This is a genomic window from Erwinia sp. MYb416 (assembly GCF_037479575.1).
GTDB classification, from domain to species: Bacteria; Pseudomonadota; Gammaproteobacteria; order Enterobacterales; family Enterobacteriaceae; genus Erwinia; species Erwinia rhapontici.
This window is the reverse complement of record NZ_JBBGYT010000422.1, coordinates 57,672-114,515: the sequence shown is the minus strand read 5'-3', so window position 1 is coordinate 114,515 and position 56,844 is coordinate 57,672. Positions and strand designations below refer to the sequence as shown.

The 56,844-nt window shown below is 52.1% G+C and carries 57 protein-coding genes (1 of these 57 cut by a window edge); 25 read left to right on the top strand and 32 right to left on the bottom strand.

Going from position 1 to position 56,844, the window contains the following annotated elements; genetic code table 11:
* Positions 1-67: 67 nt before the first annotated feature.
* The 5 genes from typA to fabY all read left to right on the top strand — a co-directional run bounded on the left by typA (position 68) and on the right by fabY (position 4,934).
* Positions 68-1,891 carry a ribosome-dependent GTPase TypA gene (gene typA / locus WH277_RS07785; RefSeq protein WP_133846473.1) on the top strand — a complete coding sequence of 608 codons (1,824 nt, stop codon included), beginning with the start codon at positions 68-70 and terminating at the stop codon, positions 1,889-1,891.
* Between the two features lie 141 nt (positions 1,892-2,032).
* A complete protein-coding gene (gene yihX, locus WH277_RS07780; RefSeq protein WP_133846472.1) occupies positions 2,033-2,629 on the top strand; it encodes a glucose-1-phosphatase in 597 nt (198 codons plus the stop codon).
* Positions 2,630-3,502: a virulence factor BrkB family protein gene (locus tag WH277_RS07775; RefSeq protein ID WP_133846471.1), complete on the top strand. Its 873-nt coding sequence runs from the start codon at positions 2,630-2,632 to the stop codon at positions 3,500-3,502.
* Positions 3,499-3,936, top strand: a complete 438-nt coding sequence (dtd, locus tag WH277_RS07770; protein ID WP_133846470.1) for a D-aminoacyl-tRNA deacylase — start codon at positions 3,499-3,501, stop codon at positions 3,934-3,936. Before WH277_RS07775 ends, dtd begins: the two co-directional genes overlap by 4 nt.
* 59 nt (positions 3,937-3,995) lie before the next feature.
* The gene (gene fabY / locus WH277_RS07765) at positions 3,996-4,934 is read left to right on the top strand and encodes a fatty acid biosynthesis protein FabY (RefSeq protein ID WP_133846469.1); all 939 of its coding nucleotides are present in this window, start codon (positions 3,996-3,998) and stop codon (positions 4,932-4,934) included.
* A gap of 13 nt (positions 4,935-4,947) precedes the next feature.
* Here the strand turns inward: fabY and rluF are convergent, their stop codons facing one another.
* From rluF to gmk, 8 genes are all read right to left on the bottom strand, one after another.
* Positions 4,948-5,820 carry a 23S rRNA pseudouridine(2604) synthase RluF gene (rluF, locus tag WH277_RS07760; protein WP_133846468.1) on the bottom strand — a complete coding sequence of 291 codons (873 nt, stop codon included), beginning with the start codon at positions 5,818-5,820 and terminating at the stop codon, positions 4,948-4,950.
* Between the two features lie 84 nt (positions 5,821-5,904).
* The gene (locus WH277_RS07755) at positions 5,905-7,587 is read right to left on the bottom strand and encodes an AsmA family protein (RefSeq protein WP_133846467.1); all 1,683 of its coding nucleotides are present in this window, start codon (positions 7,585-7,587) and stop codon (positions 5,905-5,907) included.
* 116 nt (positions 7,588-7,703) lie between these two features.
* Positions 7,704-9,092, bottom strand: coding sequence for a nucleobase:cation symporter-2 family protein (locus WH277_RS07750; RefSeq protein ID WP_339505177.1), 1,389 nt, complete (start codon positions 9,090-9,092; stop codon positions 7,704-7,706).
* Between the two features lie 100 nt (positions 9,093-9,192).
* Positions 9,193-11,274, bottom strand: a complete 2,082-nt coding sequence (gene recG, locus WH277_RS07745) for an ATP-dependent DNA helicase RecG (RefSeq protein ID WP_339505176.1) — start codon at positions 11,272-11,274, stop codon at positions 9,193-9,195.
* Positions 11,274-11,969 carry a tRNA (guanosine(18)-2'-O)-methyltransferase TrmH gene (gene trmH, locus WH277_RS07740; protein WP_133846464.1) on the bottom strand — a complete coding sequence of 232 codons (696 nt, stop codon included), beginning with the start codon at positions 11,967-11,969 and terminating at the stop codon, positions 11,274-11,276. Before trmH ends, recG begins: the two co-directional genes overlap by 1 nt.
* An 86-nt stretch (positions 11,970-12,055) precedes the next feature.
* Positions 12,056-14,179 carry a bifunctional GTP diphosphokinase/guanosine-3',5'-bis pyrophosphate 3'-pyrophosphohydrolase gene (spoT, locus tag WH277_RS07735; RefSeq protein ID WP_133846463.1) on the bottom strand — a complete coding sequence of 708 codons (2,124 nt, stop codon included), beginning with the start codon at positions 14,177-14,179 and terminating at the stop codon, positions 12,056-12,058.
* 19 nt (positions 14,180-14,198) lie between these two features.
* Entirely contained in the window at positions 14,199-14,474 is a 276-nt protein-coding gene (gene rpoZ / locus WH277_RS07730) for a DNA-directed RNA polymerase subunit omega (RefSeq protein ID WP_133846462.1), read from the bottom strand.
* A gap of 56 nt (positions 14,475-14,530) precedes the next feature.
* On the bottom strand, positions 14,531-15,154 hold the full coding sequence (gmk, locus tag WH277_RS07725) for a guanylate kinase (protein ID WP_133846461.1): 624 nt from the start codon (positions 15,152-15,154) through the stop codon (positions 14,531-14,533).
* Between the two features lie 260 nt (positions 15,155-15,414).
* On the opposite strand from gmk, the gene ligB reads away from it, so the two are divergent.
* Entirely contained in the window at positions 15,415-17,097 is a 1,683-nt protein-coding gene (gene ligB / locus WH277_RS07720) for an NAD-dependent DNA ligase LigB (protein WP_339505173.1), read from the top strand.
* Here ligB and WH277_RS07715 read toward each other — a convergent pair.
* Positions 17,094-17,711, bottom strand: coding sequence for a trimeric intracellular cation channel family protein (locus tag WH277_RS07715; RefSeq protein ID WP_133846459.1), 618 nt, complete (start codon positions 17,709-17,711; stop codon positions 17,094-17,096). The two genes, ligB and WH277_RS07715, sit on opposite strands and share 4 nt — an antisense overlap.
* 490 nt (positions 17,712-18,201) lie before the next feature.
* On the opposite strand from WH277_RS07715, the gene WH277_RS07710 reads away from it, so the two are divergent.
* Positions 18,202-18,846 carry a response regulator transcription factor gene (locus WH277_RS07710; protein WP_133846458.1) on the top strand — a complete coding sequence of 215 codons (645 nt, stop codon included), beginning with the start codon at positions 18,202-18,204 and terminating at the stop codon, positions 18,844-18,846.
* Positions 18,847-19,162: 316 nt separating this feature from the next.
* Here WH277_RS07710 and WH277_RS07705 read toward each other — a convergent pair whose 3' ends face one another.
* The 3 genes from WH277_RS07705 to WH277_RS07695 form a co-directional block, all read right to left on the bottom strand.
* Complete coding sequence (locus tag WH277_RS07705; RefSeq protein ID WP_133846457.1) at positions 19,163-20,521, bottom strand: MFS transporter; 1,359 nt, start codon at positions 20,519-20,521, stop codon at positions 19,163-19,165.
* Between the two features lie 153 nt (positions 20,522-20,674).
* Entirely contained in the window at positions 20,675-21,013 is a 339-nt protein-coding gene (locus WH277_RS07700) for a zinc ribbon domain-containing protein YjdM (protein ID WP_133846456.1), read from the bottom strand.
* Positions 21,014-21,397: 384 nt separating this feature from the next.
* Positions 21,398-22,261: a YicC/YloC family endoribonuclease gene (locus WH277_RS07695; protein WP_133846455.1), complete on the bottom strand. Its 864-nt coding sequence runs from the start codon at positions 22,259-22,261 to the stop codon at positions 21,398-21,400.
* A 155-nt stretch (positions 22,262-22,416) separates the two neighbouring features.
* Between WH277_RS07695 and WH277_RS07690 the strand changes: the two genes are divergently transcribed.
* Positions 22,417-22,845, top strand: a complete 429-nt coding sequence (locus WH277_RS07690) for a DUF3574 domain-containing protein (RefSeq protein WP_133846454.1) — start codon at positions 22,417-22,419, stop codon at positions 22,843-22,845.
* 49 nt (positions 22,846-22,894) lie between these two features.
* On the opposite strand, the gene WH277_RS07685 is transcribed toward WH277_RS07690, so the two are convergent.
* Complete coding sequence (locus WH277_RS07685; protein ID WP_133846453.1) at positions 22,895-24,079, bottom strand: NupC/NupG family nucleoside CNT transporter; 1,185 nt, start codon at positions 24,077-24,079, stop codon at positions 22,895-22,897.
* Between the two features lie 214 nt (positions 24,080-24,293).
* On the opposite strand from WH277_RS07685, the gene rph reads away from it, so the two are divergent.
* The gene (rph, locus tag WH277_RS07680) at positions 24,294-25,010 is read left to right on the top strand and encodes a ribonuclease PH (RefSeq protein WP_133846452.1); all 717 of its coding nucleotides are present in this window, start codon (positions 24,294-24,296) and stop codon (positions 25,008-25,010) included.
* A 57-nt stretch (positions 25,011-25,067) separates the two neighbouring features.
* Complete coding sequence (gene pyrE, locus WH277_RS07675) at positions 25,068-25,709, top strand: orotate phosphoribosyltransferase (RefSeq protein ID WP_159338307.1); 642 nt, start codon at positions 25,068-25,070, stop codon at positions 25,707-25,709.
* A 48-nt stretch (positions 25,710-25,757) separates the two neighbouring features.
* Here the strand turns inward: pyrE and slmA are convergent, their stop codons facing one another.
* From slmA to coaBC, 3 genes are all read right to left on the bottom strand, one after another.
* Complete coding sequence (gene slmA, locus WH277_RS07670) at positions 25,758-26,354, bottom strand: nucleoid occlusion factor SlmA (protein ID WP_133846450.1); 597 nt, start codon at positions 26,352-26,354, stop codon at positions 25,758-25,760.
* A gap of 115 nt (positions 26,355-26,469) precedes the next feature.
* Positions 26,470-26,928, bottom strand: a complete 459-nt coding sequence (gene dut, locus WH277_RS07665) for a dUTP diphosphatase (protein ID WP_133846449.1) — start codon at positions 26,926-26,928, stop codon at positions 26,470-26,472.
* Positions 26,906-28,120: a bifunctional phosphopantothenoylcysteine decarboxylase/phosphopantothenate--cysteine ligase CoaBC gene (gene coaBC / locus WH277_RS07660; RefSeq protein ID WP_133846448.1), complete on the bottom strand. Its 1,215-nt coding sequence runs from the start codon at positions 28,118-28,120 to the stop codon at positions 26,906-26,908. The genes dut and coaBC overlap by 23 nt, the downstream gene beginning before the upstream one ends.
* A 189-nt stretch (positions 28,121-28,309) precedes the next feature.
* On the opposite strand from coaBC, the gene radC reads away from it, so the two are divergent.
* The 4 genes from radC (at position 28,310) to mutM (ending at position 30,621) form a co-directional block, all read left to right on the top strand.
* On the top strand, positions 28,310-28,981 hold the full coding sequence (gene radC / locus WH277_RS07655; protein ID WP_133846447.1) for a RadC family protein: 672 nt from the start codon (positions 28,310-28,312) through the stop codon (positions 28,979-28,981).
* Between the two features lie 297 nt (positions 28,982-29,278).
* Positions 29,279-29,515, top strand: coding sequence for a 50S ribosomal protein L28 (rpmB, locus tag WH277_RS07650; RefSeq protein WP_062746922.1), 237 nt, complete (start codon positions 29,279-29,281; stop codon positions 29,513-29,515).
* Between the two features lie 16 nt (positions 29,516-29,531).
* Positions 29,532-29,699 carry a 50S ribosomal protein L33 gene (rpmG, locus tag WH277_RS07645; protein WP_001051798.1) on the top strand — a complete coding sequence of 56 codons (168 nt, stop codon included), beginning with the start codon at positions 29,532-29,534 and terminating at the stop codon, positions 29,697-29,699.
* Between the two features lie 112 nt (positions 29,700-29,811).
* Entirely contained in the window at positions 29,812-30,621 is an 810-nt protein-coding gene (gene mutM, locus WH277_RS07640; protein ID WP_133846446.1) for a bifunctional DNA-formamidopyrimidine glycosylase/DNA-(apurinic or apyrimidinic site) lyase, read from the top strand.
* Between the two features lie 11 nt (positions 30,622-30,632).
* Here mutM and coaD read toward each other — a convergent pair whose 3' ends face one another.
* From coaD to WH277_RS07620, 4 genes are all read right to left on the bottom strand, one after another.
* Positions 30,633-31,109, bottom strand: coding sequence for a pantetheine-phosphate adenylyltransferase (gene coaD, locus WH277_RS07635; RefSeq protein ID WP_133846445.1), 477 nt, complete (start codon positions 31,107-31,109; stop codon positions 30,633-30,635).
* The gene (locus tag WH277_RS07630) at positions 31,106-31,882 is read right to left on the bottom strand and encodes a glycosyltransferase family 2 protein (protein ID WP_339505164.1); all 777 of its coding nucleotides are present in this window, start codon (positions 31,880-31,882) and stop codon (positions 31,106-31,108) included. Before WH277_RS07630 ends, coaD begins: the two co-directional genes overlap by 4 nt.
* Positions 31,883-33,157: a lipid IV(A) 3-deoxy-D-manno-octulosonic acid transferase gene (waaA, locus tag WH277_RS07625; RefSeq protein WP_133846492.1), complete on the bottom strand. Its 1,275-nt coding sequence runs from the start codon at positions 33,155-33,157 to the stop codon at positions 31,883-31,885.
* 133 nt (positions 33,158-33,290) lie between these two features.
* The gene (locus WH277_RS07620) at positions 33,291-34,289 is read right to left on the bottom strand and encodes a glycosyltransferase (RefSeq protein WP_159338308.1); all 999 of its coding nucleotides are present in this window, start codon (positions 34,287-34,289) and stop codon (positions 33,291-33,293) included.
* Between the two features lie 288 nt (positions 34,290-34,577).
* Here WH277_RS07620 and WH277_RS07615 point away from each other — a divergent pair, with 288 nt between their 5' ends.
* On the top strand, positions 34,578-35,600 hold the full coding sequence (locus WH277_RS07615) for a glycosyltransferase family 9 protein (protein WP_339505189.1): 1,023 nt from the start codon (positions 34,578-34,580) through the stop codon (positions 35,598-35,600).
* Here WH277_RS07615 and WH277_RS07610 read toward each other — a convergent pair.
* The 3 genes from WH277_RS07610 to rfaQ are packed head-to-tail and all read right to left on the bottom strand — an operon-like array spanning position 35,597 to position 38,895.
* Entirely contained in the window at positions 35,597-36,694 is a 1,098-nt protein-coding gene (locus WH277_RS07610; RefSeq protein ID WP_133846442.1) for a glycosyltransferase, read from the bottom strand. The two genes, WH277_RS07615 and WH277_RS07610, sit on opposite strands and share 4 nt — an antisense overlap.
* Before the next feature lie 3 nt (positions 36,695-36,697).
* Positions 36,698-37,825, bottom strand: coding sequence for a glycosyltransferase family 4 protein (locus tag WH277_RS07605; RefSeq protein ID WP_133846441.1), 1,128 nt, complete (start codon positions 37,823-37,825; stop codon positions 36,698-36,700).
* Positions 37,822-38,895: a putative lipopolysaccharide heptosyltransferase III gene (gene rfaQ, locus WH277_RS07600; RefSeq protein WP_339505161.1), complete on the bottom strand. Its 1,074-nt coding sequence runs from the start codon at positions 38,893-38,895 to the stop codon at positions 37,822-37,824. The genes WH277_RS07605 and rfaQ overlap by 4 nt, the downstream gene beginning before the upstream one ends.
* A 161-nt stretch (positions 38,896-39,056) precedes the next feature.
* Between rfaQ and WH277_RS07595 the strand changes: the two genes are divergently transcribed.
* Complete coding sequence (locus WH277_RS07595) at positions 39,057-40,031, top strand: deacetylase (protein WP_133846439.1); 975 nt, start codon at positions 39,057-39,059, stop codon at positions 40,029-40,031.
* The gene (locus tag WH277_RS07590; RefSeq protein WP_339505158.1) at positions 40,018-41,088 is read left to right on the top strand and encodes a glycosyltransferase family 9 protein; all 1,071 of its coding nucleotides are present in this window, start codon (positions 40,018-40,020) and stop codon (positions 41,086-41,088) included. Before WH277_RS07595 ends, WH277_RS07590 begins: the two co-directional genes overlap by 14 nt.
* 41 nt (positions 41,089-41,129) lie before the next feature.
* Here the strand turns inward: WH277_RS07590 and WH277_RS07585 are convergent, their stop codons facing one another.
* Together WH277_RS07585 and WH277_RS07580 are read right to left on the bottom strand one after the other, a co-directional pair.
* The gene (locus WH277_RS07585; protein WP_339505156.1) at positions 41,130-42,266 is read right to left on the bottom strand and encodes an O-antigen ligase family protein; all 1,137 of its coding nucleotides are present in this window, start codon (positions 42,264-42,266) and stop codon (positions 41,130-41,132) included.
* Between the two features lie 16 nt (positions 42,267-42,282).
* The gene (locus WH277_RS07580; RefSeq protein WP_339505154.1) at positions 42,283-43,104 is read right to left on the bottom strand and encodes a sugar glycosyltransferase; all 822 of its coding nucleotides are present in this window, start codon (positions 43,102-43,104) and stop codon (positions 42,283-42,285) included.
* A 507-nt stretch (positions 43,105-43,611) separates the two neighbouring features.
* On the opposite strand from WH277_RS07580, the gene WH277_RS07575 reads away from it, so the two are divergent.
* Positions 43,612-44,694, top strand: a complete 1,083-nt coding sequence (locus WH277_RS07575; protein ID WP_159338316.1) for a glycosyltransferase family 9 protein — start codon at positions 43,612-43,614, stop codon at positions 44,692-44,694.
* A 45-nt stretch (positions 44,695-44,739) separates the two neighbouring features.
* On the opposite strand, the gene rfaC is transcribed toward WH277_RS07575, so the two are convergent.
* Genes rfaC through rfaD form a run of 3 tightly spaced genes read right to left on the bottom strand, consistent with a single transcriptional unit; the run spans position 44,740 to position 47,707 of the window.
* The gene (gene rfaC / locus WH277_RS07570; protein WP_133846434.1) at positions 44,740-45,711 is read right to left on the bottom strand and encodes a lipopolysaccharide heptosyltransferase RfaC; all 972 of its coding nucleotides are present in this window, start codon (positions 45,709-45,711) and stop codon (positions 44,740-44,742) included.
* On the bottom strand, positions 45,712-46,758 hold the full coding sequence (gene rfaF, locus WH277_RS07565) for an ADP-heptose--LPS heptosyltransferase RfaF (RefSeq protein WP_171149618.1): 1,047 nt from the start codon (positions 46,756-46,758) through the stop codon (positions 45,712-45,714). It abuts the gene before it with no gap.
* A 16-nt stretch (positions 46,759-46,774) separates the two neighbouring features.
* Entirely contained in the window at positions 46,775-47,707 is a 933-nt protein-coding gene (gene rfaD / locus WH277_RS07560; RefSeq protein ID WP_133846432.1) for an ADP-glyceromanno-heptose 6-epimerase, read from the bottom strand.
* Between the two features lie 229 nt (positions 47,708-47,936).
* On the opposite strand from rfaD, the gene WH277_RS07555 reads away from it, so the two are divergent.
* A complete protein-coding gene (locus tag WH277_RS07555) occupies positions 47,937-49,148 on the top strand; it encodes a glycine C-acetyltransferase (protein WP_159338318.1) in 1,212 nt (403 codons plus the stop codon).
* Positions 49,145-50,173, top strand: coding sequence for an L-threonine 3-dehydrogenase (tdh, locus tag WH277_RS07550; protein WP_167864807.1), 1,029 nt, complete (start codon positions 49,145-49,147; stop codon positions 50,171-50,173). Before WH277_RS07555 ends, tdh begins: the two co-directional genes overlap by 4 nt.
* A gap of 57 nt (positions 50,174-50,230) precedes the next feature.
* Here the strand turns inward: tdh and WH277_RS07545 are convergent, their stop codons facing one another.
* The gene (locus WH277_RS07545; RefSeq protein ID WP_339505150.1) at positions 50,231-51,157 is read right to left on the bottom strand and encodes a divergent polysaccharide deacetylase family protein; all 927 of its coding nucleotides are present in this window, start codon (positions 51,155-51,157) and stop codon (positions 50,231-50,233) included.
* 2 nt (positions 51,158-51,159) lie between these two features.
* Positions 51,160-52,449, bottom strand: a complete 1,290-nt coding sequence (gene envC, locus WH277_RS07540; RefSeq protein ID WP_339505149.1) for a murein hydrolase activator EnvC — start codon at positions 52,447-52,449, stop codon at positions 51,160-51,162.
* 370 nt (positions 52,450-52,819) lie between these two features.
* Between envC and WH277_RS07535 the strand changes: the two genes are divergently transcribed.
* The 5 genes from WH277_RS07535 to cysE all read left to right on the top strand — a co-directional run bounded on the left by WH277_RS07535 (position 52,820) and on the right by cysE (position 55,966).
* Positions 52,820-53,251 (top strand): rhodanese-like domain-containing protein, encoded by a 432-nt coding sequence (locus tag WH277_RS07535; RefSeq protein WP_133846427.1) that lies wholly within the window; start codon positions 52,820-52,822, stop codon positions 53,249-53,251.
* 17 nt (positions 53,252-53,268) lie between these two features.
* On the top strand, positions 53,269-53,520 hold the full coding sequence (gene grxC / locus WH277_RS07530; RefSeq protein WP_133846426.1) for a glutaredoxin 3: 252 nt from the start codon (positions 53,269-53,271) through the stop codon (positions 53,518-53,520).
* An 83-nt stretch (positions 53,521-53,603) separates the two neighbouring features.
* Positions 53,604-54,065 (top strand): protein-export chaperone SecB, encoded by a 462-nt coding sequence (secB, locus tag WH277_RS07525; protein WP_133846425.1) that lies wholly within the window; start codon positions 53,604-53,606, stop codon positions 54,063-54,065.
* On the top strand, positions 54,065-55,084 hold the full coding sequence (gpsA, locus tag WH277_RS07520) for an NAD(P)H-dependent glycerol-3-phosphate dehydrogenase (RefSeq protein WP_133846424.1): 1,020 nt from the start codon (positions 54,065-54,067) through the stop codon (positions 55,082-55,084). The genes secB and gpsA overlap by 1 nt, the downstream gene beginning before the upstream one ends.
* A 60-nt stretch (positions 55,085-55,144) precedes the next feature.
* Complete coding sequence (cysE, locus tag WH277_RS07515; RefSeq protein ID WP_133846423.1) at positions 55,145-55,966, top strand: serine O-acetyltransferase; 822 nt, start codon at positions 55,145-55,147, stop codon at positions 55,964-55,966.
* A 62-nt stretch (positions 55,967-56,028) separates the two neighbouring features.
* Here cysE and trmL read toward each other — a convergent pair whose 3' ends face one another.
* Both trmL and cpxA read right to left on the bottom strand, forming a co-directional pair.
* Complete coding sequence (trmL, locus tag WH277_RS07510; protein ID WP_133846422.1) at positions 56,029-56,502, bottom strand: tRNA (uridine(34)/cytosine(34)/5-carboxymethylaminomethyluridine(34)-2'-O)-methyltransferase TrmL; 474 nt, start codon at positions 56,500-56,502, stop codon at positions 56,029-56,031.
* 38 nt (positions 56,503-56,540) lie between these two features.
* On the bottom strand, positions 56,541-56,844 hold the 3' end of the coding sequence (gene cpxA / locus WH277_RS07505) for an envelope stress sensor histidine kinase CpxA (RefSeq protein WP_133846421.1). The gene runs 1,076 nt beyond the window's last position; the window shows 304 of its 1,380 coding nt (coding positions 1,077-1,380); its start codon lies beyond the right edge, outside the window; it ends in the stop codon at positions 56,541-56,543.

Below are 56,844 nucleotides of genomic sequence, written 5' to 3'. Positions count from 1 at the left end.
ATCCTGTTCAGTCCTTCGATTAATCCGTGTACAATAGCGCGCTATTTCTAATGCCTGAGGCAAAGCTGTGATCGAAAATTTGCGTAACATCGCCATTATTGCCCACGTTGACCATGGTAAAACTACCCTGGTTGATAAGTTGCTGCAGCAGTCCGGGACCTTTGATGCCCGTACCGAAGCAACCGAACGCGTAATGGACTCCAACGATTTGGAGAAAGAGCGTGGGATTACCATCCTCGCAAAAAACACCGCCATTAAATGGAATGACTACCGCATCAACATCGTGGATACCCCAGGACACGCCGACTTCGGCGGTGAGGTAGAGCGTGTGATGTCAATGGTCGACTCGGTGCTGCTGGTTGTGGATGCAATGGATGGCCCGATGCCGCAAACCCGTTTCGTGACCAAAAAAGCGTTTGCTAATGGTCTGAAGCCGATCGTGGTAATTAACAAAGTCGACCGCCCTGGCGCGCGTCCTGACTGGGTTGTTGATCAGGTGTTTGACCTGTTCGTTAACCTGGATGCGACCGACGAGCAGCTCGACTTCCCGATTATCTATGCTTCAGCCCTGAACGGTATTGCAGGCCTGGATCACAACGATATGGCGGAAGACATGACCCCGCTGTATGAGGCGATTGTTAAGCACGTCTCTCCACCACAGGTTGAGCTGGAAGCCCCGCTGCAGATGCAAATCTCCCAGCTGGACTACAACAACTACCTGGGTGTTATCGGTATCGGCCGTATCAAGCGCGGTAAAGTGCGTCCTAACCAGCAGATCACTGTGATCAACAGCGAAGGCAAAACCCGTAACGCTAAAGTCGGTAAAGTTCTGACCCATATGGGCCTGGAGCGTATCGAAGCGACTGAAGCGGAAGCCGGCGACATCATCGCTATCACCGGTCTGGGCGAACTGAACATCTCTGACACCATCTGTGATACTCAGAATGTGGAAGCGCTGCCAGCCCTGAGCGTTGATGAACCAACGGTTACCATGTTCTTCTGCGTTAACACCTCTCCGTTCTGCGGTAAAGAAGGTAAGTATGTGACTTCACGTCAGATCCTTGACCGTCTGAACAAAGAACTGGTGCACAACGTGGCACTGCGTGTTGAAGAAACCCCAGATGCTGACGCCTTCCGCGTATCAGGTCGTGGTGAACTTCACCTGTCAGTTCTGATCGAAAACATGCGTCGTGAAGGTTTCGAGCTGGCGGTATCCCGTCCAAAAGTTATCTTCCGTGAATTCGAAGGCCGCAAGCAGGAGCCATTCGAAAACGTGACCCTCGACATCGAAGAACAGCATCAGGGTTCTGTGATGCAGGCGATGGGTGAGCGTAAAGGTGACATGAAAAACATGGATCCGGATGGCAAAGGCCGTGTGCGTCTCGACTATGAGATCCCAAGCCGTGGTCTGATCGGTTTCCGTAACGAATTCATGACCATGACTTCCGGTACCGGTCTGCTCTACTCCACCTTCAGCCACTACGACGATGTGCGTCAAGGCGAAGTTGGCCAGCGTCAGAACGGCGTGCTGATCTCTAACGGCCAGGGTAAAGCAGTCGCGTTCGCCCTGTTCAGCCTGCAGGATCGCGGTAAGCTGTTCCTCGGCCACGGTGCTGAAGTGTATGAAGGCCAGATCATCGGTATTCACTCACGTTCTAACGACCTGACTGTGAACTGCCTGACCGGTAAGAAGCTGACCAACATGCGTGCTTCCGGTACTGATGAAGCCACCACTCTGGTTCCACCTCAGAAAATGACCCTCGAGCAGGCGCTTGAGTTCATTGATGATGACGAACTGGTCGAAGTGACTCCACAGTCTGTACGTATCCGTAAACGTCACCTGACTGAAAACGACCGTAAGCGCGCAAGCCGCGGTCCGAAAGAAGCGTAATACCGCTTTTCTCAGGGCCGGAGTTTTCTCCGGTCCTGAGCTTCCTTCTGAATCTTCTCCGCAGTTTTCAAAATCCTCACCTGTTCAGTCTCTCCATTTACCGCTAGAGTGAATAACTCACCGGAACAAAAGGAGATGGCCATGCTGTATATCTTTGATTTAGGTAACGTCATTGTTGATATTGATTTCAACCGGGTTCTCGGTGTCTGGAGCGATCTGAGCCGCGTACCACTCTCGACGCTGCAAAGTCGTTTTCAAATGGGGGAGAGTTTTCACCAGCACGAGCGTGGTGAAATAAGTGACGAAGCGTTCGCACAAAAAATGTCTGATGAGCTGGGGCTGTCATTAAGCTATGAACAGTTTGCTGCCGGTTGGCAGGCGGTGTTCGTCGGCGTGCGCCCGGAAGTCATTGCCATCATGCATAAATTGCGTCAGCAGGGTGAGCGCGTGGTTATCCTGTCAAACACTAACCGTCTGCACTGTCAGTTCTGGCCGTCACAATATCCGGAGGTGAATGCTGCCGCCGACAAAGTCTATCTGTCGCAGGAAATGGGATTGCGTAAACCTGACCCGGCGATCTATCAACACCTGCTCAATGAAGAAGAGTTCTCCGCTGAAGAAGCGATCTTCTTTGATGATAACCCCGATAACATTGAAGCGGCGCGCAAGCTCGGTATTCACAGCCTGCTGATTACCGATGCCAGCGTGTTACCGGCTTTCTTTGCCGATCGCCAATAAATGCGCTTTCTCAATCATTATCGGCACCGACTACGGGCCTTTTGGGCATGGGTGAAGCTGCTGTGGCAACGCATTGATGAAGATGGCATGACCATGCTGGCCGGGCACCTGGCCTATGTCTCGTTACTGTCGCTGGTGCCACTGATTGCCGTGGTCTTTGCCCTGTTTGCCGCTTTCCCGATGTTTTCTGATGCCAGTATTCAGCTGAAAAACTTCGTCTTTAACAACTTTGTGCCAGCGGCTGGCGCCACGATCCAAAACTATCTGGAACAGTTTGTGGCTAACGTCAGCAAAATGACCGCTGTTGGCGTCGGTGGTCTGGTGTTCACTGCGCTCTTGTTAATGTATTCGATAGACTCGGCGCTTAACACCATCTGGCGCAGTAAACGTAAGCGGCCACTGGTCTACTCGTTTGCCGTCTACTGGATGATTCTGACCCTCGGGCCGCTGTTGGCGGGTGCCAGCCTGGCGATCAGCTCCTATCTGCTGTCGTTACACTGGGCGACGGTCAGCGGCGTGAGCATGCTGGTGGATGTCGGGTTACGGATATTCCCGCTGCTGCTCTCCTGCCTGTCGTTCTGGCTGCTGTACAGCATTGTCCCGACCACCCAGGTGGCAGGGCGCGATGCGCTAATCGGTGCGGTTGTTGCCGGGTTACTCTTCGAACTGGGTAAAAAGGGCTTTGCGCTGTATGTTACGATGTTTCCCTCGTACCAGCTGATTTACGGCGTGCTTGCTGTTATTCCCATTCTTTTTTTATGGGTTTACTGGACCTGGTGTATTGTTTTATTAGGGGCAGAAATTACCGCCACGCTGGGGGATTACCGCCAGCTTAAACAAGAAGAACAAGAAAGAGAGAACGAAGAATCATGATTGCCTTAATTCAACGGGCGTTATCCGCCAGCGTGACAGTGGCGGGGGAAACCATCGGGGAAATCGGGCCTGGGCTACTGATTTTACTGGGTGTGGAGAAAGGCGATACGCCTGAGCACGCGAAAAAGTTAGTCGATAAAGTCCTTGGTTACCGTATCTTCGGCGACGAAAACGACAAGATGAATCTCAACGTGCAACAGGCGGGGGGAAGTGTTCTGGTCGTGTCGCAGTTCACGCTGGCGGCTGACACCAAAAAAGGGATGCGTCCGAGTTTTTCTGGTGGTGCTGCGCCCGCTGATGCTGAAAAACTGTATGAGTATTTCGCTGCCTGCTGTCGTGATAAAGGAATAGCCACGGAAACCGGGCGTTTCGCCGCTGATATGAAAGTGGCGTTGATTAATGATGGCCCCGTGACCTTCTGGCTGCAGGTTTGAAGCAGCTAGCCGAGCGGCAAAGGAATGGCCTGGCGGGACCTGAAAGAGAGAACCATTTTATGTATCACCTCCGCGTGCCAGAAACTGCAGAAGAGTTAGATACCTATTACCAGTTCCGCTGGGAGATGCTGCGTAAGCCATTACACCAGCCGATGGGCTCAGAACGTGATGCCTGGGATGCCTTGGCGCATCATCAGATGGTCGTGGACGAACAGGGCAATCCGGTGGCTATCGGCCGGTTGTATATCAATGCCGATAACGAAGCCGCCATCCGCTTCCTCGCCGTTCATCCGTCTGTCCAGGGGAAAGGCCTGGGAACACTGGTGGCGATGACGCTGGAGTCTGTTGCCCGTCAGGAAGGGGTCAAGCGCGTGGTGTGTAGCGCCCGTGAAGATGCGGTCGATTTCTTCTCTAAGCTTGGCTACCTCAATCAGGGCGAAATCACGGCGCCGCAAACCACGCCGGTACGCCATTTCCTGATGATTAAACCCGTGGTGACACTGGATGATATTCTGCACCGTGCGGACTGGTGTGGGCAGTTGCAGCAGGCCTGGTATCAGCACATTCCGCTCAGTGAAAAAATGGGCGTGCGCATTCTGCAGTATACCGGTCAGAAATTTATCACCACGATGCCGGAAACCGGCAACCAGAATCCTCACCACACATTGTTTGCCGGAAGCCTGTTTTCACTGGCGACGCTCACCGGGTGGGGGCTTATCTGGCTGTTGTTGCGTGAACGTCACCTTGGTGGGACGATCATCCTGGCCGATGCCCATATTCGTTACAGTAAGCCTATCAGCGGTAAGCCGGGCGCAATTGCTGACCTCGGATCACTGTCTGGCGACCTTGACCGTCTGGCGCGTGGCCGTAAGGCGCGTGTGCAGCTGGAGGTGGAACTGTTTGGTAACGATGAGTCGGGTGCGGTGTTTGAAGGGGTATATATCGTATTGCCCGCCGACCCGGACGGCCCGTTAGAGCAGGGCGGGTGCGGCGGTTAATGAGAAAATGGCCTTAGCGGCCCTTTTTCTTACGGCCTGGCTGGTCAAAACGTTTGCGACCCGCCGGACTGGAAGGGGCTTTATCGGCGGATTTCGCCCCGCCTGATACCGGCTTTTTCGCGGTCGTTTTTTTTGCCGGAGCTTTCTTCGCAGATTTATCTTCGGAGGACGAATCCTCAATCAGTTTAAATAACGCGATCAGTTCATCGTCAGTCAAATCGCGCCATTCTCCCGGCGGCACGCCTTTCAGGCTGATGTTCATAATACGAACACGTTCCAGCTTGGTAACCTCGTAGCCAAAGTGCTCGGCCATACGGCGAATCTGACGGTTTAGTCCCTGTACCAGTGTGATGCGAAAGACAAACGGAGCTTCTTTCTTCACTTTACATTTTTTGGTGACCGTACCGAGCATCGGCACGCCTGCGCCCAGACCGCGAATAAACTCTTCGGTAACCGGTTTGTTGACGGTCACGATGTACTCTTTTTCGTGGTCGTTACCGGCCCGGAGGATCTTATTGACCAGATCGCCGTGGTTGGTCAGTAAGATCAATCCCTGAGAGTCTTTGTCCAGGCGGCCAATAGGGAAGACGCGCTTGCTGTGGTTAACGAAATCAACGATGTTGTCGCGCTCTCCATCTTCCGTAGTGCTAACGATACCGACAGGCTTGTTCAGTGCAATCAGCACCAGATCGTCTTCGTTACGCGGTTCAATAAGCTGACCGTTCACTTTCACCACATCGCCGGCAAAGACCTGATCGCCCACCGAGGCACGCTTGCCGTTAATAAAAACATTTCCCTGTTCGATGTAACGATCGGCATCGCGGCGAGAACAGATACCGCTCTCGCCAATGTATTTGTTAAGACGAATGGATGAGTTAGTCAGCATAGTTCCCCCGTAAAAAAGCGGACTATACCTTACCCGCGTGAGGTTGCGAAGCCCGGACGGGGCAGATATTGCCCCGAACGAGAATTACTGCGCGCCAGCGACCTGGCCTGCCTGCATGGTCTGTTGCACCGATTTCTCGCCTGCCGTCACTGTCAGCGCACCATTAGCAGACGATTTCAGTGATTGTGCCGCCGACAGACTGCCCTGTAATTTCAGCTGGAGATTGCCGTTACCCTGCAGTGGCACCTGTGGCCAGCCCCAGTCATGTAACACATTCACGGGCACCTGACGGCCACTCAGGGTCAACGATAGCGTACGTTGCGGTTGCTGGCTGACCGTGGCCAGGCCCTCCAGCATACCTTCATGGCTGAAAGCACTCATCTCCGTCACGTTGATGCTATTATCCCCGGCGTTGAGCGCCAGCGAGGGATGGCGCAGGTCGACACGGTTAAACGTGGCTTCGGCGGCATTGACGCTCAGATCGCCTGACCAGATTCCCCACTGATGTTGACGAGCCATCAGCAGATGGTTGCCCGTACCGTCCAGTGACGTCATCTGGAACGGGAAGTCCGGATTGATATCGATAATCAGGTTGCGGTTAGCGCTGAATTTGGTCACCTCAACGCTCGCAAGCCAGGAGGGCAGAGGTTGCATCCAGTGATCACGCCAGTTCAGCGGCAGGGTATATTCCAGCCCGGCGATGACCAGCTCATCCAGCGTCAGTTTTTTGTCGCTGCGCGTCCAGTTTCCCTGCGCCCGCACCAGGCCGTTGACCCAGCGAGAGCTGAACTGCGTGAGCGCCACGCCCTGCGCGGTGAAGTCCATATTGGCAATCGGATCGTTCAACTGCATGCTGCCATTCACAAAACTGCTGGCATTCATCGACAGTGAGCCGTTATCACTTTCCCAGTCGCCGTGACTGACGCTCAGATCTTTTAGGGTCAGGTCGAGATCGGTGACAGCCCAGTCTTGCCCTTCAAGGCGCGCATCGGTCACGTCAACACGGTCAAAATGCACCGCCGGCAGTGCGCGCAGGGGCTGCATGAAATCGCTAAGGTTTTTATTACTCTGAAGACGGATGCTGTTCAGACGTAGATTGGATACCTGCCAGACGCCTTTCACATCGCGCTGCGCGCTGGCGGTGACGGATCCCAGTGCCACATCGGCGCCAAGATTACTGAAGATAAGCTGTTGTCCTTTCAGACTGCCCTGAATCAACACGTTGGCGGCGGGAATGCCCTGCAACGTTAGCGAACCTGCACTCATCTGGAAGCTGGCCTCGTTGCCGAGCACCTTACCGGCTTCCGGTTTCCACGGCATCACACCGCCGTCAACCCGTTGTGCCTGTAACGGCCATTCACCCTGGTTACGGTTTAACGCCATCTGGCTCAGTTGCAGGCGGTCAGCTTGTAATGAAAGCGGCGCGCTCTTTTCGCTGAGGTTGAGTGTTCCCTGCTCAAGACGAATGCTGGCGAAATGGAGTGGGTTACTGAACTGGATAAGCCCAAGCCCGAGATTGACGCGTTTAGCCACCAGTGTTGCGGGCTGGCCTTTACGGCCGAAGGAGACATTGTTTAACAGCAGATGGCTGGGATCGGAAAAGTCATGCTCCATCTTACTGAGCGATAGCTGATAGTCACTGTCGGCACTGACCTGACGGCCAATCCAGCCTGCGCCCCACTGGGTTTGCAACAGCACATAGACGGTGACTATCACCAGCAGCAGCAGGAGCAGCAGGGTGAGTAATACTTTGCCGAAGAACTTCATCACATCCATCCCTATGAATTCTGGTAATGGATTGTTATGCCTGATTTATCGCCGTATCTCAACCTGTCCCGGCTTCGGGCGGAATTAAACCGCCCGGATCCGGGACAGAGAAAGGTTTATTTTTCCTGCGGGAAAACCAGATTCAGAATGATGGCAGTGATACCGCCTGCGGCAATACCGGAAGAGAGCAGCGTTTTCAGCCAGTCAGGGGCAAATTGTAAAATCAGCGGCTGCTGAGAAACGCCCAGACCAACAGCTAACGACAGCGCGATAATCATAATTGCACGGCGGTTCAGCGGCTCGCGTGACACAATGCGCACGCCTGAAGCGGCAATGGTCCCGAACATCACGATGGTGGCACCGCCGAGGACGGGCTCAGGAATATGCTGCACAAAGCCACTGACCACCGGGAACAGACCGAGTACGATCAGCATTAACGACACGACAAAGCCGACATAGCGGCTGGCCACGCCAGTTAACTGGATCACGCCGTTATTCTGCCCGAAGCACGAATTGGGGAATGTATTAAACAATGCCGAAACAAACGAGTTAAGGCCGTTGGCCAACACGCCGCCTTTCAGACGCTTCATATACAGCGGGCCGCTGACCGGTTGTTCGGAGACATCAGAAGTGGCGGTGATATCACCGATGGTTTCCAGCGAAGTCACCATAAATACCAGCATCAGTGGGATCAGCAAGTTCCAGTCGATGCCCAACCCATAATAAAACGGAGTAGGAATGGCGATCAGCGCGGTATTTGCCGGGGTCGTGTTTTCCGGCAGCATGCCCATCGCCCAGGCCAGCAGATAACCGACTGCCATCGCAATCACCAGTGATGCGACGCGCAGATAAGCGTTACGCTGGCGATTCAGCAGAATAATCACCGCCAGCACAGCACCTGCCAGCAGCAGATTTTTCGGTGCGCCAAAGGTGTGATCGTTCATCGCGGCAAACCCCCCACCGATGGAGGTCAGACCGACCTGGATCAACGACAGGCCGATAATCATCACGACAATACCGGAAACTAGCGGAGTAATAACACGACGCGCCAGATGCAGTACGCGTGACAGTGCCATCTCGGTGCAGGAGGCCAGCATCAGCGTGCCGAACAGGGCGGCCATCATCGTTGGGACGTCAGTGCCGCCGTTTTTCAATGCCAGACCACCCATAATCAGTGGTGTAACAAAGTTGAAGCTGGTGCCCTGAATCGACAACAGACCGGAACCCACCGGTCCCCAGGTTTTGATTTGCAGGATGGATGCCACGCCGGAAGCAAAGAGGGACATACTGATAATATGCTGCGTATCTTGTGCAGGCAGGCCTAGTGCCTGGCAAATCAGCAGTGCCGGCGTAATCACGGCAACAAACATCGCCAGCAGATGCTGACAGGCTGCAAACAGGGTTTGCGGTAACGGCGGACGATCTTCAAGGCGGTAAATCAGTTCGCTTTTGCCGGTAGCAACAGGGCTACGGTCGGCGGCAGCATCTTGGGTTTCAACGGACATCTTCAGGCTTCCCGGGGCAATAAAGTGGCGATTTTAATCTTCTTTTGCGTAAAAGCAATCGTTTGCCAACGCAGCGAACAGGAATCGAAAACATTCATGATCAGGCGTTGGTATAGCGTTCGGTTTCCGGTAGCCAGCGTTCAATCAGGGCGACCGCCTGCTCCGGATAGTGCTGGTGAATATGGCGTGCCACGCGCTGTACCTCGGGGATCATCGCCTGGTCACGCAGCAGGTCGGCCACTTTAAACTCGGCGTTACCGGTTTGACGCGTCCCGAGGAGCTCACCGGGGCCGCGAATTTCGAGATCGCACTGGGCAATGACAAACCCATCGTTGCTGTCGCGTAACACCTGTAAGCGCTTTTGAGCGGTTTTGCTTAATGGGGCTTTGTACAGCAGTACACAATGAGAGGCGACAGCACCACGGCCTACGCGCCCGCGTAACTGGTGAAGCTGTGCAAGACCCAGGCGTTCAGGATTTTCAATAATCATCAGGCTGGCATTGGGAACGTCCACCCCAACCTCAATCACGGTAGTCGCAATCAGCAGGTGGATCTCACCCTGTTTAAACGCCAGCATGACGGCCTGTTTGTCCTGTGACTTCATACGGCCATGCACCAGCCCGATGTTCAGCTCAGGTAAGGCCAGCTTCAGTTCTTCCCAGGTGGCCTCGGCCGCCTGCGCTTCCAGCAACTCAGATTCTTCAATCAGCGTACAGACCCAGTAGGCCTGGCGACCTTCGCTGCCGCAGGCGCCTTTCACTCGCGCAATGATATCGGCACGGCGCGTGTCCGGGATGGCGACCGTTGTCACCGGCGTTCTGCCTGGCGGCAGTTCGTCAATGGTAGAGGTATCCAGATCGGCATAGGCGGTCATCGCCAGCGTTCGGGGGATGGGGGTGGCTGTCATGATCAACTGATGCGGATGGAAGCCCTGCTCCTCACCTTTTTCCCACAGCGCCAGACGCTGGTGGACGCCAAAGCGATGTTGTTCATCGATAATCACCAGCGCAAGGCCGTTAAACTGTACCTGTTCCTGGAAGATGGCGTGGGTACCGACAACCATTGACACCTGACCGCTGGCAATGGCTTCCTGTTGTGCGATGCGCGCCTTACCTTTCTGCTTTCCTGCCAGCCAACCCACTTCCAGCCCCAGTGGCGCAAACCACTGACGGAAATTATTCGCGTGCTGTTCGGCTAATAGCTCGGTCGGTGCCATCAGCGCCACCTGCTTGCCGTAAGCAATCACATTCAACGCAGCCAGTGCGGCGACCAGCGTTTTACCTGAGCCAACATCGCCCTGTACCAGGCGCATCATTGGATAATCGTGGGCAAGGTCAGTTTCGATCTCGCGTACCACGCGTGCCTGTGCATTGGTGGGTTTGAAAGGCAGCGCCGCCAGCAGTTTTTCACTCAGATTGTGGCGGGCTTCCATCGGCAGCGCATGATAACGCTGCGCTCCGGCACGCACCGCCAGCATGCTGAGGTTATGCGCCAGCAGTTCTTCCATAATCAAACGTCGCTGGGCCGGATGGGTACCGCTGTCGAGATCGGTCAGCGCCATATCGGGCGGCGGACGGTGCAGGGTACGTAACGCATTGGGCAGGCTGATTAACCCCCGGCTCAGTTCTGGCGGCAGCAGCTCAGCAATCGCACAGGTGTCCAGCAGAGTTAATGCCTGATCGGTCAGGTTACGTAGCGTTGCCTGCCGTATACCTTCGGTGGTGGAGTAAACCGGTGTCAGCGTTTCCTGAAGCTCAGTGATACTCTGATCGCCCTGCACCTTATATTCGGGATGGATGATTTCGGCGCCGCGTTGACCCCGTTTGATCTCACCGTAAGCGGTGACGCGCCGCCCGGTCGCGAGACTGTTTTTAATTCCTGCATTGAAGTTAAAAAAGCGCAGGGTAAGCACACCGCTGCCATCGCTGATCTGGCAGGTCAGCATTCGACGGCGGCCAAATGAGATATCGCTATGCAGGACTTCACCTTCGACCGTGGCATAAATCCCCGGCAGCAGGTCGTTAATCGCATACAGTTGGGTGCGATCTTCATAGCGCATTGGCAGGTGTAACAGCAAGTCCTGCACGGTCAGCAGGCCCAGTTTGGCCAGTTTCGCCGTCTGGCTGGCACCCACGCCTGATAGCGTGTTAAGCGGCACTGCATCCAGCAGGCGGCCCTGCATTATTTACGCGCCCGGGACTGCATGGTAGCCCACCATTCCGGGTCGGCAACGACCTCACCCCGATCGTTGATTTCCGGATAGGGCAGCCCTTTATGCTTTGCCACGCGGGCCAGCACAGGATAGCCACCTTCAAACAGCAGCCGCTGCTGTTCACTGAATTCCAGCGTGCTCTCTGCGCGCAGATACATCCCGGCGTTTTGCCGCTGGCGCTGGGCTTCATAGAGGATCAATGCAGAGGCAACGGATACATTCAGTGACTGCACCATCCCAATCATCGGAATGATGATGTCCTGATCGGCGAGATCGAGTGCTTCCTGAGTGATGCCTGTTTTTTCCTGACCCATCAGAATGCAGGTCGGGCGGGTATAGTCGATTTCACGAAAATCGACGGCTTTATCGGAAAGGTTGGTTGCCAGAATCTGCATGTTCTGGTCTTTCAGATGGGTGACGGCGTCGGCGATGGTGCGGTGGGTTTTAACCTGCACCCAGCTGTTGCTCCCCGCGGCGGAAGAGACCATGGTGCGCATACGGCTACCCGGCCACACCGCGTGGACTTCATGTACGCCAACGGCATCAGCAGTACGGATTACCGCCGAAACGTTATGAGGTTTATGCACCTGCTCCATACACACTGTCAGATCGTGCTGACGGGCGGCAAGCATTGCGCGGATGCGGGCATAACGTTGAGCATTCATGCGAAGTAGACTCCCTAAAAATAAGTCATTCCGTCAGACCGGCGATCGGGGAGCAGGAAAAGACGGAGGTTTGCTCCGTCATTCCCTTAATTGCGGTTGCGGTGCACCTTGATCACATCCGGCATCACGCGAATTTTACGCATGATATTCGCCAGATGAACACGATCGCGCGCCGTCAGACGGATAAAGGCGCTGTACACACGACCATCTTTCTCTTCGGTGTTCAGGCTCTGAATATTGGAAGCGGCGGTATTGATCGCCGCAGTCAGATTGGCCAGTGCGCCCTGGTGGTTAAACATATCCACTTTAATTTCAGCCACAAACTCCTGCTCGGTGACCTTGTCCCACTCGACCGCCATGTATTTTTCGGGCTCTTTCTGATAGCCACGGATATTACGGCAGGATTCATGGTGCACGACCAAACCTTTGCCTGGACTGACGTGAGCAACAATCGGGTCGCCGGGGATCGGACGGCAGCACTTGGCAAACGTGATCAAAACACCGTCAGCCCCTTTGATCGGCAGCTTGCTACGCGTACCGCTGGTTGTTGATGTGCTGGTGGCCGGAGCATTTTGGTCGCTCTGTTGCAGGTTTTTCGCCACGACCACACTCATTGCGTTACCCAGACCGATTTCAGCCAGCAGGTCGTCAAGTGACGCCATCTTCATGCGCTCCAGCTCATGCTGGACGTTAGCTTCAGGGATCTCTGCCAGTTTACGGCTGCCACCCAGCGCATGATTAAGCAGACGACGGCCGAGGCTGACGGAGTCATCACGCTTAAGGTTTTTCAGCAACTGACGGATTTTGGCGCGCGCTTTGGAGCTGACGACAAAGTTCAGCCAGGCGGCGTTCGGACGGGCGCCTGGTGCAGTAATGATTTCCACGGTCTGGCCGCTGGTCAGCGACTGCGACAGGGGGTAAGGCTGGCGGTCTACGCGTGCACCGACGCAGGCATGGCCAATGTCGGTGTGAACGGCGTAGGCAAAGTCAACCGGTGTGGCACCCGCCGGCAATTCGACAATACGCCCTTCTGGGGTGAAAACGTAAATCTCATCCGGGAACAGATCGGATTTCACGCTCTCGATAAATTCAAAGGAGCTACCGGCACTTTGTTGCAGTTCCAGCAGGCTCTGCAACCAACGCTGTGCGCGGATTTGCGCGGTAGTGCTGCTTTCGCCCTGTTCTTTATAAGCCCAGTGCGCCGCGACCCCCATCTCTGCCATCTGATCCATATCTTCAGTACGGATCTGCACTTCAACCGGGACGCCGTGAGGACCGATCATTGAGGTGTGCAGGGATTGATAGCCGTTGGCTTTAGGAATGGCGATGTAGTCTTTTACCCGGCCTGGGCGCGGTTTATATAAACTGTGCATCTGGCCCAGCACGCGGTAGCAGGTATCCACATCACGCACGATCACCCGGAAAGCGTAGATATCCATAATCGAATGGAACCGTTGCTCTTTCAGGTGCATTTTGCAGTAGATAGAATAGAGATGCTTTTCGCGACCGCTGACGCGGCGGGTAATTCCCGCTTCTTCGAGGCGGCCGTCAATTTCAGAGAGGATTTTCTGAATCATCTCTTTACGGTTGCCACGTGCGGCTTTCACCACCTCTTTAATCACGCGATAGCGGTTCGGATACAGGGCTTCGAAGCCCAGTTCTTCCAGCTCGGTTTTCAGGTGGTGTATACCCAGGCGGTGTGCCAGTGGGCTATAAATTTCGAGTGTTTCTTGCGCAATACGGCGTTTTTTATCCGGACGCAGCGCACCCAGGGTGCGCATATTATGCGTGCGGTCGGCCAGCTTGATCAAAATGACGCGGATATCTTGCACCATCGCCATGATCATCTTGCGGAAGTTTTCAGCCTGCGCTTCTTTTTTGTCGCGGAACTTCAGTTTATCGAGCTTAGAAACCCCTTCTACCAGTTCAGCAACGGTCTGACCGAACAGCTGTTCCATATCCTGGTAAGTGGCGGGGGTGTCTTCGATAACATCGTGCAGAAGTGCGGCCATCAGTGTTTCATGGTCGAGCTTCATTTCAGCGAGGATGCAGGCTACGGCGACCGGGTGGGTGATATAAGGCTCACCGCTGGAGCGTGTCTGTCCCTCGTGAGCATCACGTGCGACAAGATAAGCTTGCTTGAGGCGCTTAATTTGCTCCTCAGGCAAGTATTTTTCAATCAGCTGATTGAGGCTTTCAAACAGATACAAGGCGGGCCTTCAAAGCGAATTAACGACGACCTTCAGCGATAGCGGTAACAGCCTGCAATTCAGCGGCTTCCTGCTCTTGCTGCTCCTGGCGATCGCGAACGTCGAGGATCTGATTCGTGATCAGGCCTTCTTCGATTTCGCGCAGCGCGATAACGGTAGATTTGTCGTTCTCTTCAGGAACCAGTGGGTCTTTACCACCAATCTGCATCTGACGTGCGCGACGTGCTGCTACCAGAACCAGGTCAAAACGGTTACCAATTTTTTCTACTGCGTCCTGTACGGTTACGCGTGCCATAAGTGTGATACTCCACGGGTGGTGACGAAATGACTGGGCATCATACTGAGTTGTCCTCAGTCTGCCAATAGTTTGCTGATTAAAGCATCATGACGGGCTTTTTGACGAGCCATACGCAGACGCTCTGCGCGAATAATGTTTTTCAAATCGGACAATGCCAGATCGAAATCATCATTCACGATCAGGTAATCGTACTCTGCGTAATGGCTCATTTCGGCAACAGCCTGCGCCATACGCTTGGTAATCACTTCTTCGCTGTCCTGGCCGCGGCCACGCAGGCGGCGGTCCAGTTCGTCTTTCGACGGTGGCAGCACAAAAATGCTGCGGGCTGCCGGCATTTTCTCGCGAATCTGTTTTGCACCCTGCCAGTCAATATCAAGAAACACATCAACGCCAGTCGACAACACTTGTTCAATCGCTTTACGCGATGTTCCATAGTAATTGCCGAACACTTCAGCATGTTCGAGGAACGCATCTTCGCTGATCATGGTGCGGAATTCGTCGTGATTGACGAAGTAATAGTGCTCACCGTGATTTTCACCCGGCCGTACCCCACGTGTGGTGTGGGAAACAGATACCTGAGTATCGTACAGCGGTTGCGTTTTCAACAACGCCTGAATCAGACTGGATTTACCCGCGCCGCTGGGGGCGGAAACAATAAAAAGTGTACCTTGAGCCATGATTATTCTTGATATGCCAATAAAGCGGAGTCTACTTCCTGCACAGTATACACAGGTGCAGCGCGTGATGCAGCGTTTAGGCCCTGTAATACGCCTTTTTCTGTCGAAATGGACAATGTTTCTCAAGTTTTTTGTCGTGTGATGTGCCCTGCAGCAGAAACCCCTGAAGCCAGCTTCCATCATTCTGCTTTCCCCCTCGCCAGTTCCCCTTTGCTGCGTTTTACTGCCGGGTATTCATTGAATGCGCAGGAGAAGCAGGGATGCACTATCTCATTTTACTGGTCTGGCTTTTTAGCCTCGGGGTTTCGGCAATGTGTCCGGTTTGGGCGCCCACACGCGCTGAGGAGGAGATCGCGGGTCTTGAAGCCCAACTCATTCAGTGGGATGACCTCTACCATCGTCAGGGGAAAAGCGTGGTGACCGATGAGCACTATGATGCTCTGCGCAGTAAGTTACAGCAGTGGCAACGTTGTTTTCATCCCACTCTCGAGCCTCACCCGCCAGTGCTGAAGACCGATGGCAAGGTGTCACATCCTGTCGCCCATGTCGGGGTCCGAAAACTGTCCCGTAAGGATGATGTAGCCCACTGGATGATTAACAGGCGAGAGCTCTGGGTACAACCGAAGATTGATGGAGTGGCTGTTACGCTGATCTATCGTCAGGGAAAACTGGTAAAGATGATCAGTCGTGGTAACGGCCTGTCAGGCGAAGACTGGACGACAAAAGCTGCGTTGATTAGCGATATTCCCCTTACGATTCCGTTGTTGTCCAGGCAGCAGATTTTTCAGGGCGAATTGTATCTCAAGATGACCGATCACCAGCAGGCTACTGATGGGGGAAAAAATGCCCGTTCAATTGTTGCCGGTGCATTAATGGCGAAAACACCTGCCGAAGTGCTGCCGCATATCGGTCTGTTTGTCTGGGCATGGCCAGACGGACCGGAAAACTTAACACAGCGCCTGTTGGCTCTGCGTCAGGCGGGTTTTCCCGATGTCAGTGAATGGACGCACAGAGTGACTGGCGCAGACGAAGTCGAAAGCTGGCGTGAGCGCTGGTTCCATCAGCCGTTGTCCTTTGTTACCGATGGTGTTGTGGTACATAGCCTCCCATCGGAACAGGGATGGAACTGGATCCCTGGCCAGGGGAACTGGGCGGTGGCCTGGAAATATCCCCCACCGCAAGCGACCAGCGAAGTCCGTTCCGTGGCGTTTTCTGTTGGCCGTACGGGAAAAACGAATGTGGTGCTTATTCTGCAACCAGTACAGCTGGATGACAAACGCATCAGTCGGGTGAATGTTGGCTCAGTGTCACGCTGGCGGAAATGGAATGTGATCGCCGGAGACCACGTCAGTATTGATCTTGCGGGTCAGGGGATCCCGCGTCTGAATGAGGTACTGTGGCGGGTGGCGCAGCGAGATTATCCTCAGTTTCCCGATGCGGCATCTTTCAGTCATCTTAGTTGCCTTCATCTGACACCAGAATGTCGGCAGCAGTTCCTGGCACGGCTGGAGTGGCTGAGCAGTAAGTCTGCGCTTAACCTGACGGGTATGGGGCGCCAGAACTGGCAGCAGTTGCTTCAGTCGGGCTATCTGACACACTTGTTTTCATGGCTGGCACTGTCGCAGGAACAGTTAAAGGTTGTTCCTGGAATCGGAGAGGCGAGATCACATCTTTTCTGGCAGCAATTTCGCTTAAGTCGACAGCGGCCTTTCAAGCGTTGGGTCAGGGCATTAGGTGTTCCGATCCCTGAGAAGGCCATGAATGCACTGGTGGATGATAGCTGGTCGCAGCTATTGTCACGCACGGTAGAGGAGTGGCAGACGTTACCCGGTATTGGTGACGGGCTGGCGCAAAAGATTATCAATTTCCTGCAACATCAGGAGGTGCGGCAGCTTATCCATTGGTTGGAGGAGCCGGCCGCCCTGGCTGTATCATCAGATTAATGGTCATCGTGCGGGTAATTGAATACAGGCAAGCCCAGTTTGAAACGAAGCGCCAACAAACGAGCGATGAATCCGGCTAGCAGCGTAATGATAATGACAGTTTCCGTGGGCAGCGCGGTTTTTAGCAAAAGAATGTAGACCCAGCCCGAGGCGAAGGCGATGCCAGCATAAAGCTCTTTCTGGAAAACCAGGGGGATCTGGTTGCAGAACATATCGCGGAGAACACCGCCAAACACACCCGTCACAACTGCGCTGATGGCTGCAATAATTCCAGCGTGCCCCATATCCAGCGCTACCTGCGCACCAATGATGGAAAAGACCACCAGGCCTAATGCATCAAGGACAAGAAAAACCTTACGAAGGTGGGGCATGAGGGGGGCTGCCAGCGTAGTGATGACGGCGGCGGCAGCAACAATCATGATGTATTCAGGATGTTTCACCCAACCGAGTGGGTAATGTCCTAGCAGCATATCGCGGACTGAACCCCCGCCAATCGCGGTGACAGACGCGATGATGATCACACCGAACATATCCATCTTGCGACGGCCAGCCGCCAGTGCGCCTGTCATGGCTTCCGCTGTAATACCGATGATATAAAGGACCGTGAGTAACATTGCCATCTCCTTAAAACCTGGCGGCAATCCTAAGGGGTTAGCGTCAAAACGGCGACTGAAATTTTCACAGGGGAAGCCTTGTCGTATGAGGTGGCTCAACGGGGGGCCACTAACGATGAATGCCGTAGCAAAACAATAAATGCGTGGAGATGAAATAGGAATGAGTGTAAATGGATGTTTTCAGAATGGAGTCTGTCTGATTTTATTGATTATTATTGTTTGATAAATAAGTCTCTCTGTGTTTGGTTTTACAGTTATATTTTATGATTTTTTTGTTCTAAAGTGTTCAGATTTTATTTATAAATATCCAGCTGGTTATAATTATCATCATTAATTTATGTTTTTTTTATTACAGGTAAGTCAATGCTTTGCTTTTATCTGGTGCAAATTGCTTGCCATTCCGTACTGAGCGCATTTAAGATGTTTTGTGAAATTGTTAATGAACGGAATGTTTATTCAGGGCTGTGATGATAATCTACATGGAGGGAGTATGTCTAACCGGCACACAATAGCAATCTCTGATGACCACCCACATATCATATATTCGATAAAGATGCTGTTCGAAAATAGCGATTTGTTCGTTGTTTCAAACGAAACAATATGTGGGAAAAACTTATTGTCAGGTCTGGCTTCTAAACAAACGGACATAGTTATTACTGATTTTTCATTGAGTTCAGACCGTTCGACGATGGATGGGTTTGCCAAGCTTCGTGCTCTAAAAGGGCGGTTTCCTGATGTGAAGGTTGTCCTGCTTACCTCACAAAGTAATACAGCCATTCTGAGAAGTGCATGCGATTATGGCGTTAAGTCAATCGTTAGTAAATCTGACCCTGTAGAGGAAACGGTAATGGCTTGCCAACACGTCATGACCCAGCAAGGGTATTTCTTCTCTTCATCATGTAGCCATGTTAAGAATTATCTAGTAAAAGGAAAGGAAAAAGGAAGCCCTCTTACTCCTAAAGAGTTAGAGGTGATTAGACTATTCTCTTCTGGATACACGTTGTCAGAAATTGCAGTGCGCCAAAACAGAACCATCAGCACAATTTCCACTCAAAAGTATAATGCGATGCGTAGGCTGGGTGTCTCCTCTAACATTGAGCTGATACGCTATGCATACGCAAAAGGGTTAATCTAGTTTTTTGGTATCGTAAGGTAAAAATAGTATTTAGTTGGAAGGTTATTTCCATTTTTTCAGTTGTAGCGATTATTTCTAATGCGGTTGTTCTTATTTTTGGTAGCGACACCAAGACGAAAATGCCCCAGGTGATTAACTGTCATCACGAGGGGCATCATTGGGGCAGTATTACCCATGTGGGGCAAGTGGTATCTGTCGGACATTCAGTCCTTCTGTTCTGCAAGAGAACAGCACGCTCGAATCGTGGGGGACCAGGGCAAAGCCTGGTCTCTCGATGTGGGAAGCGTTATTTCCCGTCAGCAGCCTGTCTGACGACTTACAATTTTTCCCAGGCTTTTTTCAGTCCGGTTTCTTCATCGGGGTCGGCTCCCTGTGCCGAGGTTGCTTCTTCTTCCGTCAGCGATTCGCTATCAAAAGAGGGCATCGTTTCCTCAATCATCTGTTCATCAAATGCCGGATTCAGTGCCGGAGAAAGCGGAGAACTCATCAGGCTGTCTGGCATCGCAATATGTGGAACGGGCGCATCCTCAACAAATTGTGCCTCGTCTTCCTTCACTGTTCTGCTCAGGCCGACAATGATCAGGCCACACAGCGCAAAGAAGGCATAAAGCGTATTGCCCCCCAGAGGCTCCATTAGCAGGCCTACGACCAGTGGACCAATACTGGCGCCGACACCAAAGGCCATCAGCAGGCACGCTGCCAGTGAGACGCGTCTTTCCGGCTCAACCAGGTCATTCGCCAGAGCGACAGCCAGAGGATATAGCGAAAACTGCAGCATACTGACGATAAAACCCAGCCCCAGCAGCAGCGAGAAACTGATGTGTGGCAGGACTGCCAGGGGTAGCGCTGCAACAATCAGCACAATGGCATTTAGTCGCATCAGCAGGGTGCGGTTATAGCGATCAGACAACCAGCTGAGAGGAAACTGTGCGACCAGCCCGGCAAAAATAGCGATGGCCATAAACAGACCGGTTTGGCCTGTTGTCAGATCTTGCTGACTGGCATAAACCGGTGCTAGTCCATAAAAAGAGCCGACCAGCATGCCAATAGCGAGGGTGGTTGCGAGTACTTTAGGGATAGCACCGATAAAATACCGCAACTCCATCGGGGCTGGGGAAAGCTGGCGGGCGTGTGTCCGCGTGGTCAAGGCAATTGGCACCAGACAGAGTGAGAAACAGAGGGCGATTAACAGCAACGTGCTCAGACCCAGATCGGTTTGCAGCATCAGCACCACCTGCCCGAGCGACATGCCGAGGTAGGTCGCCACCATATAGCAGCCAAAGACTTTGCCACGCTGTTCAGATTCTGACTGGTCGTTAAGCCAGCTTTCCAGCACCATATATTGGCACATCATGCACAGACCGATGATCAACCGCAGCCCGACCCAGACCGGGATAAACCCGGTTAGCCCGTGGCACAGCACGGCCGCGGTAATAATACCGGCGCAGGAAACATAGGTACGAATATGGCCGACGCGGGCGATGAGAAAATGACCCACTTTGCCGCCGATCACCAGGCCGATGTAGTTCGCTGCAATAATGGCCCCGATCAGACCGCCGGAGACATGGGCCGATGTCAGACGCAGGGAAACATAGGTCGTCAGCAACCCGGAACCGAGCAGCATTAACAGCGTAGTGGTATAAAGCGGGAAAAACACGCCTAACGTCTTGTTCACTCTGCCTCCTGGGGAATATTGAACCGGTCCGTTGAGCGCCGTACGCCCCTAACACCGTAAGCGGGTGCCTTGTGATACTAGCAGTTTCAATCCTGAGGGCAAATCGGGCGGGTGAGGAAAGGGAACCAGTAGCGCAGAGGCTACTGGCTGGGATCAGTTCTTTTTCACAAACTCAGACTTCAATTTCATCGGGCCAAAGCCATCGATTTTGCAGTCAATATTGTGGTCACCTTCTACCAGGCGAATGCTTTTTACTTTGGTGCCAATCTTCAGCGGTGTTGAACTGCCTTTGACTTTAAGGTCTTTAATCACCGTGACGCTATCGCCATCTGCCAGCAGGTTGCCGTTGGCATCTTTAACAATCAGGGTGTCATCAGTCGCGGCGTCAGCGCCATCAGCCCACACGTGGCCACATTCCGGGCAGTTGAGCATCACGCCATCTTGCCAGCTATATTCTGAGTGACATTTTGGGCAAGGAGGTAACGTTTCCATGATAATCCTTAAGTAAATCCATAATAAAGTAAGGGGATAGTTTACCTTGTCGGAGACGTTCTTCCTATTGCTGTTTGGCCGAGGATTTTGATACCTGCACAGTATCTCGCAGAGAACGCAGCGGCTGCTGACCTGATACTCGATGCGTCAGATATTGTGGTTCTGAATAATATTCACTGTAAAATCGCTATGAAAGGAATCAATGTTTAACTTTAATCGCTGTCTAAAGCCCAGATGGATATAGTGATCATCGGGGAAATAAGTCTGCACAGCGAACAGGATTTCAGTTTTCACTGGATCTATCGTGAGCCGCTGTTGCTGGCGGCGGGAAAACAGCATAAAAAAGCCCTGTAAACAGGGCTTTTTTACACAGTGAGCATTGCATTACTCGATGTTCTGAATCTGTTCTCTCATCTGCTCAATCAGCACTTTCAGCTCAATGGCAGAAGCGGTGATATCAGCATTAATGGATTTTGATCCCAGTGTGTTCGACTCACGGTTGAACTCCTGCATCATAAAGTCGAGGCGGCGGCCGACCGCTTCCTTCTTCTTCAGGATGTTATAGGTTTCTTTCACATGGGCTTCCAGACGGTCCAGCTCTTCCGCGACGTCCACACGCTGCGCCAGCATCACCAGCTCTTGCTCCAGGCGATTATTTTCCAGCTGTACCTGCGCCTCTTCCAGGCGGGTAACCAGTCGTTCACGTTGCCATTTGAGTACTTCTGGCATATGCGTACGGACTTTGATCACTTCCGCGCTCACCCCTTCCAGACGCTGTTCAATCAGCGCTTTCAGAGCCGTGCCTTCGCTTTCACGCGCAATAATAAATTCGTCGATGGCAGCATCCAGCGCCTTCAGCAACTGGGCAGAAATCGCATCCAGATCCTGCTCTTCGGCTGACATCACGCCAGGCCAGCGCAGGATATCGACCGGATTGATTTCACCCTCGTCGCTCTGCATTTTGACCCAGTTGGCAGCCTGCACCAGCTGGATGGCCAGTTTTTCATTCAGTACCAGCGAACTTTGGGCACGCGGGTCAGCGTCGAAACGCAGGTTAACTTCGATTTTCCCACGGGTTAGACGATTACGAATGCGTTCACGAATTACCGGTTCCAGGCCACGAAACTGCTCTGGCAGACGAATATAGGTTTCAAGATAGCGCTGGTTGACGGAACGCAGCTCCCAGGCTGCGCTGCCCCATTCGCCTTTCGTTTCGCGTCGGGCATAAGCTGTCATGCTGCGGATCATTTTGCGTACCGTTATTAGGAAAAGATGCAGCGATTATAGCGATGCTTACGATGCCTTAACAGGCATTCGGTCAAATGGCCGTGTTTTGGCTGACGTTTTGTTGCCAGAAGCTTAAGATGCCGAAATAAGAAACATCACTCACTTCAGGAGCCACTATGATGCCGCGCGTATTCACATTTTCCCTTCTGGTACTGGCGCTGTCAGGCTGCACGACACCGTCACGGCCAGCCAGCCAGATGACCGCCCCGATCTGTACCGTGGGCGACGCCCTGACGCAAACTACCCTCTACTTCGGTCTGAATCGCCCGCAGGGTGCCGTTATCACCGAGGCAGAATGGCAGACGTTTGTTGATTCAGAAGTCACACCTCGCTTCAAAGCAGGGTTGACGGTCTTTGCGGCAAAAGGGCAGTGGCTGGGAAATGATGGAAAACTGGCGCGGGAAAACAGCAAGGCGCTGCTGCTGATCCATGCTCCGGATAAAGCCAGTGAACAGGGGATTGAGGCACTGCGTGCTATTTATAAACAGCGCTTTGCCCAGGATTCAGTGATGCGGGTGGATGCGGCGGCCTGTGTGGCGTTCTGACCTGTCTTTTAATCAAGAACACCCGGCGCGAATGCGCCGGGTGTAGAGATTACAGCACCAGCCCGGCAAAGGCTGCAGAGAGCAAGCTGACCAGCGTGGAGCCGTAAATCAGCTTCAGGCCGTAGCGTGAAACCACATTCCCCTGTTGCTCATTCAACCCTTTTATCGCCCCGGCGACGATGCCGATAGAGGCAAAGTTCGCGAAGGAGACCAGGAACACCGACAGAATACCCAGTCCGCGCGGCGACAATTCTGCGGCGATTTTCTTCAGCTCAATCATGGCCACAAACTCGTTCGTTACCAGCTTTGTCGCCATAATACTGGCAGCCGGCAGAGCATCTGCGGTCGGGATGCCAATCAGCCACGCAAATGGCCAGAACACATAGCCGAGGATCTGCTGGAAGCTAATGCCGAAAACGGCTGAGAACACGGCATTCACCGCTGCAATTAAGGCGATAAAGCCAATCAGCATGGCCAGAATGATCATCGCCACTTTAAAGCCAGCCAGAATGTATTCACCCAGCATTTCAAAGAAGCTCTGATCTTCGTGCAGCTTTTCCAGACGAATCTCCGGCTCATCGCCCACCGGTGTCGGGTTGATAATCGACAGGATGATAAAGGTACTGAACATGTTGAGGATCAGCGCCGCCACAACATAGCGTGGCTCAATCATCGACATATAGGCGCCAACAATCGACAGCGACACGGTGGACATCGCGGCCGCTGCCATTGAGTAGAGGCGACGTGGTGAAATCTCTGCCAGGATACCTTTATAGGCGATAAAGTTTTCCGACTGGCCGAGGATCAGCGTGCTGACGGCATTAAATGACTCCAGCTTACCCATACCGTTAACTTTAGAGAGAACGGTGCCAACGCCCCTGATCAACAGCGGCAGAATTTTAAGGTGCTGCAAAATCCCGATCAGGGCAGAGATAAAGACAATTGGGCAGAGCACGCCGAGGAAGATAAACGCCAGCCCCTGTGAACTCATCCCGCCGAAGACAAAATCGGTTCCCTGCGCTGCGTATTTCAGCAGAACCTCAAAGAAGCCTGAAAAGACGGTAACAACGGTCAGCCCACCAGAAGCGTGCAGGAAGAACCAGGCGAGGGCAGCTTCAATGACAACCAGTTGCAACAGCACGCGTGGGCGAATTTTTTTCCGGTCATTACTGAACAGTAACGCCAGGCAGCAGATAATGGCCAGGGCCAGAATAAAATGAAAAACAGAGGTCATACGCAGGTCCGGCATGAGGAATGATTGATGATGAGAGGCATTTAGCCATATTTCAGTTTGATTTACATCCAGCCGGGCGCTATCTGGCTGTTTTAGCGTTTAAATAGTCGTTATTTTCATAACAAACTGCGTTCAGTTTCGCCTGCGATAGGCAATCCATGGCGAAATCCGTATAATGCGCAGCCAATTATGTTTAGCTAGCCGGAGAGAAATTATGCGTCCATCAGGCCGTAGCGCACAACAGGTGCGCCCCGTCACCCTGACCCGTCATTACACCAAACATGCAGAAGGCTCTGTGCTGGTTGAATTCGGTGATACCAAAGTTCTGTGTACCGCCACCATTGATGAAGGCGTACCACGTTTTCTGAAAGGTCAGGGCCAGGGTTGGGTCACCGCCGAATACGGCATGCTGCCACGTGCCACCCACAGCCGTAATGCGCGTGAAGCGGCTAAAGGGAAGCAGGGCGGTCGTACCCTGGAAATCCAGCGTTTAATCGCCCGCTCGCTGCGTGCGGCAATTGATCTGAAGGCGCTGGGTGAATTCACCATTACCCTGGACTGTGACGTGTTACAGGCCGACGGTGGCACCCGTACTGCCTCCATCACCGGAGCTTGCGTGGCACTGGCTGATGCGCTGAACCATCTCGTCTCTATCGGTAAGCTGAAGACTAACCCGATGAAAGGCATGGTCGCCGCGATCTCTGTTGGCATCGTCAAGGGCGAAGCGCTGTGCGATCTGGAGTACGTTGAGGACTCTGCCGCCGAAACCGACATGAATGTGGTGATGACGGAAGACGGTCGCATGATTGAAGTGCAGGGCACCGCAGAAGGTGAACCGTTCACTCATGACGAACTGCTGAAGCTGTTGGAGCTGGCACGAGGCGGTATCGATACTCTGGTTGCAGCGCAAAAAGCGGCGCTGGCCAACTGATTTTTTCAGGCGACGATGAAGTCGCCTTTTTTATGCCCCCTATTTGAGGAAAACGACATGAAAGCCTGGCAGCGCCAATTTATCGAATTCGCCATCAACAAGCAGGTGCTGAAGTTTGGTGAGTTCACGCTGAAATCAGGGCGCAAAAGCCCTTATTTCTTTAACGCCGGTCTGTTCAATACCGGGCGTGATCTTGCCCTGCTGGGCCGTTTCTATGCCCAGGCACTGGTGGATTCGGGTATCGATTTCGATCTGGTCTTTGGCCCAGCCTATAAAGGCATCCCGATTGCGACCACGACGGTGGTAGCTCTGGCCGATCATCACGACCGTGATGTTCCTTACTGTTTTAACCGCAAAGAAGCCAAAACCCATGGCGAAGGTGGCACGCTGGTGGGCAGCCCGTTGCAGGGTAAAATCATGCTGGTGGATGATGTGATCACTGCAGGCACGGCTATTCGCGAATCGATGGAAATTATCGCGGCGCATCAGGCGACGCTGGCTGGCGTATTGATTTCCCTCGACCGTCAGGAACGCGGACGTGGCGAAATCTCAGCGATTCAGGAAGTGGAACGTGATTATGGATGTCAGGTGATTTCGATCATCACGCTAAAAGAACTGATTGCTTACCTGGAAGAAAAGCCAGAAATGGCCGATCATCTGATTGCTGTACGTGCTTATCGCAGCGAGTTTGGTATCTGACAGGATGTCGTTGTGCGGGGCGACCCTCTTTCTGGTCGACCCGCAACATTACACGAGTTGTGCGGCCAGTAGTGGCCAGCGTACGTCGAAGTCGACGGTAGGGCGATAGCGGAATTCGGAACGAACAAACCGTGACAGCAATCCCTCGCAAAATGCCAGTAGCTGGCTGGCCAGCAGCGTTTCATCGGTAATAAACCCTTCACCTTCACGCATTTTCTTCTCACGCATCACCTGGCGCAGCTGCACCTCAATACGTTCAAAAAGCTGGTTTATACGCCCCTGTAAGCGATCCTGTTCGAACATCAGCGCATGGCCGGTCAGAATGCGCGTTAAACCCGGATTACGCTCACCAAAGCCCAGAATTAACTGAGTGATCATACGTAGGCGCGGAAGCGTCTCTTTTTCATCTTTCAGAATCAGATTGATGCGCGTAATCAGGCTGTCTTCAATAAATTCGATCAGGCTGTCAAACATCTTGGTTTTGCTGGGAAAATGCCGGTAAAGCGCTGCTTCAGAAACCCCTACATTCGCCGCCAGTTTGGCGGTGGTGATGCGCTGGCTGCCATCACCAGACTCCAGCATTTGCGCCAGCGCCTGTAGAATTTCTTCGCGGCGATTCCTTTTCGCACTCTTCTTTTCTACCATGTCTTAAAAGACCCCTGAAAACATCACCATAAAACGGGCAAAGGCCCACACAACGTCCGTGAACGCGTGGTCACGGCGAGTCAATTCAGATTATCGTTGTGCGGCCCGTGGAGAATTACTGGCGACCAGAATGGCCGAAACCACCTTCACCACGCACGCTGGTGTCAAAGTCGTTGACCAGATTGAACTCGGCCTGGACGACAGGCACGAAAACCATCTGCGCAATACGTTCGCCGGGTTCGATAGTAAAGGAGTCTTGCCCACGGTTCCAGACGGAAACCATCAGTTGACCCTGATAATCGGAATCGATCAAACCGACCAGGTTACCCAGAACGACGCCATGCTTATGCCCCAGCCCGGAACGCGGCAGGATCACGGCAGCCAGCTGTGGGTCAGCAATATGAATCGCTAAACCCGTTGGCACCAGCGTTGTTACACCAGGCTCAAGCACAAAGGCTTCATCCAGGCAGGCACGCAAATCAAGCCCGGCAGAACCTGACGTGGCGTAGGTTGGCAGGGGGAAGTCGGTGCCGACTCGCGCATCAAGAATCTTAACGTCGATTTTTTTCATCATAAAGGCTGACAATCTCGTCTAATAGCTGTTGGCCAAGGAGTGTCTTATCGCAGAGCGGTAAGGCTTTATCTCCCTCCTGCCAAAAAAGGTGAAGAGCATTGGTATCACTGTTGAAACCCTGCCCGGTTTTGGCTACATCATTGGCGCAGATCAAGTCCAGATTCTTGCGCGTCCGTTTTTGTTGTGCGTATTCTTCCACATTCTGGGTTTCAGCGGCAAATCCTACAACATACGGTCTGTCGTGCGGCATCGCTGCAACACCTGCCACAATATCGGGATTTTTTATCATTCGCAGGGTGATTTCTTCGCCCTGTTTTTTGATTTTTTCTTCCGCCACTGCCGCCGCCCTGTAGTCGGCTACTGCCGCACAACCAATAAAGATCTGTTGAGCGGCTGCCTGCGCCATCACTGCCTGCTGCATGTCCAGCGCCGAAGTGACATCAATACGATTAACGCCTGCCGGTGTCGGCAACGTAACCGGGCCCGCCACCAGCGTGACGCTGGCACCGCGTTGCGCCGCCGCCGCCGCAATAGCAAACCCCATCTTTCCTGAGCTGTGATTGCTGATAAAACGCACCGGATCGAGTGCTTCCCGGGTCGGGCCGGCGGTGATCATAATATTGAGATGTTGCAGATCGTTGACGGGAGCAGCCCAGTTTATCGCCAGGTCAACAATCGCCAGCGGGTCGAGCATACGCCCTGGGCCGATATCGCCACAGGCCTGGCTGCCGCTGTCAGGGCCCCAAACCAGCACTCCGCGTTGTGCCAGCAGTTGTACATTATGCTGGGTAGGCAGTGCGCGGTACATCTGCTGGTTCATTGCCGGGACAATTGCCACCGGTGCTGCCGTTGCGAGGCAAAGGGTCGTCACCAGGTCGTTCGCCATACCCGCGGCAACACGGGCGATCAGGTCCGCAGTTGCAGGGGCAAGGATGACCAGATCTGCCCATTTCCCCAATTCAATATGACCCATAGCGGCCTCAGCAGCCGGGTCGAGTAAATCGTCGGAAACCGGATAGCCAGATACAGCCTGCAAACTGAGTGGGGTGATAAAGGCTTTCGCTGCGTGAGTCATGACGACACGTACTTCTGCGCCACGGTCGCGTAACCTGCGTACCAGTTCAGGGGTTTTATAGGCAGCGATACCCCCACTGACGCCAAGAACAATACGTTTTCCGGTTAATCCCATCATGTTGCTGTTCGCCTTCTGTTTAGCCTGCCCGGTGCTCTCGCGCCGTAATCTGATTATTTTATCACACTCCGGCGGGCGGGTTAGCACCACACATTTTTTGCGAGCTGGCGCGTAAAGTCAGCACATCGCAATAGGAAACTACTGTATATAATGCCATGCTTTTTTATCTTCAGGAAGGAGAAACGGCAGATGGATGAGAACTGGATGGGGTTACCCCCGCGTGAAAAATTGTTGAAATGTGGCGCACAAACGCTGAGTGATGTTGAACTGCTGGCTATTTTCCTGCGCATCGGAACGCGTGGGGTCCACGTGATGACGCTGGCGCAGCGGTTGCTTGACGTATTTGGCTCGTTACACCAATTGATGACGGCACCCGCCGAAGATTTTCAGGCGATTCACGGTATCGGCATGGCAAAATATGCGCAACTCAATGCGGTGGCCGAACTCGCCCGGCGCTGCTTTACCTGCCAGCAGGCATTGGAAAACCGTGTTGTCAGCAGTGCTGAACAGATGCTGGATTTTCTTAACAGCTCACTGGCGCACCGGGAAAGGGAGATTTTCCAGGTGGTCTTTTTTGATAATCAGCATCGGGTCATTCATACCAGTGAAATGTTCAGTGGCACGCTCAACAGCGTTGAAGTGCACCCCCGTGAGATTATACGCGAAGCGCTAAAACGCAATGCAGCGGCGGTCATTCTGGCGCATAATCACCCATCCGGGCTGGCAGAACCCAGCCGCGCCGATCGTGATATAACGCAGCAAATTGTGCGTGCCTGTACCCTGATGAATATCCGGGTACTTGACCATATGGTGATCGGGCGGGGTGAGTATGTGTCTTTTGCTGAGCGGGGATGGCTATAATGAGTGGGCTGTTATTTAACCGTTTTACGATTTAGTTCAGGAAATACAGTGCATAAACCGGACGCTTCCTGTACAAAAAAGACAAATGTACGCGATCCTTAGGGATCTTTATCTGTTCGGGACTTGAGCGGTCGCGCTTCAGGGCGTATACTACGCCACCTTTGAGAATCTCGGGTTTGGCGTTTGAGCCTACTCAGCGGGTTCACATAGAACTCGCCTGGATGGGCTATAAGCCTGACGAGGCGGCCAGAACCTTATTTTTAAAGCTCGAGCTGATTTGATTTTTGGAGAATAGACATGTCACGAGTCTGCCAAGTAACTGGCAAGCGTCCGGTAACGGGTAACAACCGTTCCCACGCAATGAACGCGACGAAACGCCGTTTCCTGCCGAACCTGCACTCTCATCGTTTTTGGATTGAGAGCGAAAAGCGCTTCGTTACACTGCGCGTATCTGCCAATGGCATGCGCGTAATTGATAAAAAGGGTATTGATACGGTCTTGGCCGATCTCCGTGCCCGCGGTGAGAAGTACTAAGGTAAGGAACTGAAACATGGCTAAAGGTATTCGTGAGAAGATCAAGCTGGTTTCTTCTGCTGGTACAGGTCACTTCTATACCACCACGAAGAACAAACGTACTAAGCCGGAAAAATTGGAACTGAAGAAATTCGATCCAGTTGTCCGCCAGCACGTGATCTATAAAGAAGCTAAGATTAAGTAATTAATCTCAGTGGATGAAAAACCCGGCCCCGGCCGGGTTTTTTTGTTTCTGGGGTTTTCTGTATAGTACGCTGCAGTGTGAAAAATTGGCCAGGCGCTACGGAGGCGAGGCAATGCCAGAGTTACCAGAGGTCGAAACCAGTCGACGCGGGATCGAGCCACATCTTGTTGGAGCAACGATTCTGCATGCAGTGGTGCGTAATGCACGCCTTCGCTGGCCTGTTTCGCAAGAAATCCATGCTCTGAGTGACCAGCCCGTTCTGAGCGTCCAGCGCCGTGCTAAATATCTGCTGCTGGAACTGCCAACAGGCTGGATCATTGTGCATCTTGGAATGTCGGGCAGCCTGCGCGTATTGCCGGAAGACCTGCCTGCGGCAAAGCACGATCATGTTGATCTTGTCATGAGCAACGGTAAGGTTCTGCGTTATACCGATCCACGCCGCTTTGGTGCCTGGTTGTGGTGTCCTGACCTTGCCGCCAGCTCTGTGCTGTCGCATCTGGGGCCAGAGCCGCTTAGCGAGGATTTTTCAGCCGCATATCTGTTTGAAAAATCACGGGGTAAGCGTACAGCGGTCAAACCCTGGCTGATGGATAACAAAGTGGTGGTGGGCGTGGGAAATATCTACGCAAGTGAATCGCTGTTTGTGGCGGGGATCTTACCCGATCGTCCTGCAATGGACTTAACTGAAGCCGACACCGGGCTGCTGGTTGCCACCATCAAAGCGGTCCTGCTGCGTTCTATTGAGCAAGGTGGTACTACCTTACGCGACTTTCTACAAAGTGACGGTAAGCCCGGGTATTTTGCGCAGGAACTGCAGGTTTATGGCCGTGCGGGTGAACCTTGCCGACAGTGCGGCATGCCAATCGAGAGCAGTAAGCACGGGCAGCGCAGCACCTTTTTCTGCCGTCACTGCCAGCAGTAAGCCGCTCTTGATCAGAGTTTCGCTTTCAGTGCCTCATACACCGGGGCAGGCAGGAACGCCTGGACTTCCCCTCCGTGGCGCGCCACCTCTTTCATCAGGGATGAAGAGATAAAGGACCAGGCTTCGGAAGGCATCAAAAATACGCTTTCCAGCGTGGGCATCAGGTGACGGTTCATATGCGCCAGTTGCAGTTCGTATTCAAAATCAGACACCGCCCGCAGGCCACGTACCAGCACATTGGCCTGCTGCGCTTTGGCAAAGTTAGCCATCAAGTCACTGAATCCCACCACTTCAACATTCGGCAGATGTGCCACCACTTCGCTTGCCAGCGCGACGCGTTCCTCCAGTGAGAACATAGGCTTCTTACTCGGGCTTGCCGCCACCGCCAGTATGATGTGATCAAACATCAGCGCGGCGCGGGTCACGATATCGAGGTGCCCGTTGGTCATTGGATCAAAGGTACCGGGGTAGATGGCTTTGGTGCTCATAGTCTGCCGTTCCTGGATGCGTGATTAAGAGCCCAGAGGGCCGTGTATTTATTGAAAGTATATTGTGCATTGACCACGGCCAGCAGCCAGCCCTGTTTACCATCAAGAAAACCCGCACGCAGTACCAGTGTCTTCAGAAAAGCGCCGATGGTATGGCCAAAAATAGCCGCGATACCGCAGCGTTTGCCTTGCTGATGGCGTTGTTTCGCCCAGGCTTCCGCATAGGCGAATTGTTTCCACTGGAATGCAGAGAAGTCCCGACAGGTCAGATGCAGCAGATCGCCGCGTAACGGTGTGGCTTTCGTTTGCGCCGTTTCCAGCGATTCATGTACCTGGTTATCGTTGTATTGATATTGACGGGGGTACAGGCGGGTGACTCGGTCAGGATACCAACCACTGTGACGCATAAAACGCCCCAGGAACAGGTTGCGCCGTGCAATGCTGTACACTGTGGAAGATGGCGGCTGCTCCAGCATCTTTTCAATGGTTTGTTTTAGTTCAGGAGTGACGCGCTCATCGCTGTCGATCATCAAAATCATCGGATGGCTGGCATAGCTCTGTGCCAGCTGGCGCTGTTTACCATATCCATGCCACTCCTCAGAGTGAAAGACCTTTGCGCCATGGCGGCTCGCAATGTCCGGGGTACCATCGCTGCTACCTGAGTCGAGCAGGATGATCTCATCTGCCCAACTGATTGACTCAAGACATTCTGGCAGCAGGTCTGCCGCATCTTTGGCAATAATCACTACCGACAGTGTCTGGCGTGAACGCATTTAATGATTCCGCTGTGGCAGATGAGGTTCAAGTAAATGTAGCAGACGTTGTAATGCACCCTGATTCTGGTGGAGCACATCAACGGCATGACGGCCGTAGTAAAGGCGGTAATCTTCATCCGTCAGCAGGGTACCAATCTCTTTATCCAGCGAGTCGGCATCGGTCACGGTGATCATGCCATCGGCCTGCTGCAGGCGTGCACAGATATCTTTAAAGTTAAAGATATGTGGCCCCATCAACACCGGAATGGCATGCGCAGCCGGTTCCAGCGGATTGTGGCCACCACGCTCAACCAGACTGCCACCGACAAAGGCGAGGTCGGCAATACCGTACAACAGCATCAGTTCGCCCATCGTATCGCCAATGACGACCTGAGTACTGCCAGAGGGGATTTCACCGCTGCTGCGTAAGGTATAGCTGAACCCGGCTTTTTGGGTCAGTGCGCGTGCGGTATCGAAACGTTCCGGATGGCGTGGCACCAAAATCAGCAGCAGGCTGGGGAAACGTTCCAGTAGCTTACGGTGTGCTTCCAGAATGATGCTCTCTTCGCCTTCATGGGTACTGGTCGCAATCCAGACCGGACGACGGGGTGCCCACTGACGGCGCAAGGTGATAGCACGTGCCGCCAACTCAGGTGTGACAGAAATATCAAATTTCAGGCTACCGGTAACTGAAAGCTGTGAGCGCTTGACGCCCAGACCGATAAAACGCTCGCCATCTTCCTGATTCTGCGCGGCAATCAGTGTGATGCGTTGCAGCAGGCGTTTCATGAATTTGCCGATCTTTGCATAACCCTTTGCTGAACGTTCAGACAGGCGCGCATTGGCGATGACCAGAGGGATTTTACGGGCATGCAGTTGAGTGATCATATTGGGCCATAGTTCGGTTTCCATAATGATCACCAGTCGCGGACGAACGGTATCGAAGAAGCGATTCATTGCGCCGGGTAGGTCGTAGGGCAGGTAAACGTGATGAACATCTTTGCCAAATGCCGAACTGGCGCGCTCCGATCCCGTCGGGGTCATGGTGGTGACGACAATCGGCAGGTCGGGGTAGCGATGGCGCAACGCACGAACCAGAGGGATCGCCGCCAGTGTCTCACCGACCGATACGGAGTGCAGCAGAATACCCTCTGGCTTCACTTTCCCCGTGCAAAATCCATAACGTTCAGCCCAGCGTTTACGGTAGGCAGGAGCCTTTCGACCACGTAGCCAGAGGCGCAGCCAGATGAGAGGCTGAATGAGATACAGCAAGGCGGTATAAATGGTAATCATCACATTGTTTTCAGTTGAACAGAGACATATGCCCAGGGATAGCCGAAAAAAGAGAAACAATGCGGCATGTTAGCAGATAAGTGAGGCCTGCTCACACTACTTCATTGTAGGGAGCCTGCTGTCGTTAGCAGGCTTAACTTTTACGGAGGTTTTTGCGCCATAGCAGCAGGCGAGTCAGCCACAGGAGCAGTTGGTACCACTGCTTAATACCGCGTGCATTGCGTAGCATGCGGAGATGAGTCTGTGTACGCCAGATGTCGGCAATCATTGCCTGTTTTGCGGCCTGGTTTGGTTCACGCCGGATGGCATGACAAACACTTAGCGCTTCCCGGGTTATCTGCCAATGTAGAGGCCGATAAATTTTGACTTTGTCCTGATAGCGCTGATTAATTTTTTCCAGCAGATGGCAAATTTTCAAATAATGGCGTTGGTATATGACACCGGCTCTGCCAGTACGTCGGCGGTTGCTGACCGATTGCTGATGAATCAGATATCGGTACAGTGTCTTCTCGGTATAGCGCACGCGGCTTGCGTTCAACATAAATTCAGTCGTCCAGGGAATATCCTGGTGATGCAGTCCGGGGACAAACTGCAATCCGATTTGCCTGATTAATGATGATCGGTATATCCCTAGCCATACCACGTGAAGATAGCGGCGGGTTTTTAAAGCCCGGTTTAGCCACTCGCCACCATCCATGACATGGGTTGAGCGCAGCCGGTTCAGTGGGATAACGACCCGGCCTGTATCGGTAGGCGAGCTGACACGACAGGCATTGCACTGCACGGCATCAAGATCGTCAGAGAGTGCCAGCCTCATCAGGGTGCTGTAAAGTTCAGGGTCAAGAATATCGTCAGCGTCGGGAAAGGTGACATATTTTCCCTTCGCTATTTGCAACCCGGCGTTGCGAGCTCGTGAAACGCCGCCATTAGCTTGATGTATGACGTAGATATTCTCTGCTTGCATGGCATAAGCCTGTGCGCGAGCTCCTGAACCATCGGTCGAGCCATCATTCACCAAAATAATTTCCAGATCCTGCAATGTTTGCCCGAGCAATGAGGTCATAAAGGGATCAAATAACGGCCCCGCATTGTAGAGGGGAATAACAACGCTCAGCAATGGAGCGGTAGGCATAAGCAGAGTCCTTTCATTATAAAAACCTCATTCCGCTGAAATTTCAATTAGTTAGTAAATGCTAAATGATTTAGTGGATTTTTTTTAGCTTTAAGTGTGCAATTCATCACGTAATGTTGTCAGAGCAGGTCAGGGAGTCGTGGTTTCACCGGCAAAAGGTAGCCGACCCCACAGGTAAGGATGTGGGAGGAGATCGTTTCTAACGGAAGAGGAAGGGTTTCAGGCGAGTGACGTCCTGCAGGACAGAACTCCATAGACTTATGCACACAGTTTGTTAGCAGGTTGGTAATGAAGAATATTTTAATTATACGCCGTGACAATATTGGCGATCTGGTTTGTACCACCCCTTTGATTGAAGGGGTTAAAACGGCATATCCTGATGCGAATGTTTATTTGCTAATCAACACTGTCAGCCATGATGTGGTCAAAAACAATCCGCATATTACACGTACTTTTGTCTACCGTAAGGCCAAGCATGCCTCCGGTAATCGCGCCAAGTTAAGTGTTTATTTTGATCGTTTTAAGATGTTCATCCAGCTACGCCGCATTCATTTTGACGTGACTATCCTTGCTAATCCTGTGCCCTGTAAATACAGTCTGCGTCTGGCGAAAATGGCCGGAGCGAAGCATATTATCGGTGCCAAAACTGGCGATAAAAGTATCAGCGTACCGTTTGAACGCTCTGATTTCTTGGGTGAACATCAGGTTGAGCGAACATTCAGTTATCTGTCTGCAATAACGCAACAAAAGTTGGCTATTCCACCCGTAAGTATCTGGTTGACTGCACAGGAACGCCAGCAGGCCGGGCGACGTATCGAACAGTTACAGCCGGGAAAAAATATTGGTTTGGCCGTGCATATCAGTAGCCGCAGTGAAAAACGCCGCTGGCCGCTGGAGCGCTATGTGGAGACGATCCAGCGTTATTTGCAGGAAAACAGTGGCAGCGTAATGATCTTCTGGTCTCCACAGGGCACGTTGGCACCGGATGATGTTGGCGATCAGCATCGCGCCGAGCAGGTGCTTGCCGCGTGTCAAAGCCCGCGTGTATCACTCTATCCCACCGCCTCTGTTCGCGAGTTGGTTGCGGCTTACGAAAGATGCGAACTGGTATTATGCAGTGATGGCGGGCAGATGCATCTTGCCGCGGCGATGAATAAAAAACAGGTAGTCCTGTTTGGTGACACTGACCAAAAGTCCTGGCATCCCTGGTCTGGTCAGTACCAAATCTTACAGACGCCGTCCGGAGATTGTGTCGATGTCACTGTCGATGATGTTTGGCAGAGTCTTGTCAGATTGAATGCAACAGACTAATCCTTAAGCGAAAGATACTGCTGGCATATGGGCTGCAAATCGTAGCTCATTAACTGCTGGTGATCGATCGTCGGGGGAGACTGCCAGACCAACGCCATCTTTTCAGCTAGCGATTGACTACTGAGTTCGGCCAGCATGTCCCCCATGCCTGCCCTTTCCAGTATTTCGGCGGGGCCGCCGGGACAACGTGTGCTGACGACGGGTGTACCGCAGAGTAAGGCTTCAACCAGAACGTTGCCAAAGCCTTCACTGTCCGAGCTGAGAACCAAGACTTTTGCGTGTTTGATTAACGGGTAGGGGTTAGCCTGGAAGCCGGCGAAAATAACGCGATCGGCGATGCCAAGTTGTTGCGCCTGCTGTTTAACGCGGTTAATCCGTTGCTCATCCCCCGTTCCCGCCAGCACTAATTTTGCCGCTATGCCAGATGCGGCAAAGGCTTCCAGCAATCGGTCGTGACGTTTATGCGGATGAAAACGGCCGACATGAACCAGATAGGCTTCCCCGGCTGGCACAAAGGGTTCAGCGGCCTGGGCAAGGATGGTGTTGATATCAAAAGGATTATTAATCACCGCCAGACGACGTGGTGTGATCGCCAGTTTTTGCGTCAAATCTTCCGCTACTGCTTGTGAAACAGCAACGATGTTTGCGTTCTGATAGACCTTGCCTATTTTCTGTTTTTTCAGCCAGCGTCCCAAGCCACGGCGGTGCCCCAGATAGGACGTGGAGAGAATACCGTGAATACAGAACCATAATTTCTCAGCAGGCAGCCTCTTGCAGCGAGCGACAATGCGATCGGTTTTATGCAGATGAGAGAAAATGAGATCGTAACGTCCGCCCTGTTTTTCGTTGTCCTCAACAGCCCTGTCAAGCGCCACAGCGCGGCGTTTCAGTTCGGTGATTTTACGCCAGGGAGCACGGCTAGGGCTTTCGATAACCTGATAGTCAATATCGGCAGGAAGTGCATAATTGCAGACATCCCGCAGGGAAAACAGGCTGACCTGATGCCCCATTTTCTGCATACCTTCGCACAGTGTCAGGACAACTTTCTCTGCACCGCCGCCGGGCAACCCATCAATAATCATCAAGATACGCATCGATTAGTCCAGAATCTGTTGGTAGAGAGAGATCAGCTGTTGTGATAAGCGCTGAGGGGAAGAATCCATCACGCGTTCACGCGCATGAATTGCCATATCGCTGCCGATGGCCTGTTCAGGAAGTGCCATGATGGCATCGCGCAACGCGATAATATCCAGCGCGTCACAGACATACCCATTTTCTCCCGCCTGAATAAATTCACTGCCACCGCAGGTGGTGGAGGTGATCACCGGTAAGCCGCAGGCCATGGCCTCCAGTATCACGTTGGGGAAGGGGTCATACAGTGTTGGCAGTAACAGTCCGTCCGCCGCCTGATACCAGGGGCGCGTATCTGCCTGCATGCCGGCGAATATCACCCGATCGCTACAACCCAACTCGCTGGCCAGGGCACGGTATTGCTTTTCAGCCTTATCTTTACCCACCACCACCAGATAACGATTGGTACCGGCAATGGCCTGAATGGCGGCAGCCAGTCCTTTGCGTTCAAAACCAGAACCGACATAGATTAATATGCTGGCGTTCAGCGGCAGAGCCAGTTTCTGACGTTGTTGCAGACGCTCTGCCTCATCGACAGGAACAAACTGAGTGGTATTGATTGCATTATAGATAACATGAATTTTGTCACTGGCAACGCCAAAGCGTTCGATGATTTCCTGCTTCACCATGTGGGCATTGCAGATCACCGCCTTCAATTCCGGTGCCTGGTACATGGCGCGTTCGGCATCCATCACATAACGATGATAGCGATTGCTCATCAGCAATTTCTGTCGCCAGCTGGGGAGCAGGCGCGAGCGTAGCTCCAACCAGCGCTGGTGTACGCCATCGCCAGCGCGATAAATATCGCAGCCGGCGATGCGTTCATGGCTCTGCACAATATCAAATTTTTCCCGCTGCCAGAGTGCGCGTGCGGCAACCGCGAAGCCGCGCTCACGGCTGATGCGCCCCCATTTTACCGGGTCACACAGATGGAGATGCCAGTTTGCCTGACGCTCACCCTGCCACTGGCGCGTAATGACGTTGAGATCCATGGCTTGCTGATCGAGGGCTTCCAGCGCCCGCGAAATAAAACGTTCGGCGCCACCGTCAGGACGATATTTCTGGCGAACTATCGCCAGTCGAATGGGCTTCATGCTAATAACCTCCGGGCGGCTGCCAATACGGTTTCAACCGGAATGGCATCCAGATAGCGTTCGGCAGTTTTCGTGTCGACAGCATCAGGGTCCGGTAGCGGAGCAAAGTCACCCGCCCAGATCACTTCCCCGTTCACCTGCCACGGACGCCAGAAAATCAGTTTTGACGGGCCAAACAGCGCCACGCAAGGGGTTTGCAGTGCCGCGGCCATATGCATCGGTACCGAGTCCACACCAATAAACAGTTCGGCTTCATCGATCAGCGCTGCCAGCTCATTCAGCGTAAGCTGACCCGCCAGGGAATAAACGTTGTCACGGGTTGTGAGGTTACCCAGGATATTGTCGACCATAGCCAGTTCTTTGCGGTCTGGCCCGGAGGTCAGGACAATGTTATGTCCCTCATCCTGAAGTGACTGAATGACGGCCGCCATTTTGGTTTCACTCCAGCATTTGAAAAACCAGCGTGAGGTTGGTTGGATGACAATATACTTCGACACGTCAGCCAATTGCAGTTGTACCGCCTGCCGGTCGCTGTTTGTGTAATGCATACCGACAGTGCTTTCTATGTTAGGTAACTGCAGGGGGGTAAGCAGTGACAGATTCTGTTCAACGGTATGCAATTTAATGTGGGTGTCTGTCGAGACTAAATGCGTATGGCAGTGCTGCCAGAGAGCACCACGACGTTTGGGGAAATCAAAACCTAGTCGTACTGGCGCACGGGTCAGCCGAGTTATTATCGCGCTTCGCCACTGATCGGCAAGATTCACAACAATATCATAACGACGTTTCCTTAGTGTCCTGAGCAGTTTCCACTCCTGACGAAGCTGAAAGCGAACACCCTGTTTTTTCCACGTGCGGTCAATGGCGTAAATTTTGTCAATATCCGGGTGACATGCGAGCATGGCGCGTGTCTCTTCATACAATAATACATCGATGCTGGCATCAGGCCAGGCCGCTTTCAGTGAGCGGATAACCGGAGTGGTTAAAAGCATATCGCCGTGATGACGAAACTTGATCACCAGGATGCGGGCAGCTTGATGAGGGGAAAGCGGCAGGGCCGGGTTTTTCATACGTGATCGCTGTTGAGTAAGCCAGTTGCTGATTCTAAAGCAGTCACTGGGACGTGGCTAGCATCGCCAGGTGCAAGCTGATCATCTGAGAGAATAACTTTGCGCAATGGGCCATCGCTACGTAACATTGGGGGCATAGAAATCTTACCGCAGGAAGGAAAATGGGTCAGCCCGCGTTTATCATCACCATCGATACTGAAGGCGATAACCTTTGGCAAAATCATGACCGCATCGTGACGGAAAATACGCGCTTTTTGCCACGATTTCAGCAACTTTGCGAGAAGTATTCTTTCAAGCCCACTTGGTTGACTAACTATGAAATGGCGATCGATCCTGCTTATGTTGAATTCGCCCTTGATGTGATTGCCCGAAACAGCGGCGAAATTGGCATGCATCTGCATGCATGGAATAGTCCCCCGCTGTATGATCTGACGGGCGATGACTGGCGACATAAACCCTACCTGATTGAGTATCCCTCAGATAACATCCGGGATAAAGTCAGCTACATGACTCAACTTCTGGAAGAGACTTTGCAGGTCAAAATGCGTAGCCACCGTGCGGGCCGATGGGCATTCAATGAATATTACGCGCAGCTGTTAATTGAGCAAGGCTATCAGGTGGATTGCTCAGTGACGCCACGGGTGAACTGGCAATTTTCGCCGGGTTCACCGCAGGGTAATGGCGGGACTAATTACCAGCACTTTCCGGACCGAGCTTACTTTGTTGATGAAAGGGATATTTCTAAGCCTGGTCATTCGTCGTTGCTGGAAGTGCCAATGAGCATCCAGTATAAGCATTCCCCGATCATGAATGCAGCCAAACAGGGTTATGATCGCCTACGTGGAAAACAGCGCAGCCCTTCCGTCCACTGGCTACGCCCGATGGGCGGTAACGTGGCGCAAATGATTCATGTTGCTGAAAAAACACTGGCCGGCGGCAGTGATTATGTTGAATTTATGCTGCACTCATCCGAGTTTATGCCTGGAGGAAGTCCCACGTTTAAAACTGAAGCCGATATTGATGCTCTGTATAACGACCTGGAGCAGCTTTTTGAATATTTGAAAACCCGGACTCAGGGGATGACTCTGACCGAGTATTATCAGCACACACTGAGCAAGGATCATGAAAAAAAATAAAATAAAGTGGATTAGCAGGGCGCTGACGCTATACACTTTTTTTTCGCGCCATCTGAAAAAAAATAAAACACTCAATGCTGAGAAAGAGTTTCAGCGGATCGCTATCTACTCAACGACAGCGTTGGGGGATCTCATGTTCAACACCCCAGCGATTGATGCGTTGAAGCGTCGCTATCCGCGGGCTTCTTTTGTTTTGGTTTCCAGTGAGAAAAATTATACTCTGGTGGCAGGAAGTCCATGGTTTGACGATGTTTTTTATTGGGATAATAAAATTCGTAATGCACATCGGCTGATTAAATCATTACGCAGATTTAAGCCACAGTTGACGGTAATTTTACATTCCCATATGCCTTACGACATATTCTGTGCCGTAGTTTCTAATAGTGAATACATAATTCGTGATAATTACCGCATTGACAGTCCATTAATGAATAGTTGGTTAAATGCTTACTCAAAATCGGAAGGTCAGCATTTAATTCAGCGTAAGCTTGATCTGTTAGGTATTTTGGGGTGTGACACTCATAACCCCTTAATGCACATTCCTGTTTCTTATATCGCCTCGAATCAATCTAATGCCATCATCCGTGTGGGTTTCCAGATGGGAGCTTCGGAAGCAAAGCGTTGTTGGCCAGTAGCGCGATTTGCTGAACTGGCAGCTCAATTATGCAGTGAGGGTGGCTATCAGGTCGTACTGATTGGTGGTCCGAAAGATCAGCATCTGGTTGATGAATTTAATCAGTCGTTAGCCGATGAATGGCTTTCTCACACAGAAAACCAAGTGGGTAAAACGTCTTTGACAGGATTGCTGACGGTGATTGATGGGCTGGATGTGCTAGTAACGGGAGATACGGGACCGCTTCATCTCGCCATCGCACTTCAGACACCCACCGTGAGTCTGTATGCGGACGCAGAGCCAAAATACACTGGCCCTTATCAGGATAAATCGCACCACAGTGTTCTAAAGATCGCGAATAAGCTATCAGGAAGCAGGCAGCCGCTGGAACAGATAAATGCAGAGACAGTAAAACAAGAAGTTGTGCGGCTTACCACCCAGTAACAGGCACACTGGTGTGATACCAGTGTGCTAGATAATATCAATTAATGGCGTTTAGGTTGTGCCATCACCAGCGCCAATGGTAGCCAGAACATTACCCATGGAACACTTGGATTACTGAGCAAAAACATCCCCTGAGTTGCATAAAACATCAGACCAAACAAAAACATGGATGCTTCAAGTGCCTGATTGGCTTTTATCAGCAGCCATCCCATATAGCAGCCATAAACAATCACCGCCAGCAGCAGCAGTCCTCCAACGATGCCGCCTTTCAACAACGTCGCGAAATAGAGACTGTGTGTAGTATGTACTCGTTGTCCAATGGCATTAACGAAATCTAACTCTTGACTGAAACCCCAACCAAACCACGGTTTTTGTTGTATATAGCTCAGTGCATTTTCCCAGATGCCAAAACGGGTAAAGCTTTGTGAGTAGCTCTTATCTATTCGCGCTGACAGTACGTCGTAGCCATTGCTGAACACCATAGCTAACGCGAGAATCACTAAAATCGCGCCAATGATCAGCCAGTCTTTCCGCTGCAGATGCTTAAGTAGCAGCACTAACGGTGCCAGGGCAACTACCAATGAGAACAAAGGGCCGCGACTTTGCGTTAGTAGCATGGCGACAAAAAGCAGGGCAATGGGTAAATAAAGCCATTTTTTACCGGTTTCACGTAGTAAAATTAATCCGCAAAAGATGCCGATGCCGTAATAACCAGCCATATCAATGACGTTTTCAGGGGCCAGTGAGAAGCCATTTTCCAGACGACTCCGCAAAAGTGTTTGCTTATCGACATAAATTAAAGTCAGTAAACATAAAATAACGATGGATGAAAAAATCGCAGCGAGTATAACGTTTTTTTTGTCATGAAAAGTGGTTATGGAAAAAATAATAATAAAGAAAATGATATAAACACTGTGGGTTATTTCTGAAATAACAGAGCCAGAGTTTTCGCTCCATAGTCCACTTAAGGAAAAGTAAAGTAAGAGGGTAGATATAAATATCAGGCCAGTGTTGAATTTGGTTTTATTAAATATGGCGTCGCGAGTGTTTTTATTTAAAAATAAAAAAAACACACTCAAAATTAAAGCAATGTGAAAGGTGTTGTTAACTTTACTCAATCCACCCACGAGCGGAAGGAAAAAAAGAAATGCTGCATAAAATAATGTCATTGATTTCATGTTGAATTCATTGTGCTTACTGAACATCATGAGGTCTTACCTTTTTAAAAATACTGCTATCTAATGCGCTATTTAATGAGAGGTTCAATACTTCGACAGAACGCTCTTTTAAAACATGACTGGCATGTCTAAAAGCAGGCTCTATCAAACCCGCAAACTGCTGATCAAGTTCGCTAGGGGATTTATCATTTTCATTTTCATAAAAACGAGGCTGTTGGAAATTATTCATATCCAGACCTGCAATAATTATCCTGCTAAATCCCATGAACTGAATTATCTGTAATGCCCAATGCACTACTGTGCCAGCATCAAAAATGCCTTTTCTAATATCCTCAAAAAAAGCAATTTTATTATCTGCCTCACTAAAATGAACACTTTTTTCATGCTGGTAGTGTTGATGGATATCCTGTGTCAGGACTTTTGGCTGGAAATTTTTAAAGCAAGCATCTTCAATTATTGCAATCTGACAACGAATAGCAGAATGGCCGAAGTAATCAATGATTTTTACAACGCCACTTACTGTAGTGAAAAACAGTATTTCTGAATCATTAACCATTTCTTTGACCATGCTTTGTCTCTGGTCAATGAACGTCATATCAACAATCACGAAGAATTTGAAGTCAGCTTTATCACGTAAAAACCATGAGCCATTCACACCCATCGCTGGCAGATGCTGTAGTGGGCCAAAGTCAGTGTCATTGACTGACGGGCCAGAGGCGACAACCAGCAGATCTCCAGAATATTTTTTATGAAGTTTGGAGAGGTTGACTACGGGAATGGAATGCCCCCGCAGAGTCATACTGCTGATATGGCCTTCACTGGCGCGTGTAATTTTCACATATGGCCAGAGATTCTCATTATGCCGATAGCTACGTGGATGAGTGTAACGATAAATTTGTTTAAAAAAAGTTCGCATTTGTACTGCAGTGTCCTCACACGTTTTGCTACTTCGAAGTGAAGTGATAAACGTCTTGGTGGGTTTAGGCTCGCATCCTCAAAAAGAGGTACAAAACAAGGCTGCCATACTCTGTGTTGCTGTGGGTAAGATAAGTCCCATCCTGCCCATTTTACATTGCCTCCATCAAGTATCCATAAGAGTTGTTTAAAAAATCATATCTGTACGAACATAGCGATGATCGACGGCTTCAGGTCAGGTTGTCAGCTGCCTGCCTGTGGCTGCCTTTTTGCAGGGGGGCGGTAATAAAAATGAAGTGTATTAGCATTTTTTTAACTTTTATTGACTTCAATTTGCACATTTTACTATGTATTATAGGACATTATTGCCCACACAATGGGCTGGAAACTAACACTAATAAATGGTGTGGTAACAAGAGAGGATTGGAGATTGTCTTTTCTGAAAAGTATGAGTTTATCTAAAAAAATAGTACGTAAAAAAAATGAACTCTTTAGGATGATAAAGCTCAACTTCTTATTAACGCGTTATAAAATAAGAAAAAATGCGAATAATTTAGACTATAATAATATTGATAAAGTCCTGTTACTGCGCCTGGATGATAAGATTGGCGATATGGTCGTGGCTACGGGTGTAATCAAAAGCCTCTTCGATAGAAATATTAAAGTGTATCTGCTTACTGGCCCACTTTGTGCCAATCTTCTGGCTGACTCTGAGTATGTGGAAAAAATATTTATTTATCAACGTCGTCATTCTCTAAACTACCTTACCCAGGAGTGTTTTGACGTTGTTATTGACTTCGATGATGTCGTGACTTATGAACGCTGTAATCTTATTCATAAGATTTCAGCAAAAAATACCATCGGATTTAACAAGAAAAATGTGCCTGTTTATAATCAATCCATAGAATTTTTTGATGAAAATCAGCATGTAACTGAAAGACACGCTCGCGTTTTGCAACTTTTTGGTGTAACGGGAAACGACTATGGCTATTATGTTCCCATTAGCCAGGGTTCGATTGCCCGTGTTGAAGCATTGCTATGTTCATTGAACTATCGGCGGTTGATCGCCATTAATCCTCTTACCGGTTCGGATGATAAAGATTTATCCTCTGAACAGGTCCAGCAACTCGTTGATCATATAAAAAATCAATACCCAGATGATCAGGTTATTCTTATCGGCATAGATAAAAAAATCTCTTCGCTAGAGATTAACGATATCATCTATGTGAAAGAAAGTACGGTTAATACTGCAGCGGAAATTATCAGAAGAGCCGATGTTATCATCTCTCCCGACACATCTATTGTTCATATGTGCAGAGCATTTAATAAACCACTTTTGGCTATTTATAATAAAAGAAAGTTGAAAGATACTGGAATGGTTGGGTATAAAATATGGGCGCCAAATTATCCAAGTGCTTTTCAATTGGTTATTGAACAAGAGTATATTAGTCAACTACCTTTTGATATGCTTAAGGATGAATTCGATAGAGTATTAAAAAATATAACAGCATAGCCATCGGATTGATTCCATTTCCTACACTGAAATCAATCCGAGAGGTTAGTTAGCCAAATATATTTCTATTTTTTTCATGACGTCATGCGCACTGATGGCTGCCATCTCTTTTGATTCTGTAGGGCGTAGCGCAACCTGATTCTTCCCATATCCGCCAATCAACCCCGGATCGGTCGGGCCGTAAAGAGTAATGTTCGGACGGTCGAGCGCGGCAGTTAAGTGACTTAACCCGGTATCCACCGACACCACGGCACGAGCGCCGGCAAGCGTGCGGGCGACCTGTTCCAGCGTCAGCTTTGGCAGCACCTCGACAAAATCGAAGCCCTCTGCCAGCCGCAACGCGCGCTGATGCTCATGCTCTGCACCCCAGGGTAATTTAATCGTTAAACCTGAAGGCTGCATTAACTCGATCAGTTCGCGCCAGTGCGCTTCCGGCCAGTGCTTATTGTCGCGCGTGGTGGCGTGCAAAAACACCAGATACTGATTCGCATCGGCGGGGAGTGCCTGAGTAAAGTGCTGGGCGATAGCGTAATCGCCGATGGTTGTCGGGAGCGCATACCCCAGGCTTTTCGCAAACAGCTCGCGGGTGCGCTGAACGGCGTGCTGCTGTTTGCTGATTTCATGGCGTTTGTCATACCACCAACTGGCAAACGGCTCACGCGCGCTGCGGCTGTCCTGCCCATGTTTAACACCTTTCGCCAGACGTGTTACCAGCGCTGCGCTCTTAATCAGCCCTTGTGCATCAATGATCGCATCGTATTCGCGCGACTGAAGTGCACGTTTAAACACCACGCGTTCTTCGCGCGCCTGGCTGCCAAACCAGTGTTTGCGCCAGCGGCGGATGGCCACCGGTAATACCCGATCCACGGCCGGGTGCCAGGAAGGGATCTGAGCAAAACCCTCTTCCACTACCCAGTCAAAGCGAATCTCAGGGATAGCGCGCATGGCATCAGTCAGAGCAGGTAATGCGTGCAGTACATCCCCCATTGAGGATGTTTTAATAATCAAAACCCGCATTCAGACTCCATGCCGTGGGCAAAGCGTTGCCAGCTCAGTCATGACCCGCTCTGGCGTAATATCAATCAGGCTTTGGTGGTAACCTTCATCGGCATCACCTTTGCGAACTTTATGGTAACCCGTAATTAAACGGATCACGCGGGCTTTGCGGGACAGTGGCGGGGTAAAGTCCGGGCTGCTTGGCCCGTAGAGGGCGACCAGCGGGCGATCCAGAGCGGCAGCAATATGCATCAGGCCTGAATCGTTACTGACCACGGCATCACAGGCCGCCAGCAAAATGACGGCTTGTTCCAGCTGGGTTTCTCCGGCCAGGTTACGGCAGTGCTGGCGTGCATCTTCTGCCAGAGCCGCCAGAATCTGCTGCCCGGTTTCATTGTCTTTGGCGGAACCAAACAGGACCACCTGGTAGCCCTTGTCGATCAGGCGTTGTGCCAGGGTAGCATAGTGGTAATGTGGCCAGCGCTTAGCAGGGCCAAATTCCGCGCCAGGGCAGAACCCAATCATTGGGCGCCCGGAAGCAAGACCAAAGGCGCTGACGGTCGCCTGTTTTTCCGCTTCCTGCACCGCTAACTGCGGCCATAACAGTGGCTGTGGCAGATCGTCGGCGTGGTGGATACGTGCTTTATCGTACGCCAGCGCCACATAGCGCTGGACCATCAGTGGGAATGCGGTTTTATCCAGTCGACGCAGATCGTTCAGCAACCCGTAACGCATCTCACCGCGCCAGCCTGTGCGGCGTGGGATAGCGGCAAAAAACGGAACGAGAGCGGATTTAAACGAGTTAGGCAGCACAAAGGCGCGGTCATAGCCGCTTGCCTTCAGCATTTTTCCCAGGCGGCGGCGTTCGGCTATCTCCAGAGCACCGTGGCCCAGTGGCATCGCCAGCGCCTCATTCACTTCCGGCATCCGTGACAATAACGGACGGCACCATGCAGGTGCCATCACATCAATGACGGCATCGGGGTGCTCGGCTTTGAGGCTGCGATAGAGACTTTGCGACATCATCATATCGCCGACCCACGATGGGCCGATAACCAGAATTTTCATTCCCGAACAGTGCCTCTTACGCTTTACGGTTCAGCCAGGCCATATACTCTGCCACACCTTCAGCCACCGTTTTGAAAGGCTTGTCATACCCGGCGGCACGCAGTTTGGTCTGGTCTGCCAGGGTGAATGCCTGGTAGCGACCTTTTAGTTTTTCCGGGAATGGGATGTACTCAACTTCACCGTCTTTGTGATATTTCAGCGCCGCATCAGCGACTTCCTGGAATGATTCGGCACGGCCAGTACCGCAGTTAAAGATGCCGGACACGGCATTTTCCCAGAACCACAGGTTAACCGAGGCGACGTCTTCTACATAAATGAAGTCACGCTTGAAGTTGTCGCTGCCCTCAAACAGTTTCGGGTTTTCACCGTTGTTCAACTGGGTGTTGAGGTGGAAAGCTACGCTTGCCATGCTGCCTTTATGCCCTTCGCGTGGGCCATAGACGTTGAAATAGCGGAAACCACAGACCTGAGACTGTGCTTCAGGCAGGATCTCGCGCACGTAATGGTCAAACAGCATTTTGGAGTAGCCGTAAACGTTCAGTGGCTCTTCGAACTGGCGTTCTTCAATAAAGTCGGCATTACGGCCGCCGTAGGTGGCAGCAGAAGAGGCGTACAGGAAGGGAACCTGATGTTCCAGACACCAGTGCAGCAGCTCTTTGGAGTATTGATAGTTATTATCCATCATGTACTTGCCATCCCACTCAGTTGTGGAAGAGCATGCGCCTTCATGGAATACCGCTTCAACATCACCGAAATCTTCATCCGCCAGGATGGAGATCAAGAAGTCTTCTTTGTCCATATAGTCGGCAATGTTCAGATCGGCCAGGTTGGCGAATTTGGTGCCGTCTTTCAGATTGTCTACCACCAGAATATCGGTGTGACCCTTATCATTCAGTGCCTTGATGATGTTGCTGCCAATCATTCCAGCGCCGCCAGTGACGATAATCATGAGCTTTAACCCTAAATGGTGGGGTGGAACAGGGGGTTCCACTCGCTAATGGCCCATATCATAACATCTCATCGCGAAGTCGACAGCCAGAGGCGGGGGGGGAGAGGGCGTGTCGGGGGTGTTTTCCGTGATTTATGTGGCAAAAAGCAGATTATTCCGCGTATATGAACAGCCATGTGCTTCACTTTCAGTTATCTGTATCGCAAAAAATCTAACTGGGAGGATAAAGGTGAATCAGAAATTCTATCAGCAGATTAATGAGCAACTTATCAGCGCTGAAAGTGAGGGACTGTTTAAACGGGAGCGGCAAATCGTCAGCGCGCAGCAGGCGGCCATTATGCTGGCTGATGGCAGTGAAGTGCTGAACTTTTGCGCCAATAACTACCTGGGGCTGGCGAATCATCCCGCTCTGATTGCTGCCGCAAAAGCAGGTATGGACAGTCATGGGTTCGGTATGGCCTCCGTGCGCTTTATTTGTGGCACCCAGGACAGCCACCGGCAGCTGGAAGGGGCGCTGGCAGAGTTTCTCGGGATGGATGATGCCATTCTCTACTCTTCCTGCTTTGATGCCAACGGCGGTCTGTTTGAAACGCTGTTGGGGCCTGAAGATGCGGTGATTTCTGATGCGTTAAATCATGCCTCGATTATTGACGGTATTCGCCTGTGTAAAGCCCGGCGTTACCGTTATGCCAATAATGATATGACTGAACTGGCAGCCTGTTTGGAGCAGGCCCGTTCTGAAGGTGCCCGCCATATTCTGATCGCCACCGATGGTGTGTTTTCTATGGATGGGGTGATCGCAAACCTGGCAGGTATTTGCGATTTGGCAGATCGTTATCAGGCGCTGGTGATGGTTGATGACTCTCATGCTGTCGGATTTGTCGGGCACCTTGGACGAGGAAGTCATGAACACTGTGGCGTGATGGGGCGGGTTGATATTATTACCGGCACGTTAGGCAAAGCACTGGGTGGGGCTTCCGGTGGGTATACCGCCGCGAAAAAAGAGGTGGTTGAATGGCTGCGGCAGCGCTCGCGGCCTTATCTGTTTTCAAACTCACTGGCACCGTCCATTGTGGCGGCTTCCCGGCAGGTACTGACGATGCTGGCTGACGGACAGGGACTGCGTCAGCGGTTGTGGGAAAACGTCAGCTATTTTCGTACAGCTTTGAGCGCAGCAGGTTTTACGCTGGCCGGGGCCGACCACGCGATTATTCCGGTGATGCTGGGCGATGCGCGGCTGGCACAGACGTTTGCCGCCCGATTACAGCAGGAGGGGATTTATGTCACGGGTTTCTGTTATCCCGTTGTGCCTAAAGGTCAGGCACGCATTCGCACGCAAATCTCTGCGGCTCATACCCCGGCTCAGTTAGAACGTGCGGTCGCAGCCTTCCGCCGGGTGGGCCAGGAACTGCGTGTGATCCCCCAGGGAGAAACACCATGAAAGCATTAGCAAAACTGCACCCCCGGCCCGGCATCTGGATGATCGACGATGCGCCAATCCCGGAACCCGGCCATAACGATGTGCTGATCAAAATCCGCAAAACGGCGATCTGTGGCACCGATGTCCATATTTACAACTGGGATGCGTGGTCGCAAAAAACCATCCCGGTACCGATGATCACCGGCCATGAGTACGTGGGAGATGTGGTGGCCATTGGGCAGGAAGTCGCAGGTTTTAGCATCGGCGATCGTGTCTCCGGCGAGGGGCACATCACCTGCGGGCATTGCCGTAACTGCCGCGGTGGACGTACGCATCTGTGTCGGAATGCCGTAGGCGTGGGTGTTAACCGTCAGGGATGTTTTGCCGAGTATCTGGTGATCCCGGCGGTCAATGCGTTCAAAATTCCCGATAATATCTCTGATGATATGGCCGCTATTTTTGACCCCTTTGGCAATGCTGTGCACACCGCGCTGTCATTCGATCTGGTTGGTGAGGATGTGCTGATTACCGGTGCTGGACCGATTGGCATCATGGCTGCGGCTATCTGCCGTCATGTTGGGGCGCGTTATGTGGTGATCACTGATGTGAATGAGTACCGTCTGGCACTGGCGCGTCAGATGGGAGTTACGCGAGCGGTGAATGTCAGCGAGGAAAACCTGTCGCAGGTGATGAATGATCTGGGGATGACGGAAGGATTCGATGTTGGCCTGGAAATGTCCGGTGTTCCTGCGGCGTTCAGTTCCATGCTGGAGGTGATGAATCACGGTGGGCGTATTGCCATGTTGGGTATTCCGCCGTCGTCAATGTCTATTGACTGGAATCAGGTGATTTTCAAGGGGCTGTTTATCAAAGGGATCTATGGGCGGGAGATGTTTGAAACCTGGTATAAAATGGCGGCATTGCTACAGTCTGGCCTGGACCTGACACCCGTGATCACCCACCACTATCCTGTTGAAGACTTTCAGCAGGGATTTGATGAGATGCGTAGTGGGCACTCCGGAAAGGTGATCCTGAACTGGTCGTAACTATTTTGGTGCGGGCAGACCTCAACAGAAGGTCTGCCCCTGTATGTGACTCCAGACTTATCTACTGAACTTCACTGACAGTTTATTCTTCAAATCCTGCCATAACGGACTGTTGCTGATGCTTTCGCTCACGACTTCCAGCGCCCGCGTTGCCGGTACTGGCACCACTTTCACACGACAAATACCCTCAGGGTGGAATGGGTTACGTGGCATGGATGGCTGAGATTTGCTGTCTGGTGGCAATGGCTTATTGTTCACGCGCTGCGGTTCGTTGAGCAACTGGCTCGGGCGCACCAGGGTGATATCAGCGGGCAAAGTGGGCAGCATCTGCTGTAATACCCTGACGGTTGCCGGATGGGGATGGCCAATCGCAATCGCTGAGCCATCACGCTGGGCCAGCCGCACTGCGCGGGTAAACTGTTTACGAATATCAGCTTCATTCTGGGTATCGTCCAAAAATACCCGGCGCTTGATCACTTTCACGCTGGTACCCGCTGCGGCGCGGGTCGACTGACTGTTACCGATGGTCATGCTGTCAAGGAAGTAGAAATTATAGTGATCGAGCACCTGCATCACTTTCTGCATCCCTGGCAGGCTGGAGGTCATCGCGCTGCCCATATGGTTGTTGAGACCAACGGCAAACGGGACATCCGCAGCGGCTTCACGGATAATGCGTGCGATCTCTTCCGCCGACATATCCGGACGCAGCGTATCTTTTTCCAGCGGCTGTTTACTGAGGGGAGCCATCGGCAGGTGGATCAGTACCTCGTGGCCACGCTGGTGGGCTTTGGTGGCCATTTCGCGTGCATGGGGTGCATTAGGCAGCACGGCGACTGAAATAGCCGCAGGCATCTGCAATACCTGATTTTCCTGAGCGGGCCGATAGCCAAAGTCATCAATGACAATCGAAAGCTTACCGGCGTAGACCGGACTGGATAACAGCAGTGCGACCAGCAGGCCGCTGAGTTTTCGAGGTTGAAACAAAACTATCTTCCTAACCACGGTTGTGGATTGACTGCTCGTCCCTGACGGCGGATTTCAAAATAGAGCGACGGCGTACCGCGGCCACCGCTGGTGCCGACCAGCGCGATAGGCTGACCTGCACGCACCTGGGTTCCGACGGTGACCAGCGCACTCTGATTGTAGCCATATAAACTCATGTCGCCTTTACCGTGCTCAACCACGACCACCAGGCCGTAGCCCTGAAGCCAGTCAGCCATTAATACACGGCCATCGGCAATCGCTTTGACTTCGGTGCCTTCAGGCGCATCAATCACCAGTCCTTTCCAGCGCAACTCACCCTGCAGCTGTTCGCCAAACCGGTGTTCAATATTGCCCCGTACCGGCCAAACGGCCCGCCCTGCGGGCTGACCCAGACCGCCAGTGCGCGACATCAGTGAGCGTTCACTGTCGGTCGGTTTGTAGGTGCTGCCTTTGCTTTTCGCCTGTGCTTCTCGCTGACGAACTTTTTCTGCCTCACGGGCTTCACGCTCTGCCCGGGCTTTGGCTTCCTGCTCGGCTTTGGCGATTTTGTCGCGCAGGCGGCTTTCGTTCTGCCGTAACTCAACGAGCTGTGCCTGATCTTTCTCCAGCGAAGATTCCAGCGTTGTCAGGGTTTTCTTGCGCGCCTGGCGAGCGCCTTCAAGCTTTTGCTGCTGGCTTTGTTGCTGGTCTAACAGTGATTTTTGCTGAGCTTGTTTATCGATCAGGCTGGTTTTTTGCGCCGACAGGTCGTTGCGGGTCTGCTTCAGCGCTTCGATTGATTTTTGCCGGGCGTCGTTGAGATAACCAAAGTAGGCCAGCATACGTTCACTGCGCTGGCTCTCTTCGCCACTCAGAACAAGCTGTAATCCGTTATGCTGCCCCTGACGAAATGCCGCATCCAGCTGTTGCGCAAGGATCTCTTCCTGCTGCTTTTGCTGTTGCTGAAGTTTGCTAATCGAGGCGGTGAGGCTGGTGATGTCTTTATTGAGCGTGGTCAGGCTGCCCTGCGTTTCACGCAGTTGACGGCTGGCCTGTGCAATAATTTTTTCCTGACTTTGTAGCTGGTCGAGCAACTGATTTCGTTGCTGTTTCTGCAACTGCACGCTTTTCTCTTTAGCGGCAATATCTTGTTGAATGGTTTGCAGTTGTGATTTGTTATCTTCGGCGGCCAGCGCGGAAAAAGAGAACAACAATGCGCCGGTGCAAAGCGCACTGACGGTCAGGGCGGACAAGCTTGCGCGTAACGGCTGAACAACAGCCGATGAATGACGCGGGGTCCTTGGATGTAACACTGTCGCTTTTTACCTCATATACGTGGATTATTCCACGATGAACAGCAGCTTACCAGCCATCTCTGAGTGGTTTTCTATTTCTGTCAGTAACAGGCCCGACCTTCTGCCTGTGGGAATAATTGCCCAGAAGCGGCTGAAACGAGCGCATAACGCAGCGCGACAGAAATCCCCATTGCGCAACATTTCACCGCTTAACTTCGCCGCAGTGTCATCACAGGATAGCCGTTTTCACTTAAGGCAACTTTTTTTTGTAAACTGGCGCAGAAATCATAACTCTGAAGGCCTTCTCGACTGTACATGACACTCCTGGCAGGTATACTCAGAAGCCTTATTTTTAGCTTATTAACCCTTTCGGGAGTTGTTACCCCTCATGCAAGATATTATGCAGTTCGCAGGCAATCACACAATTTTAGGTCTGGCGTGGGTTGTTTTGCTGGTTCTGGTGATCGTGACCACCGTTAAGGGCATGTTCTCCAAAGTAAAAGTGATTAGTCGTGGTGAAGCAACCCGTTTAATTAACAAAGAAGAAGCCGTGGTAGTGGACGTGCGTGGGCGCGATGATTACCGCAAGGGCCATATTTCTAACGCGATGAATGTACTGGCTGCAGATATTAAAAAAAGCAGCTTCGGCGAGCTTGAAAAATATAAAGCACAGCCAGTGATCGTCGTGTGTGCAACCGGGACTTCTGCATCTGAATCAGCCACCAAGCTGAATGCAGCAGGCTTCGAGCGGGTCTACGTGCTGAAAGATGGCGTGTCCGGCTGGAGTGGCGATAACCTGCCGCTGGTTCGCGGTAAATAAACTACAGGAGTTCTGGCATGACAAACGTTGAGATCTACACCAAAGCAACCTGTCCTTTCTGCCATCGTGCTAAAGCACTGCTGAGTCAGAAAGGGGTGACTTTTAAGGAAATCCCAATTGATGGGGATGCTTCCCTGCGTGAAGAAATGATAAAACGTAGCGGCCGGACGACTGTTCCACAGATTTTTATTGGTGCACAGCACATCGGCGGCTGCGACGATCTCTTTGCACTTGAAAGTCGTGACGGCCTTAGCCCGTTGTTAAAATAAGGAAAGGCTGCGCATTATGGCGCATATTGCCTGACTATTGCTGCAGCACAGTAACGGATTATTAACCTATAGGATTACGTACCATGTCAGAACAGAACAACACCGAGATGTCTTTCCAGATCCAACGTATCTACACTAAAGATATCTCTTTTGAAGCGCCAAACGCACCGCAGGTTTTCCAGAAAGAATGGGAACCGGAAGTTAAACTGGATCTCGACACTGCCTCCAGCCAACTGGCTGACGATGTGTATGAAGTCGTGCTGCGCGTGACGGTTACCGCAACTGTTGGCGAAGATTCCGCGTTCCTGTGCGAAGTACAGCAGGCAGGTATCTTCTCTATCGGTGGTATCGAAGGAAACCAGATGGCACATTGCCTGGGTGCATACTGCCCGAACATTCTGTTCCCGTATGCGCGTGAGTGCATCACCAGCCTGGTATCACGTGGCACCTTCCCGCAGCTGAATCTTGCTCCGGTTAACTTTGACGCGCTGTTTATGAACTACCTGCAGCAGTCAGAAGGTGCAGCGCCTCAGCAGGATGCTTAATGGATAGCCCTCATGCATCCATGAGCGTAATCGGTGCCGGCTCGTACGGCACCGCTTTGGCGATTACGATGGCCCGTAACGGCCACGAAGTGGTGTTGTGGGGCCATAATCCCCAGCATCAGGCGCAGTTGCAGGCTGACCGTTGTAATACCGCTTTCCTTCCTGATGTTCCTTTCCCGGATACCCTTCGCCTCGAAACCGACCTTGCCGCAGCAATATCCGCCAGCCGCGATCTGTTGGTAGTGGTTCCCAGCCATGTGTTTGGCGATGTGCTCAAGCAGATCAAGCCACACCTGCGTGCGGATTCTCGCCTGGTCTGGGCGACGAAAGGTCTGGAGAAAGAAACCGGGCGGTTGCTGCAAGATGTGGCGCGTGAGATCCTGGGCGATACCATTCCACTGGCTGTCATTTCAGGCCCGACTTTCGCCAAAGAGCTGGCAGCAGGTCTGCCTACGGCGATTGCACTGGCGGCAACAGACGTCGTGTTTGCTGATGATTTGCAGCAGCTATTGCACTGTGGCAAAAGCTTCCGCGTATATAATAATCCTGATTTTATCGGCGTGCAGCTGGGCGGAGCCGTGAAAAACGTCATCGCTATCGGTGCTGGCATGTCGGACGGTATTGGTTTTGGTGCCAATGCGCGTACCGCGTTGATTACCCGAGGCCTTGCTGAAATGAGCCGCCTGGGTGCTGCACTGGGTGCCGATCCCACCACCTTTATGGGCATGGCCGGGCTGGGCGATCTGGTGCTGACTTGTACCGATAACCAGTCGCGTAACCGTCGTTTTGGCATGATGCTGGGGCAGGGTGCTGATGTTGAAGGTGCACAGCAAACTATCGGCCAGGTCGTGGAAGGTTTCCGCAATACCAAAGAAGTGAAGGCGTTGGCCGCGCGTTATGGCGTGGAGATGCCGATCACCGAGCAAATTTATCAGGTGCTCTATTGCGGAAAAGATGCGCGCGAGGCAGCATTAAATCTGCTCGGCCGCACAAGGAAGGACGAAAACAGCGGGAGCTGAACTGAGCGTGTTGTAGCCTGTGGCGTCTGACCGGACGCCATTTTTAATGGGGAGAGAGCCATGCCGTGTGTAGAGCCTGAACTGATCTGGGATAACATTAAAACGGAAGCGCGTGCGCTGGCCGACTGTGAACCAATGCTGGCCAGTTTTTACCACGCCACTCTACTCAAACATGACGATCTGGGTAGCGCTCTGAGCTATATGCTGGCCAATAAGCTGGCAAACCCAATCATGCCAGCGATCGCCATCCGTGAAGTCATTCAGGATGCCTATCGTCAGGACCCCTCGATGATCATCTCTGCTGCCTGTGACATTCAGGCGGTACGTCAGCGCGACCCGGCGATCGACAAGTACTCGACGCCGCTTTTGTACCTGAAAGGCTTCCATGCGTTGCAGGCTTATCGTATTGGCCACTGGTTATGGAACGAAGGTCGTCGTGCACTGGCGGTTTACCTGCAAAACGAGGTGTCTGTTTCTTTTGCTGTCGATATTCATCCGGCAGCGAAAATTGGCCGTGGCATCATGCTCGACCACGCCACCGGGATCGTTGTCGGTGAGACGGCAGTCATTGAAGATGACGTATCGATCCTGCAGTCAGTCACCCTGGGCGGTACGGGCAAAACCAGTGGTGATCGTCATCCTAAGATCCGCGAAGGCGTGATGATCGGTGCGGGTGCCAAGATCCTCGGCAATATTGAAGTCGGGCGTGGAGCAAAAATTGGGGCGGGTTCTGTGGTGTTACAGCCCGTACCGCCGCATACCACTGCCGCTGGCGTGCCGGCACGTATTGTCGGCAAGCCGGGCAGCGATAAGCCGTCGATGGATATGGATCAGCATTTCAATGGCATGGTGCCAGGCTTCGAATTCGGCGACGGGATCTGACAGCGGGTCGGGCATGCCCGACCCCTACGTACAGCCATCACATTTCGCATGCCTCGCCCGGCTTAATTCCTCAGCAGTGCCCCTGCGTAATCCAGCTGCCGCCACGCCTCATAAACCACCACCGACACTGCGTTCGAGAGATTCATGCTGCGGCTATCCGGCATCATTGGGATGCGGATTTTTTGCTGCGCAGGAAGTGCATCGAGAATGGTCGCGGGCAGGCCACGTGTTTCAGGTCCAAACAGCAGGTAATCCCCCGCCTGATAGCTGACAGCGCTGTGGGCAGGTGTTCCCTTGGTCGTTAGGGCAAACATGCGCTGTGGGGCTTCTGAGGCCGCAAATGCCGCATAGCTCTCATGATGGGTAATGGCGGTGAACTCATGATAATCCAGCCCGGCACGGCGTAGCCGTTTGTCATCCCAGGCGAAACCGAGCGGACCGATTAAGTGCAGTTTAAAGCCCGTATTGGCGCACAAACGAATGATATTGCCGGTGTTCGGCGGAATTTCGGGTTCAAATAAAACGATATTTAGCATGTTACGGCCCTCAGGAACGAGGGCCGAAGGATAGCAAATTATTCACGCTGAGTGGTATACAGCGGTAGCCAGAGTGTCAGACGCAATCCACCCAACGGGCTGTCGTCAGCTTTGACCCAGCCGCGATGCTGCTGAATAGCATTATCAACAATGGCCAGGCCCAAACCTGTGCCGCCGGATTCACGATCGCGTGCTTCATCAGTTCGATAGAACGGACGGAAAATCTGTTCGCGATCTTCCTGGCTGACACCAGGCCCATCATCATCCACATGCACGGTGATACCCTGTTTATCCACGGCAAAACTGACGGAAATCTTGCTGTGTGAATAGCGAAGCGCGTTG

Bases quoted from the DNA above. Each gene is read 5' to 3' on its own strand.
- slmA (WP_133846450.1), bottom strand. From the start codon at position 26,354: ATGGTAGAAAAGAAGAGTGCGAAAAGGAATCGCCGCGAAGAAATTCTA.
- recG (WP_339505176.1), bottom strand. From the start codon at position 11,274: ATGCAGGGCCGCCTGCTGGATGCAGTGCCGCTTAACACGCTATCAGGC.
- WH277_RS07615 (WP_339505189.1), top strand. From the start codon at position 34,578: ATGAAGAATATTTTAATTATACGCCGTGACAATATTGGCGATCTGGTT.
- waaA (WP_133846492.1), bottom strand. From the start codon at position 33,157: ATGATTACCATTTATACCGCCTTGCTGTATCTCATTCAGCCTCTCATC.
- WH277_RS07715 (WP_133846459.1), bottom strand. From the start codon at position 17,711: ATGTTACTCACGGTCCTTTATATCATCGGTATTACAGCGGAAGCCATG.
- tdh (WP_167864807.1), top strand. From the start codon at position 49,145: ATGAAAGCATTAGCAAAACTGCACCCCCGGCCCGGCATCTGGATGATC.
- rfaF (WP_171149618.1), bottom strand. From the start codon at position 46,758: ATGAAAATTCTGGTTATCGGCCCATCGTGGGTCGGCGATATGATGATG.
- fabY (WP_133846469.1), top strand. From the start codon at position 3,996: ATGTATCACCTCCGCGTGCCAGAAACTGCAGAAGAGTTAGATACCTAT.
- dtd (WP_133846470.1), top strand. From the start codon at position 3,499: ATGATTGCCTTAATTCAACGGGCGTTATCCGCCAGCGTGACAGTGGCG.
- gpsA (WP_133846424.1), top strand. From the start codon at position 54,065: ATGGATAGCCCTCATGCATCCATGAGCGTAATCGGTGCCGGCTCGTAC.
- WH277_RS07585 (WP_339505156.1), bottom strand. From the start codon at position 42,266: ATGAAATCAATGACATTATTTTATGCAGCATTTCTTTTTTTCCTTCCG.
- WH277_RS07535 (WP_133846427.1), top strand. From the start codon at position 52,820: ATGCAAGATATTATGCAGTTCGCAGGCAATCACACAATTTTAGGTCTG.
- rluF (WP_133846468.1), bottom strand. From the start codon at position 5,820: ATGCTGACTAACTCATCCATTCGTCTTAACAAATACATTGGCGAGAGC.
- pyrE (WP_159338307.1), top strand. From the start codon at position 25,068: ATGAAAGCCTGGCAGCGCCAATTTATCGAATTCGCCATCAACAAGCAG.
- rpmB (WP_062746922.1), top strand. From the start codon at position 29,279: ATGTCACGAGTCTGCCAAGTAACTGGCAAGCGTCCGGTAACGGGTAAC.
- rpoZ (WP_133846462.1), bottom strand. From the start codon at position 14,474: ATGGCACGCGTAACCGTACAGGACGCAGTAGAAAAAATTGGTAACCGT.
- yihX (WP_133846472.1), top strand. From the start codon at position 2,033: ATGCTGTATATCTTTGATTTAGGTAACGTCATTGTTGATATTGATTTC.
- WH277_RS07755 (WP_133846467.1), bottom strand. From the start codon at position 7,587: ATGAAGTTCTTCGGCAAAGTATTACTCACCCTGCTGCTCCTGCTGCTG.
- WH277_RS07695 (WP_133846455.1), bottom strand. From the start codon at position 22,261: ATGATCCGCAGCATGACAGCTTATGCCCGACGCGAAACGAAAGGCGAA.
- coaBC (WP_133846448.1), bottom strand. From the start codon at position 28,120: ATGATGGGATTAACCGGAAAACGTATTGTTCTTGGCGTCAGTGGGGGT.
- WH277_RS07750 (WP_339505177.1), bottom strand. From the start codon at position 9,092: ATGTCCGTTGAAACCCAAGATGCTGCCGCCGACCGTAGCCCTGTTGCT.
- cysE (WP_133846423.1), top strand. From the start codon at position 55,145: ATGCCGTGTGTAGAGCCTGAACTGATCTGGGATAACATTAAAACGGAA.
- ligB (WP_339505173.1), top strand. From the start codon at position 15,415: ATGCACTATCTCATTTTACTGGTCTGGCTTTTTAGCCTCGGGGTTTCG.
- coaD (WP_133846445.1), bottom strand. From the start codon at position 31,109: ATGAGCACCAAAGCCATCTACCCCGGTACCTTTGATCCAATGACCAAC.
- WH277_RS07690 (WP_133846454.1), top strand. From the start codon at position 22,417: ATGATGCCGCGCGTATTCACATTTTCCCTTCTGGTACTGGCGCTGTCA.
- WH277_RS07700 (WP_133846456.1), bottom strand. From the start codon at position 21,013: ATGGAAACGTTACCTCCTTGCCCAAAATGTCACTCAGAATATAGCTGG.
- WH277_RS07710 (WP_133846458.1), top strand. From the start codon at position 18,202: ATGTCTAACCGGCACACAATAGCAATCTCTGATGACCACCCACATATC.
- rph (WP_133846452.1), top strand. From the start codon at position 24,294: ATGCGTCCATCAGGCCGTAGCGCACAACAGGTGCGCCCCGTCACCCTG.
- dut (WP_133846449.1), bottom strand. From the start codon at position 26,928: ATGATGAAAAAAATCGACGTTAAGATTCTTGATGCGCGAGTCGGCACC.
- trmH (WP_133846464.1), bottom strand. From the start codon at position 11,969: ATGAATGCTCAACGTTATGCCCGCATCCGCGCAATGCTTGCCGCCCGT.
- WH277_RS07605 (WP_133846441.1), bottom strand. From the start codon at position 37,825: ATGAAGCCCATTCGACTGGCGATAGTTCGCCAGAAATATCGTCCTGAC.
- mutM (WP_133846446.1), top strand. From the start codon at position 29,812: ATGCCAGAGTTACCAGAGGTCGAAACCAGTCGACGCGGGATCGAGCCA.
- WH277_RS07775 (WP_133846471.1), top strand. From the start codon at position 2,630: ATGCGCTTTCTCAATCATTATCGGCACCGACTACGGGCCTTTTGGGCA.
- WH277_RS07620 (WP_159338308.1), bottom strand. From the start codon at position 34,289: ATGCCTACCGCTCCATTGCTGAGCGTTGTTATTCCCCTCTACAATGCG.
- rpmG (WP_001051798.1), top strand. From the start codon at position 29,532: ATGGCTAAAGGTATTCGTGAGAAGATCAAGCTGGTTTCTTCTGCTGGT.
- trmL (WP_133846422.1), bottom strand. From the start codon at position 56,502: ATGCTAAATATCGTTTTATTTGAACCCGAAATTCCGCCGAACACCGGC.
- WH277_RS07685 (WP_133846453.1), bottom strand. From the start codon at position 24,079: ATGACCTCTGTTTTTCATTTTATTCTGGCCCTGGCCATTATCTGCTGC.
- WH277_RS07595 (WP_133846439.1), top strand. From the start codon at position 39,057: ATGGGTCAGCCCGCGTTTATCATCACCATCGATACTGAAGGCGATAAC.
- WH277_RS07630 (WP_339505164.1), bottom strand. From the start codon at position 31,882: ATGCGTTCACGCCAGACACTGTCGGTAGTGATTATTGCCAAAGATGCG.
- rfaD (WP_133846432.1), bottom strand. From the start codon at position 47,707: ATGATTATCGTCACTGGCGGCGCTGGAATGATTGGCAGCAACATCATC.
- gmk (WP_133846461.1), bottom strand. From the start codon at position 15,154: ATGGCTCAAGGTACACTTTTTATTGTTTCCGCCCCCAGCGGCGCGGGT.
- secB (WP_133846425.1), top strand. From the start codon at position 53,604: ATGTCAGAACAGAACAACACCGAGATGTCTTTCCAGATCCAACGTATC.
- rfaC (WP_133846434.1), bottom strand. From the start codon at position 45,711: ATGCGGGTTTTGATTATTAAAACATCCTCAATGGGGGATGTACTGCAC.
- grxC (WP_133846426.1), top strand. From the start codon at position 53,269: ATGACAAACGTTGAGATCTACACCAAAGCAACCTGTCCTTTCTGCCAT.
- WH277_RS07590 (WP_339505158.1), top strand. From the start codon at position 40,018: ATGAAAAAAAATAAAATAAAGTGGATTAGCAGGGCGCTGACGCTATAC.
- radC (WP_133846447.1), top strand. From the start codon at position 28,310: ATGGATGAGAACTGGATGGGGTTACCCCCGCGTGAAAAATTGTTGAAA.
- rfaQ (WP_339505161.1), bottom strand. From the start codon at position 38,895: ATGAAAAACCCGGCCCTGCCGCTTTCCCCTCATCAAGCTGCCCGCATC.
- WH277_RS07610 (WP_133846442.1), bottom strand. From the start codon at position 36,694: ATGCGTATCTTGATGATTATTGATGGGTTGCCCGGCGGCGGTGCAGAG.